52 protein-coding genes and 1 tRNA gene (1 of these 53 only partly in view) are annotated in these 56,028 nt (G+C 60.0%); 22 read left to right on the forward strand and 31 right to left on the reverse strand.

Annotated elements, in window-relative coordinates; genetic code table 11:
- The first annotated feature begins 35 nt into the window (after positions 1-35).
- Positions 36-111, forward strand: a tRNA-Val gene (locus ACB040_RS09585).
- Positions 112-448: 337 nt separating this feature from the next.
- Here the strand turns inward: ACB040_RS09585 and ACB040_RS09590 are convergent.
- Positions 449-1,762 carry a sodium-dependent transporter gene (locus ACB040_RS09590; RefSeq protein WP_371154530.1) on the reverse strand — a complete coding sequence of 438 codons (1,314 nt, stop codon included), beginning with the start codon at positions 1,760-1,762 and terminating at the stop codon, positions 449-451.
- A gap of 430 nt (positions 1,763-2,192) precedes the next feature.
- Here ACB040_RS09590 and ACB040_RS09595 point away from each other — a divergent pair, with 430 nt between their 5' ends.
- Complete coding sequence (locus tag ACB040_RS09595; protein WP_371154532.1) at positions 2,193-2,912, forward strand: substrate-binding periplasmic protein; 720 nt, start codon at positions 2,193-2,195, stop codon at positions 2,910-2,912.
- Positions 2,913-2,915: 3 nt separating this feature from the next.
- Here the strand turns inward: ACB040_RS09595 and ACB040_RS09600 are convergent, their stop codons facing one another.
- Positions 2,916-4,229, reverse strand: a complete 1,314-nt coding sequence (locus tag ACB040_RS09600; RefSeq protein ID WP_069554891.1) for a sodium-dependent transporter — start codon at positions 4,227-4,229, stop codon at positions 2,916-2,918.
- A gap of 212 nt (positions 4,230-4,441) precedes the next feature.
- Complete coding sequence (locus tag ACB040_RS09605) at positions 4,442-5,281, reverse strand: isopenicillin N synthase family oxygenase (protein WP_103250910.1); 840 nt, start codon at positions 5,279-5,281, stop codon at positions 4,442-4,444.
- Between the two features lie 207 nt (positions 5,282-5,488).
- Between ACB040_RS09605 and ACB040_RS09610 the strand changes: the two genes are divergently transcribed.
- Positions 5,489-6,052, forward strand: a complete 564-nt coding sequence (locus ACB040_RS09610) for a DUF2799 domain-containing protein (protein ID WP_371154535.1) — start codon at positions 5,489-5,491, stop codon at positions 6,050-6,052.
- 51 nt (positions 6,053-6,103) lie between these two features.
- Here ACB040_RS09610 and ACB040_RS09615 read toward each other — a convergent pair whose 3' ends face one another.
- Both ACB040_RS09615 and ACB040_RS09620 read right to left on the reverse strand, forming a co-directional pair.
- Complete coding sequence (locus ACB040_RS09615) at positions 6,104-6,922, reverse strand: Cof-type HAD-IIB family hydrolase (protein WP_160882250.1); 819 nt, start codon at positions 6,920-6,922, stop codon at positions 6,104-6,106.
- A gap of 110 nt (positions 6,923-7,032) precedes the next feature.
- Entirely contained in the window at positions 7,033-8,262 is a 1,230-nt protein-coding gene (locus ACB040_RS09620; RefSeq protein ID WP_371154537.1) for an MFS transporter, read from the reverse strand.
- Between the two features lie 106 nt (positions 8,263-8,368).
- Here ACB040_RS09620 and ACB040_RS09625 point away from each other — a divergent pair, with 106 nt between their 5' ends.
- Both ACB040_RS09625 and ACB040_RS09630 read left to right on the forward strand, forming a co-directional pair.
- Positions 8,369-8,992, forward strand: a complete 624-nt coding sequence (locus tag ACB040_RS09625; protein WP_371154539.1) for a helix-turn-helix transcriptional regulator — start codon at positions 8,369-8,371, stop codon at positions 8,990-8,992.
- A 311-nt stretch (positions 8,993-9,303) separates the two neighbouring features.
- On the forward strand, positions 9,304-9,780 hold the full coding sequence (locus ACB040_RS09630) for an Lrp/AsnC family transcriptional regulator (RefSeq protein ID WP_005304871.1): 477 nt from the start codon (positions 9,304-9,306) through the stop codon (positions 9,778-9,780).
- A 132-nt stretch (positions 9,781-9,912) separates the two neighbouring features.
- Here the strand turns inward: ACB040_RS09630 and ACB040_RS09635 are convergent, their stop codons facing one another.
- Together ACB040_RS09635 and ACB040_RS09640 are read right to left on the reverse strand one after the other, a co-directional pair.
- Positions 9,913-10,230, reverse strand: a complete 318-nt coding sequence (locus tag ACB040_RS09635) for a hypothetical protein (RefSeq protein ID WP_005343224.1) — start codon at positions 10,228-10,230, stop codon at positions 9,913-9,915.
- Positions 10,231-10,375: 145 nt separating this feature from the next.
- Positions 10,376-10,603: a hypothetical protein gene (locus ACB040_RS09640; RefSeq protein ID WP_005354741.1), complete on the reverse strand. Its 228-nt coding sequence runs from the start codon at positions 10,601-10,603 to the stop codon at positions 10,376-10,378.
- A 206-nt stretch (positions 10,604-10,809) separates the two neighbouring features.
- Here ACB040_RS09640 and ACB040_RS09645 point away from each other — a divergent pair, with 206 nt between their 5' ends.
- Positions 10,810-11,265, forward strand: a complete 456-nt coding sequence (locus ACB040_RS09645; RefSeq protein WP_371154542.1) for an NUDIX hydrolase — start codon at positions 10,810-10,812, stop codon at positions 11,263-11,265.
- A 73-nt stretch (positions 11,266-11,338) separates the two neighbouring features.
- A complete protein-coding gene (chrA, locus tag ACB040_RS09650) occupies positions 11,339-12,490 on the forward strand; it encodes a chromate efflux transporter (protein WP_371154544.1) in 1,152 nt (383 codons plus the stop codon).
- Between the two features lie 73 nt (positions 12,491-12,563).
- On the opposite strand, the gene msrB is transcribed toward chrA, so the two are convergent.
- The 4 genes from msrB to malQ form a co-directional block, all read right to left on the reverse strand.
- Complete coding sequence (msrB, locus tag ACB040_RS09655; protein WP_371154546.1) at positions 12,564-12,950, reverse strand: peptide-methionine (R)-S-oxide reductase MsrB; 387 nt, start codon at positions 12,948-12,950, stop codon at positions 12,564-12,566.
- 68 nt (positions 12,951-13,018) lie between these two features.
- Positions 13,019-15,175, reverse strand: a complete 2,157-nt coding sequence (gene glgX, locus ACB040_RS09660; RefSeq protein ID WP_371154548.1) for a glycogen debranching protein GlgX — start codon at positions 15,173-15,175, stop codon at positions 13,019-13,021.
- Positions 15,175-17,352 (reverse strand): 1,4-alpha-glucan branching protein GlgB, encoded by a 2,178-nt coding sequence (glgB, locus tag ACB040_RS09665; RefSeq protein WP_371154550.1) that lies wholly within the window; start codon positions 17,350-17,352, stop codon positions 15,175-15,177. Before glgB ends, glgX begins: the two co-directional genes overlap by 1 nt.
- A gap of 82 nt (positions 17,353-17,434) precedes the next feature.
- Positions 17,435-19,624 (reverse strand): 4-alpha-glucanotransferase, encoded by a 2,190-nt coding sequence (gene malQ, locus ACB040_RS09670; RefSeq protein ID WP_371154552.1) that lies wholly within the window; start codon positions 19,622-19,624, stop codon positions 17,435-17,437.
- A gap of 347 nt (positions 19,625-19,971) precedes the next feature.
- On the opposite strand from malQ, the gene gap reads away from it, so the two are divergent.
- Positions 19,972-20,967, forward strand: a complete 996-nt coding sequence (gene gap / locus ACB040_RS09675) for a type I glyceraldehyde-3-phosphate dehydrogenase (protein WP_005335708.1) — start codon at positions 19,972-19,974, stop codon at positions 20,965-20,967.
- 86 nt (positions 20,968-21,053) lie between these two features.
- The gene (locus ACB040_RS09680) at positions 21,054-21,920 is read left to right on the forward strand and encodes a D-hexose-6-phosphate mutarotase (protein ID WP_371154554.1); all 867 of its coding nucleotides are present in this window, start codon (positions 21,054-21,056) and stop codon (positions 21,918-21,920) included.
- 70 nt (positions 21,921-21,990) lie between these two features.
- Here ACB040_RS09680 and nadA read toward each other — a convergent pair whose 3' ends face one another.
- Positions 21,991-23,064 (reverse strand): quinolinate synthase NadA, encoded by a 1,074-nt coding sequence (gene nadA, locus ACB040_RS09685; RefSeq protein ID WP_005335706.1) that lies wholly within the window; start codon positions 23,062-23,064, stop codon positions 21,991-21,993.
- 140 nt (positions 23,065-23,204) lie between these two features.
- Here nadA and ACB040_RS09690 point away from each other — a divergent pair, with 140 nt between their 5' ends.
- Positions 23,205-25,310, forward strand: a complete 2,106-nt coding sequence (locus tag ACB040_RS09690; protein ID WP_371154557.1) for a methyl-accepting chemotaxis protein — start codon at positions 23,205-23,207, stop codon at positions 25,308-25,310.
- Between the two features lie 69 nt (positions 25,311-25,379).
- Here ACB040_RS09690 and ACB040_RS09695 read toward each other — a convergent pair whose 3' ends face one another.
- Positions 25,380-25,835 (reverse strand): NfeD family protein, encoded by a 456-nt coding sequence (locus tag ACB040_RS09695; RefSeq protein ID WP_005354718.1) that lies wholly within the window; start codon positions 25,833-25,835, stop codon positions 25,380-25,382.
- On the reverse strand, positions 25,832-26,755 hold the full coding sequence (locus ACB040_RS09700; RefSeq protein ID WP_005335703.1) for an SPFH domain-containing protein: 924 nt from the start codon (positions 26,753-26,755) through the stop codon (positions 25,832-25,834). The genes ACB040_RS09695 and ACB040_RS09700 overlap by 4 nt, the downstream gene beginning before the upstream one ends.
- A gap of 197 nt (positions 26,756-26,952) precedes the next feature.
- Between ACB040_RS09700 and cysG the strand changes: the two genes are divergently transcribed.
- The 5 genes from cysG (at position 26,953) to cysC (ending at position 33,401) form a co-directional block, all read left to right on the forward strand.
- Positions 26,953-28,389 (forward strand): siroheme synthase CysG, encoded by a 1,437-nt coding sequence (gene cysG, locus ACB040_RS09705; RefSeq protein WP_371154559.1) that lies wholly within the window; start codon positions 26,953-26,955, stop codon positions 28,387-28,389.
- Positions 28,390-28,461: 72 nt separating this feature from the next.
- A complete protein-coding gene (gene cysD, locus ACB040_RS09710) occupies positions 28,462-29,394 on the forward strand; it encodes a sulfate adenylyltransferase subunit CysD (RefSeq protein ID WP_368215197.1) in 933 nt (310 codons plus the stop codon).
- Positions 29,395-29,406: 12 nt separating this feature from the next.
- Complete coding sequence (cysN, locus tag ACB040_RS09715; RefSeq protein WP_371154560.1) at positions 29,407-30,834, forward strand: sulfate adenylyltransferase subunit CysN; 1,428 nt, start codon at positions 29,407-29,409, stop codon at positions 30,832-30,834.
- Positions 30,835-30,838: 4 nt separating this feature from the next.
- Entirely contained in the window at positions 30,839-32,563 is a 1,725-nt protein-coding gene (locus ACB040_RS09720; protein ID WP_371154562.1) for an SLC13 family permease, read from the forward strand.
- 247 nt (positions 32,564-32,810) lie between these two features.
- On the forward strand, positions 32,811-33,401 hold the full coding sequence (cysC, locus tag ACB040_RS09725) for an adenylyl-sulfate kinase (protein ID WP_021229572.1): 591 nt from the start codon (positions 32,811-32,813) through the stop codon (positions 33,399-33,401).
- A 455-nt stretch (positions 33,402-33,856) separates the two neighbouring features.
- On the opposite strand, the gene ACB040_RS09730 is transcribed toward cysC, so the two are convergent.
- The 11 genes from ACB040_RS09730 to ACB040_RS09780 all read right to left on the reverse strand — a co-directional run bounded on the left by ACB040_RS09730 (position 33,857) and on the right by ACB040_RS09780 (position 43,772).
- The gene (locus tag ACB040_RS09730) at positions 33,857-34,429 is read right to left on the reverse strand and encodes a YkgJ family cysteine cluster protein (RefSeq protein WP_371154565.1); all 573 of its coding nucleotides are present in this window, start codon (positions 34,427-34,429) and stop codon (positions 33,857-33,859) included.
- 63 nt (positions 34,430-34,492) lie between these two features.
- A complete protein-coding gene (locus tag ACB040_RS09735; RefSeq protein WP_371154567.1) occupies positions 34,493-35,182 on the reverse strand; it encodes a hypothetical protein in 690 nt (229 codons plus the stop codon).
- Between the two features lie 657 nt (positions 35,183-35,839).
- A complete protein-coding gene (locus tag ACB040_RS09740) occupies positions 35,840-37,477 on the reverse strand; it encodes a PAS domain-containing methyl-accepting chemotaxis protein (protein ID WP_371154569.1) in 1,638 nt (545 codons plus the stop codon).
- A gap of 276 nt (positions 37,478-37,753) precedes the next feature.
- Positions 37,754-38,614 carry a TIGR03899 family protein gene (locus tag ACB040_RS09745; RefSeq protein WP_371154571.1) on the reverse strand — a complete coding sequence of 287 codons (861 nt, stop codon included), beginning with the start codon at positions 38,612-38,614 and terminating at the stop codon, positions 37,754-37,756.
- A gap of 104 nt (positions 38,615-38,718) precedes the next feature.
- Positions 38,719-39,192 (reverse strand): DUF3299 domain-containing protein, encoded by a 474-nt coding sequence (locus ACB040_RS09750; RefSeq protein WP_026034852.1) that lies wholly within the window; start codon positions 39,190-39,192, stop codon positions 38,719-38,721.
- A 31-nt stretch (positions 39,193-39,223) separates the two neighbouring features.
- Positions 39,224-40,471, reverse strand: a complete 1,248-nt coding sequence (locus ACB040_RS09755; protein ID WP_323925042.1) for an ABC transporter permease — start codon at positions 40,469-40,471, stop codon at positions 39,224-39,226.
- Complete coding sequence (locus ACB040_RS09760; RefSeq protein WP_201986254.1) at positions 40,465-41,154, reverse strand: ABC transporter ATP-binding protein; 690 nt, start codon at positions 41,152-41,154, stop codon at positions 40,465-40,467. The genes ACB040_RS09755 and ACB040_RS09760 overlap by 7 nt, the downstream gene beginning before the upstream one ends.
- A 4-nt stretch (positions 41,155-41,158) precedes the next feature.
- Entirely contained in the window at positions 41,159-41,743 is a 585-nt protein-coding gene (locus ACB040_RS09765) for a DUF2796 domain-containing protein (RefSeq protein WP_371154574.1), read from the reverse strand.
- Positions 41,744-41,774: 31 nt separating this feature from the next.
- A complete protein-coding gene (locus tag ACB040_RS09770; protein WP_100645133.1) occupies positions 41,775-42,074 on the reverse strand; it encodes a DUF2607 family protein in 300 nt (99 codons plus the stop codon).
- Positions 42,075-42,118: 44 nt separating this feature from the next.
- Complete coding sequence (locus tag ACB040_RS09775) at positions 42,119-42,661, reverse strand: YtfJ family protein (protein WP_005343253.1); 543 nt, start codon at positions 42,659-42,661, stop codon at positions 42,119-42,121.
- Between the two features lie 220 nt (positions 42,662-42,881).
- Entirely contained in the window at positions 42,882-43,772 is an 891-nt protein-coding gene (locus tag ACB040_RS09780) for a hypothetical protein (RefSeq protein ID WP_338772505.1), read from the reverse strand.
- Positions 43,773-43,911: 139 nt separating this feature from the next.
- Here ACB040_RS09780 and ACB040_RS09785 point away from each other — a divergent pair, with 139 nt between their 5' ends.
- Positions 43,912-44,259 carry a hypothetical protein gene (locus tag ACB040_RS09785; protein WP_338772504.1) on the forward strand — a complete coding sequence of 116 codons (348 nt, stop codon included), beginning with the start codon at positions 43,912-43,914 and terminating at the stop codon, positions 44,257-44,259.
- 29 nt (positions 44,260-44,288) lie between these two features.
- On the opposite strand, the gene ppa is transcribed toward ACB040_RS09785, so the two are convergent.
- The 3 genes from ppa to ACB040_RS09800 form a co-directional block, all read right to left on the reverse strand.
- Complete coding sequence (gene ppa, locus ACB040_RS09790) at positions 44,289-44,819, reverse strand: inorganic diphosphatase (protein ID WP_005335667.1); 531 nt, start codon at positions 44,817-44,819, stop codon at positions 44,289-44,291.
- Between the two features lie 216 nt (positions 44,820-45,035).
- Positions 45,036-46,616, reverse strand: a complete 1,581-nt coding sequence (locus tag ACB040_RS09795) for a DUF3369 domain-containing protein (protein ID WP_338772502.1) — start codon at positions 46,614-46,616, stop codon at positions 45,036-45,038.
- Between the two features lie 109 nt (positions 46,617-46,725).
- The gene (locus ACB040_RS09800) at positions 46,726-47,607 is read right to left on the reverse strand and encodes a LysR family transcriptional regulator (protein ID WP_107682739.1); all 882 of its coding nucleotides are present in this window, start codon (positions 47,605-47,607) and stop codon (positions 46,726-46,728) included.
- A gap of 158 nt (positions 47,608-47,765) precedes the next feature.
- Here ACB040_RS09800 and ACB040_RS09805 point away from each other — a divergent pair, with 158 nt between their 5' ends.
- A complete protein-coding gene (locus ACB040_RS09805) occupies positions 47,766-48,152 on the forward strand; it encodes a multidrug efflux SMR transporter (RefSeq protein WP_005335660.1) in 387 nt (128 codons plus the stop codon).
- Entirely contained in the window at positions 48,149-48,469 is a 321-nt protein-coding gene (locus tag ACB040_RS09810) for an SMR family transporter (protein WP_005335659.1), read from the forward strand. Before ACB040_RS09805 ends, ACB040_RS09810 begins: the two co-directional genes overlap by 4 nt.
- Positions 48,470-48,547: 78 nt before the next feature.
- Here the strand turns inward: ACB040_RS09810 and ACB040_RS09815 are convergent, their stop codons facing one another.
- The 3 genes from ACB040_RS09815 to hrpB form a co-directional block, all read right to left on the reverse strand.
- On the reverse strand, positions 48,548-48,949 hold the full coding sequence (locus ACB040_RS09815; protein ID WP_371154580.1) for a VOC family protein: 402 nt from the start codon (positions 48,947-48,949) through the stop codon (positions 48,548-48,550).
- A gap of 58 nt (positions 48,950-49,007) precedes the next feature.
- Positions 49,008-51,326: a penicillin-binding protein 1B gene (gene mrcB / locus ACB040_RS09820; RefSeq protein WP_042052390.1), complete on the reverse strand. Its 2,319-nt coding sequence runs from the start codon at positions 51,324-51,326 to the stop codon at positions 49,008-49,010.
- Positions 51,327-51,399: 73 nt separating this feature from the next.
- A complete protein-coding gene (hrpB, locus tag ACB040_RS09825; RefSeq protein ID WP_338772494.1) occupies positions 51,400-53,847 on the reverse strand; it encodes an ATP-dependent helicase HrpB in 2,448 nt (815 codons plus the stop codon).
- 178 nt (positions 53,848-54,025) lie between these two features.
- Between hrpB and thpR the strand changes: the two genes are divergently transcribed.
- The 4 genes from thpR to gluQRS all read left to right on the forward strand — a co-directional run.
- The gene (gene thpR, locus ACB040_RS09830; protein WP_108612596.1) at positions 54,026-54,568 is read left to right on the forward strand and encodes an RNA 2',3'-cyclic phosphodiesterase; all 543 of its coding nucleotides are present in this window, start codon (positions 54,026-54,028) and stop codon (positions 54,566-54,568) included.
- Positions 54,565-55,308, forward strand: a complete 744-nt coding sequence (gene sfsA, locus ACB040_RS09835) for a DNA/RNA nuclease SfsA (protein ID WP_338772492.1) — start codon at positions 54,565-54,567, stop codon at positions 55,306-55,308. Before thpR ends, sfsA begins: the two co-directional genes overlap by 4 nt.
- A gap of 119 nt (positions 55,309-55,427) precedes the next feature.
- The gene (gene dksA, locus ACB040_RS09840) at positions 55,428-55,877 is read left to right on the forward strand and encodes an RNA polymerase-binding protein DksA (RefSeq protein ID WP_005335644.1); all 450 of its coding nucleotides are present in this window, start codon (positions 55,428-55,430) and stop codon (positions 55,875-55,877) included.
- 110 nt (positions 55,878-55,987) lie between these two features.
- Positions 55,988-56,028, forward strand: partial view of a tRNA glutamyl-Q(34) synthetase GluQRS gene (gluQRS, locus tag ACB040_RS09845; protein ID WP_338772491.1) — the start only. It continues 868 nt past the right edge of the window; the window shows 41 of its 909 coding nt (coding positions 1-41); the start codon lies at positions 55,988-55,990; the stop codon falls past the right edge of the window.

Below are 56,028 nucleotides of genomic sequence, written 5' to 3' on the forward strand. Positions count from 1 at the left end.
ATCCAGCACGACCCACCATCATTTCAAGAATCCCAGGTCGTTTAGCTCAGCTGGGAGAGCACCTCCCTTACAAGGAGGGGGTCACTGGTTCGATCCCAGTAACGACCACCATATTCGCAAGTGAAGCTGAGATATCAGCTGCGGTTGCAGAGAAAGTCCCCACTCAGATGGGGCTTTTTTTTGCCTGAAATTCAGTACTCCAGCTTCTTCTGTTGCCGTTGTGGCGAGCCAAGCACCACCTCTTATTGTGCCATTCTGCCACTCTGCCACTCTGCCACTCTGCCACTCTGCCACTCTGTCATTTCGCACATCCTCTACTCTGCTTTGCCGAGATTGCCCGACTGCACTCTTGTCCATCGTGATGCTGCTCATATGAACGCCTGTAATAAAGTAAACGCCAGCAATAAAAAGGGCAGGCCAAGGCCTGCCCGCAAAGATGTGCAAGGTGTTACATGATCCCGCGGATCAGGATCCCGCTGATCAGTAGCGGCGCCACCACGCGCCAGCACCAGAGCAGCGCCAGACGCAGGGCGGGTGACAGGCCCGAAGGGAGAATGGCATCACCCAGGCGCCAGCCCAGCAGCAGGGTCAGTACCAGACCAAACAGCGGCATCATCAGGTTGGAGGTCAGATAGTCGAGCAACTCGAAGATGGTCTTGCCAAACAGGGTCAGAGCACTCCAGGGGCCGAACGACAGGCTCACCGGAATGCCGGAGGCCATGATGAGCAGGGTCAACACCCGGCAGGCGCCACGGCGCGACCAGCCCCACTCCTCGGTGGTGAAGCGCACCAGATGCTCCAGCATGGAGATGGAGGAGGAGAGCGCCGCCACCAGCAGCAACAGGAAGAAGACAACCCCGAGTCCCTGACCGAACGGCAGATGGCTGAACACGGCTGGCATGGTCATAAAGGTGAGCCCTGGCCCTGCGGTGGGATCGATGCCGGTGGAGGCCAGCGCCGGGAAGATCATCAAGCCCGCCAGCACCGAGATAAGGCTTGCCAGAGTGACCACCCAGACCCCGGAACGCAGCACCCCTTCGCTATTAGGCAGGTAGGCGCCATAGGTCGTGTGTACCCCGAGCCCGATTGAGAGGGAGAAGAAGGCCAGTCCCAACGCGTCCAGCACGCTCTGGCCGGTCAGCATGGAGAAGTCCGGCAGCAGCAGCTGGCGTACACCCGCCATGGAGCCCGGCATGGAGAGTCCGACCCCCACCAGCAGCAGCATCATGATGAAGAGCGCGGGCATCATCCAGCGCAGCGCCCGCTCAACCCCTTTCTGAATACCCCCCTGCACGAACCACCAGGTCAGGCCCGCGAAGATCAGATGGGTCAGCACCGGCCACCAGGGGTTGCTGACATAGCCGTTGAACAGGGCGGTGAGGGCGCTCCCCTCGCTCAGGTTGAGCTTGCCAGCCATCGCCAGCGCGGCGTAACCCACGGTCCAGCCACCGACCACGCTGTAGAAGCTGTAGATAAAGAAGCCGCAGGCGATCCCCATATACCCCATCCAGCGCCAGTTCGGCCCCACCAGTTTGCGAAAAGCGCCGAGCACCCCGCGCTGACTATGGCTGCCGAGCAGGGTTTCGCCGACCTGTACCGCTACCCCCAGGGTAAAGCTGAACAGCAGAAACACCAGCAGAAAGGCGCCACCGCCATTGGTGGCGGTCACATAGGGAAACTTCCAGATGGCACCAAGGCCAATCGCTGTGCCTGCTGCGGCCAGCACATGACCGAGACGGGAAGACCACTGAACCTGGCTCATACAACCTCCGGGTAACACGACATCGAAGCAATACTCCTGAGTAGCAATAAACGACAGACCATAAAAAAGGCCGCCTGAGGCGACCTTTGCAATGAACATTCAGAAAAACTGTGCGTGCAAGGTCACCTCTCTTGCGAGCTAAAAAATCGACCAAACAGCACGAGGATGGCAGACATGAGGTGACAACCTGACTAATGAATGAGGAAACAGCCTAAACCATGGAAAGAATAATTGACACATAAAATCAAAATTTTTTTGTGTGCCGCTGTCACCACTCTGACTATACGTACAACTCAATGGGGGAAAACCTCGCCGAGCCGTATCTTTTCTACCTTGTGGCTATTTACTGGGCGATAATCGACGTAGCTTCTTCTGGAACTAGTGACCGCGACATGGCGCTGACGGGAACAACGATGAGACAGGATGTCGTATGAGATGGATGGTGCTGCCCTGGTTATTGATCAGCCTGAGTGTGTCGGCGCAGCCCGGATTAACCCTGCTGAGTCACGACTTACCCCCCTTTACCGAATACCGCGACGGCAAGCTCGACGGATTCGCTATTCGTTTGATTGATGAGGTGCAGGAGGAGCTTGGCACCCGCTATCCGGTGCGGATTTACCCGCTCAAACGGGCGCTGGCGCTGGCACGGGTCGAGCCCGGCTATGGACTGTTCGTGGTACAGCGGCTCCCGGAGCGGGAGTCCCATTTCAAATGGGTTGGCCCGCTCTTTATCAATCGGGTCTTTATCTATCAGGCGCCGGATAGTCGCCACCCGCTGACCTCGCTGGCGCAGCTGCGGGAGCTGCCCAGAGTGGGGGTCGTGCTGGGTAACGCCGATGATGTGCGGCTGACCCATGAGGGCTACACCAATCTGGTGCGCTACAAGACGGTCGGGGAGGCGATAGAGCGGCTGATGCTGGGCAAGATCGATGCTTTGCCGATGGCGGAGCTGGTAATGGAGGCCACCCTCGACAAGATGGGGTTATCCCGGCGCAGCATCGTCAGCAGTGGTGTACTGCTCCATCAGGCCGGTCTCTATATCGTCTTCTCCAAGGGAACGGATGATGCCGAGATCACCCGCTGGCAGAATGCCCTGGATGCCGTCAGAGCCGCACAGGGGCGGGCCGATGAGTCCGCCCGCGAAGAGTAACCGTCACACCAGACCGCGAATCAAGATCCCGCCGATCAGCAAGGGGGCAATCCAGCGCCAGCAGTTCATCAGCAAGTGATGCCAGTGGCTGGCAATCCCTTGCGGCAACGCCTTGCGTCCCAGCTTCCAGCCCAGCAGCAGCGTCAGCATCAGGCCGAACAGCGGCATCATCAGGTTGGAGGTGACAAAGTCCAGCAACTCGAAAATGGTTTTGCCAAACAGGGTGGCGTGTTGCAGCGGGCCAAACGACAGGCTGACCGGAACACCGCTAACCATGACGAATCCAGTGATGGCGCTGCAGGCCGTGCGGCGTGACCAACCCCAGGTCTCGCACAGGAAGCACTGCAAATGCTCCAGCAGGGAGATGGCCGAGGAGAGCGCGGCAAAGACCAGCAGGGCGAAGAAGATCACCTCAAGCACCTGACCGAAGGGCAGCAGCTGAAATACCGCCGGCATGGTCATAAAGGTGAGACCGGGGCCGGAGGCCGGGTCGATACCGGTCGAGGCCAGCACCGGGAAAATCATCAGCCCCGCCAGTACCGCCACCATGCTGGCCAGCAGCACCACCCAGAGGCTGGAGCGACCAACCCCTTCGCTGGTCGGCAGATAGGCGCCGTAGGTGGTGTGAATGCCCAGACCGATGGAGAGGGAGAAGAAGGCCAGCCCCATGGCATCGAGCACGCCGGACATCCCCAGCTTGCTGAAGTCGGGCATCAGGAAGTGACGTACTCCCGCCATCGCATTGGGCAGGGTGAGGCCAAAGGCGACCAGCATCAGGATCATCAGGAACAGGGCCGGCATCATCCATCGCAAGGTGCGCTCCACCCCTTTCTGAATGCCTCCTTGCACCACCATCCAGGTGAGGGCGGCAAACAGCAGATGGGTGAGAATGGGCCAGACGTCGCCACTGACATAGTCATTGAAGCGGGCGGTGAGGGCTGCTGCATCACCATGGTTGAGATCGCCGGAGATGGCCATGCCGGTATAACCCAGGGTCCAGCCGCCCACTACGCTGTAGAAGCAGTAGATGAGCAGGGTAGAGATCACCCCCATTACCCCAACCCATCGCCACTGTTTGCCGAGCAGATCGGAGAAGGCTCCGACTACCCCGCGGCGACTCATGCTGCCGAGCAGGGTTTCCCCCATCAGTACCGCAACCCCCAGGGTGAAGCTGAACAGCAGAAAGACCAGCAGGAAGGCGCCGCCGCCGTTGACGGCGGTGACATAGGGGAATTTCCAGATTGCGCCGATACCGACCGCGGAACCCGCTGCGGCGAGGATGTAGCCGAGTCGGGATGACCATTGGGACTGCTTCATAAGAACTCCAATCGAGCGCCCCTTGGCAGGGGCAGAATGGCGCTCATGTTACGGAGGTCACGGCGCAATCACTACGACGGTTATCAGGTATAAATGCGATTTATTGGCACGATTGTCTAATTTAATTCTGTTTTTAGCCCAATCCTGCCACCAAATAAAAAACCGGAGCGAGATTGCTCCGGTTTGGTCTCTGACAATTGCTCGTCGGCGGACTAGATCACTCCCAGCTCCCGCAGCCGCTCCATCAGGTAGCTGTGGGCAGTATGGCGCTCGGAGAGCACCACATCCGGGCGCGGGTGGAGGAACAGCGGCAGGGAGATACGCGACTTGGCGGCACTGCCACCGGTCGGGTTGATGACGCGGTGAGTGGTGGAGGGGTAGTAGCCGCGAGAGGCCTCCTGCAACATGTCGCCGATGTTGATGATGAGGGTGCCAAAATCGCACGGCACGTCCATCCATTCGCCATCGGAGCCCTTCACCTGCAGGCCTGGTTCGTTGGCGGCAGGGAGAATGGTGAGCAGGTTGATATCTTCGTGGGCGGCGGCGCGGATAGCGCCCGGCTCCTCGGTACCATCGAACGGCGGATAGTGCAGCACCCGCAGCAGGGTCTTCTGGCTCTCTTCGATCATCGAGGAGAGGGGGCAGCTGTAGTGAGCGGCGATATCGGCCGGGGTGTACTGCTCCACCCAGCCCAGCAGCTCGGCGGCCAGACCGTTGGCCAGACGATAGTACTCCATCGCCTGCTCTTTCAGCTCTTGTGGCATCTGGCCCCAGGGGTAGATGTGGAAGTACTCCTTGATGTCTTTCTGGCTATGGCCCTTGGCCACCTCGGAGACCGACGGCGGGAAGTAGCCATCCTGGGTTTCGCGGTTGAACAGGAAATCCTGCTTCTGCTCGCTCATGAAGAAGCGATACCAGTTGTCGTAGATGGACTGCACCAGCTCTTTCGGGATGGGGTGGTTGGTCAGCACGCCAAAGCCGGTGGTTCGCAGGGATTCGGTGAAGCGTTGGGCCGCATCGGGTGAGCGGTAATCGACGGTCAGGACTTTCATTGTTTTTGTTGCGCGCCAGTTAAAAGATGGCGCAGTTTACCTTGCACCTGATAACAAGGAAAGCGGGTTGGCTGCCCCGTCTGGCGTGGTCGCGAATAGTGACAAAAATATCAAATAAACCGCACCAGACCGTGCGGGGGCGCATCCCTTGTTATGGCCTTTTATCCTCTCTAGAATGCCGCTCACTATCTTTTCCGGAGTCTGTTCATGTCCCCCAAAATCCTGTTGCTGACCCTGCCGGTATTGCTGGCGGGATGCAGTGCCCTGTCAGAAGATGAGTGCCGCACCATGAGTTGGTACAACCTGGGTTATCAGGATGGATCGGAAGGCAAAACCCGTCAGGCGACCCGCGATTACGTTTCGTCTTGCAGCGAATATGGCCTCAAAGTGGATGAGGCCGAGTGGAAACGGGGCTACGACAAGGGGTTGGAGCTCTACTGCATCCCCGAGCTGGCTTACAGCAAGGGCAAGGAGGGGCAGGCCTATCTGGGGGTATGCCCCAATGACGCCAGCTTCCTCAAGCAGTATCAGCGTGGCTACGAAGAGTACAAACTGGCTTCCCGCCTGCGGGAGATCAGTGACGAGCTGGAGCGCACCGAGCGGGATATCGATACGCTGGAGCGCAGCATTCGCAACGAAACCAACACGGAACAGCGAGACTACTACCGTGCCAAACGCGATCGGGCCATTCGCCACTACGAATCCCTGCGCCGGGAGTACAACCGTCTGCGCTATCCGGATCGGGTGATCCAGTTCTCCTTCGGCGGTTAATCCCTCTCTTCATGGCCAGCCCGCGTGCTGGCCATGTTGCATCTTGTCAGCTCAGGGCAGTACCCAGCGCTGTAGCGCCAGTGCGATGCCATCTTCGTTGTGGTCGGCCGTGACCCGATGGGCATGGCTCTGGATCTGCGGGGCCGCATTGCCCATGGCCACCGCCAGCCCCACCTGCTCGAACATGCTGATGTCGTTGTTGTTGTCCCCAAACGCCACCACCTGCTCCATCGCAATCCCTTCGCTGGCTGCCCACTGGGCCAGCCGGTTGCCCTTGCTGCAACCGGGCTGTACCAGCTCTACCGCATAGGGGGCCGCCCAGTCGCGGGTAAAGGGCATCTGCTCGACCACCTCGCCCATAAAGGTGTGCAGGCGTGCCGGATCCTGATTGAACAGCTCCAGTTTCCAGACCGGGTTGTCGAGCCAGCCTGCCAGCTCCTCGACCGGGTGGAGGGCGATCTTGAGGTGGTCCGGCTGATTGGCCGACCAGTGGCGGATGCGGGTGACATGCTCTTCGCAGCCGATGTAGCCGATCCCCTCGCTCAGGTGGAACAGGGCGCCCATCTGTTGTGCCTCCACCGCGGCCAGCAGCTCGGTAAGCGGGGCGGCCGCCAGCGGGTCGCCGCTGAGGATCCCGTTTTGCACCGGATCATAGAGATAGGCGCCGTTGCTGCAGATGAGGGGGGTATCGAGGGCCAGTTCGTGGTGGAAGGGGCGTGCCGTCATGTAGTGGCGCCCCGTGACCAGAAGCACCTTGATGCCGTGGGCGCGGGCCTGCGCCAGGGCTGCCCGGGTGGCCGACGAGATCTTGTGATCCCGGGTCAGCAGGGTGCCATCCATATCGAGCGCGATGGCCTTGTACTCACTCATAGCTCCTCCAGCATCGAACAAATCCGCAAAGAGCCTTACCGTCCCAGACCCGGCGCCCCGATGCAAGCCTTGCCCGCGGCCGAAGCACCGAACTGTGATCCCTTCGTGGCTCAGGTGCAGCTGGCCAGCTGTTGACGACGGTCGGCACGGCGGCGCAGCAGATAGAAACCGGCGGCACTGGCAAGGGAGCAGAGGGTGGCGAGATAGAAGGGCCACTCGGTACCGGCCAGCAGCACCAGACTGCCAAGCAGCACCGCCAGGATCTCGCTACCCACGGCGAGGGCGCGGTAGAGCCCCATCGCCTGCCCCTGTTGCTCCGGGTGACTGCGGTTGGAGATCGCCACCGAAGTGGCCAGCTCTCCCAGACTCATGCCGATGCCAGCGGGAACGAAGGTAAGCGCCAGTCCCCACCAGTGCACGGGCAGGATAAAGAGCAGCATGCCGCTCGCCATCACCAGATGGCCGGCAATGCCGAGGGAGCTGCCGCGCCAGTGACGGGCGATGCGGGAGCCGAGCCAGGAGCCCGCCATCATGGGCAGGCTCACCAGCACCGCCGCCTGCGCCAGCTGGGCCGGATCCCAGGCCAGCCTCTCCACCAGCCAGATATTGAAGTAGGTGAAATAGAGCTGCACGGCGCCATAGCTGATCAGGGTGAGCGCGAAGTAGGGCAGCAGGGCCGGTTGCAGCAACAGCTGGCGGCTGGAGAGGGTCGCTGCCTCCCGGGCGGCCGCCACCGGCGGACGATGGGGCACCAGCCAGAGCACCAGCAGCAGATTGAGCAGGGTCATCGCGACGGCCAGCCAGGCCGCCAGACTGTAATCCCCCGAGATCACCGCGGCGTAGCCCCCGATCACCGGTCCCACTACCCAGCCCAAATTCATGCCGATGTTGATCCAGGCGAAGCTGCGCGCCTTGTGCTCCTTGCCAGCGAGATCCGCCGCCATCGCCTGCACGATGGCGATGTTGCCGTTGCATAGCCCCTCCACAATCCGGCTAAGCAGCAACAGGGGGAGGGAGCGCCAGGCGATACCGAGTGCCATCAGGGCATAGCCTGCCAGTACCCCCGCCAGCGAGAGCAACAGCAGTGGCTTGCGGCCATAGCGGTCGGAGAGGCGACCGAGCCAGGGGCTGCCCACCAGCTGGAACAGCGGATAGAGCCCCATGATGACCCCCAGCCACACCTTGCGGCTCCAGTCGGAGGCTTCCGGCGTCAGCATGCCGTGGGCCGGATCCAGCAGCAAGGGTGCCAATACCGGGGAGGGGAGACTGAAGCCTGCAACTGCCAGCGTGACCGTCATGACCAGCACCCAGAGGGGATTTTTGTGCCCGTGTTTCTCCATGTTGCACCCATTAAGTAAAGTTATTTGTTTATTTATGCTGATTCATAGACGGGATTAAGTAAAGTGAATCGTTGATTTAATAAAGGGGGCTCCCCATAATGGGGTCATGAACGCAAGCACCGACAAGATCCTGTTTCTGCTCAAGAGCCATGGCCCGCAGAGCGCCGCCGCGCTGGGGGAGCAGTTGCAGATGACCTCCATGGGCGCCCGCCAGCACCTGCTCGCACTGGAGCAGGAGGGGTGGGTCACATTCAACGACGAGGCACGCGGGCGCGGTCGTCCCGTGCGGCTGTGGCAGCTCACCGAGCAGGCTTGGCAACGCTTCCCCGATAGCCATAGCGACCTGACCGTGCAGCTGATCGACAACGTGCGCGAGCTGTTTGGCGAAGAGGGGTTGGAGCGGCTTATCCTGCAGCGGGAGCAGCAGATGCTGGCTCGCTATCAGGAGGTGCTGGGGTCGCATGGCCTCTCTGGCCGGTTGGCGGCTCTCAAGGAGCTGCGCACTCGCGAGGGCTACATGGCGGAGATCCGTCGCGAGGAGGATGGCAGCTGGTTGCTGTGGGAGAGTCACTGCCCCATCTGTGCGGCGGCGCGTACTTGCCGAGGTTTCTGTCGCAGCGAGCTAGCGCTGTTTCGCCAGCTGCTGGCGCCGGCGACGGTGGAGCGGGAGCAATATCTGCTGGAGGGGGCGCATCGCTGCCTCTATCGCATCACGCCGCCCGCGCTCTGATTTCGTCAAACGCCCAAAAACAACAAAGCAGGCGCCGGGATGCCTGCTTTGTTGCCTTCGGGGAGGGGGTTCTCTCGTTCCAGCCCGTCGTTTCCCGATAAGGTAAGACGGCTGATGGGGCTCTTGACCCGGTAAGGTCCTTCACCGCAGAGACCCGGTCAGGTATCTGCTTTGCCACCGGAAGACGTAACCATAGTATCCCTCCCGTGCCGGTGAGTGGTTGCAAAGTAACCACTTATTTCGGTTGTTTTTGCAATAGTTCACCCTTAATCTAGGAAAAGTGGATTAGTCATTGCAACGAGGAAGGGTAAATGCTGAAACTTGATCGCATAGACAGACATATTCTCGAGCTGATGCAGGAGAATGGCCGCATCAGCAATCTGGAACTGGCCGAGCTGGTAGGGCTCTCGCCGTCCCCCTGCTCCCGCCGGGTCAAGGCGCTGGAGGATGCCGGTCTCATCGACACCCACGTTACTCTGCTCAACGCCCGCCAGCTTGGTCTCACTCTCACCGCCTACATTCACATCTCCATGGACAGACATACGCCCGAGCGGTTCGAAAACTTCGATCGCGCCATCAGCGAACTGCCCGAAGTGCTGGAGTGTGACCTTATCACCGGCAATGATGCCGACTACCAGCTCAAGGTGGTGGTGCGCGACATGGAGCATTACCAGCACTTCCTGCTGGACAAGCTGACCCATATCCCGGGGGTGACCGGGGTGCGCTCCAGCTTCGTGCTGCGCCGCATCAAGCACAAGACGGCGCTGCCGCTCAACCATCTGGGGTGAGCCCGCGCAAACCGCTCATATAAACAGAAAGAGGAGGCCAGTGGCCTCCTCTTTTGCTATTCGCTCTTGGTTATTCGGTCGTGGTTATTCGGTTCTGGATTAGCTGTCGCGGTGACGGGGCGACTGCTGTGGTCAGACGCTGACCTGGCTGATGTCTTCCACCTGCAGCAGCCAGCCGCTCTGCTCCTGCTGCGGTTCGCCGCTGACCCGCAGCCGCTCACCGGTCGGCACCCACTGCCCCTCGGGCAGGGAGACCAGCAGGCTCTCGCTGCCGTTGTCGAACAACCAGCGATCTTCGCCAAGCGATTCAATCAGATAACCTTCCATCTCCACTCTGGACTCGGCTTGCCAGGATGGCGCAACGGAATCACGGCTCTCGATGAAATCCCCCTGAACACCAAAACTGGCTAGCCCCCACAGAATGGAGAGCCCGACGATGGATGTTTGCATCTTGTCTCTCCTCTTTTGGAACTGTAGGGCCAGTATGGGAACAGAAAACTGAGCGCACCATGAACAAGGTGGCAAAGTGCTGGCGAGATCGCGAAAAAATCCGGCCAATTGGCCGGCAGTGTCATTTTATGGTGCCTGGATCACACTATTTGGCGGCTTCTTCTGCCATCCGTTCAGCTCTTGGCTTATTCGTCCACATGGCTACCCCGCGATGATCCCCACAGATCCCCTCTGCTACCACGGCGCGAACCCGGGTGCCATCTTTGCAAATGGCCTGCCAGGCGTCAGCATCATCGATGGCGAGCGAGTTGGGGGGCTGCGTGGTTTGGCAAGCCGTGAGCAGCAGGGCGCACAGGGGGAGCAATTTTTTCATGGCGGACTCCTCGGGGTGATGGGGGACTGAGAGGATTGGGATGACCTCTCGATCCGGGCTTCACTCCCCAGCATCAGTGATAACCGGTTCAGGGGCAAGGGGAGGTGCTACCGACAGGTGCAGGTGCCGTGCAGCCGGGGCTTGCTCTGTGCCCTCCTTGGGCCTAAGGTGGGGCCGTTTTACTGCCTTATTGAAGGAGCGTTTTCATGTCCACTCTCTATCCCCGCGTCGGGGTCGGCGTCATCTTGACCAACGCCCAAGGCCAGGTGCTGCTTGGCAAACGCAAAGGGAGCCATGCCCCCTACTGGTCGATCCCGGGTGGTCATCTGGAGTTGGGAGAGAGCTTCGAGTCGGCGGCGATCCGCGAGGTGGCCGAGGAGACCGGACTGGAGATCCAGGGGCCCGAGGTGGTAGCGGTGACCAACAATCTGGAGACATGGCGCGAGAGCGGGCTGCACTATATCTCGGTGACCCTGCACGCCCGGGCCGATGGTGAGCCGCAGCTGCTGGAGCCGGAGAAGTGCGAAGGCTGGGTCTGGTGCGATCCGCGCGCGTTGCCAGAGCCCCATTTCGACGCCAGCCGCCAATCCATCTCCTGCTGGCTGGCGGGACGCTGCTATCTGCCGGGTGATATGCCCATGGTGTCGGCCGAATCAGCCTGATTGTCATAAAACGATCATCGCGCTGTCATAATATCCCCTCTCCATCGGGAGAAGAGGGATGAGGGAGAAGAGCGTGGGACAGGTATTTATTCAGTTTTTATGGCTGGGATGCATCAGTTTTGGCGGCCCGGCCGCTCATATCGGCTATTTCCAGCGCACCTTCGTCCAGCGGCTCGGCTGGCTGACACAGGCCGAATTTGCCCGCTTGCTGGCGCTGTGCCAACTGCTGCCGGGGCCCGCCTCCAGCCAGCTTGGTTTCGCCATCGGTCGTCATCGCGCCGGTCTGGGCGGGGCGCTCTCTGCTTTTGTTGGCTTCACGCTGCCCTCATTTCTGCTGCTACTGGCGGCCGCGATCGGCATCGGCCAGCTGGGCAGCAATCTGTGGCTCGATGCGGCGTTGCACGGCCTCAAGCTGCTGGCGCTTATCGTGGTGGCCGATGCGGTGCTCACCATGAGTCGTCAGTTCTGTGCCACGGGAATGACCCAGGGGATTATGGTGGTGACCGCTGCTGCACTCTGGTGGCAGCCCGGTCTGCTGACTCAACTGTTGATGCTGGCGGGAGCTGCGTTTATCTGCGCCCGCAGCCAGCGTGGGGCGGGTAGTGTGCCAGCCTCCGCCGAGCTGCCTTCTGCCGCCAGCAGTCAGCCTCATTGGCCGACTCTGCTGCTGTTTGGCATCCTTTTTATCGGTCTGCCGCTGCTCGGCAGCCCGATTGGCCAGCTGGTTGCCGACTTCTATCGCGCCGGTAGTCTGGTGTTTGGCGGTGGCCATGTGGTGCTGCCGCTGCTGCAAGAGAGCGTGGGACACACTCTCAACGGGCAGCAGTTTCTGACCGGTTACAGCTTGGCCCAGTTGGTGCCGGGCCCCATGTTTACCCTTGCCACCTATCTTGGCGCCCAGCTGCAGCCCGAGATGCCGATGATCGGGGCCCTGTTGGCGACCCTGGCGCTCTTTGCACCCGGCTTTCTGCTGCTCTGGGCGGTGGGCCCCTGCTGGCAACAGTGGCTGGCCCAGCCCCGTCTGGCGGGGGCCGTCACCGGAATCAACGCCGCCGTGGTGGGCTTGTTGCTGGCGGCCCTCTATCAGCCGGTGTGGCAGAGCGCGGTGCTGGCGCCGACCGATCTGGCGCTGGCGGCCATCGGCTTTTATCTGCTGCGGGTGTTGAAGTTGCCGATACCGGCCATCGCGGCCCTGCTGGTGATTGCTGCTATCCTGCTGCCGTGAATGCGGTGGAATCCCGATAAAAAACGGCGCCTCCGTGATGGAGGCGCCGTTTTTATTGCAATGGGTAAGACGTTCAGGCCTCGGGATCGAAATCCAGACTCAGGCTGTTGACGCAGTAGCGCTGGCCTGTCTCGGTCGGTCCGTCGGGGAAGACGTGACCGAGGTGAGAGCCGCACTGGCGGCAGGTGATCTCCACTCGCTTCATGCCGTGGCTGTTGTCCTCGGTGTACTCCACCGTCCCCTCGATGGCCTTGTCGAACGAGGGCCAGCCGCAGCCGGAATCAAACTTGGCTCCTGAGTGAAACAACACGCTCTTGCAGCAGACACAGAGGTAGTCGCCGCTCTTGCGATTGTGGAGCAGGGCGCCGCTGTAGGGGCGCTCGGTGCCCTTCTCCCAGCAGACGTGAAACTGCTCGGGGGTCAGTTTGCTGCGCCACTGTTCCGGATTGTTACTGCTCATACCGACTCCTTGCCATCCATACCGGAGCCCAGCATAGCGGCTCCGTAAAGCTGACTCCAGCATGCCTCTTATGCTTTGCCTGTATCTGTGATCGAGGTGGCAACCATCTCTTCACCGGATGCAGGGAGAATTTCCTGCTGCGGTGGCTGGGCATCCTCCGCCGTGCTGGCCAGCGCCACCCGCTCCAGCAGTTTGAGGGAGTGGGCCCGGCCGACCGCCACCTGCCGTTTGATGTCATCGGGCAGGAAGGGGAGGCCATCGTTGGTGGCAGTGTCGATGGTCTGGATCCACTCCAGCCCTTCCCCCGGCGGCGGCAGGCGGAACTGGATATCGTAATCGCTGGCGTTGAACAGCACGTACCAGCGCTCGCCGACACAGTTGATCATGCCGATATCCATGGCGAACGCCTGCCCCATGGGAGCGTGCCAATCCTGATCGGTGAGCTGGTGGCCGTCCGGGTGATACCAGTTGACCTGATGGCAGCTGGACGGGGTGCCATTCCAGCTGTCGTCGCTCAGTTGCAGGTTGGAGAAGACGCTGGACTCCGCCCGCAGCGCCATCATCTGCTGGGTGAAGGCGAACAGCCGCTCATCCTCCGGTCGCCACTGCCAGTTGACCCAGCTGATCTGGTTGTCCTGACAGTAAGCGTTGTTGTTGCCAAGCTGGCTGCGGCCCATCTCGTCGCCGGCGAGGAAGTGGGGAGTGCCTTGGGAGAGCAGCAGAGTGGCAATCAGATTGCGCTTCTGCTGCTGGCGCAGGCTGTTGACCCGCGGATCCAGGGTCGGCCCCTCTACCCCGTGGTTATAGGAGAGGTTGTTGCCGTGACCATCGCGATTGTCTTCACCGTTGGCCTGATTGTGGCGCTGGTTGTAGGAGACCAGATCCTCCAGGGTGAAACCGTCGTGATAGCAGAGGTAGTTGACGCTGCTGTGAGGCGAGCGCCAGTTCTTCGGGAAGATATCCCGCGAGCCTACCAAGCGGGTGGCAAAGTCCCCCATCTTGCCCGCATCACCGCGCCAGAAGGCGCGCACCGTGTCGCGGTAGCGGTCATTGATCTCCTGCCACTGGCTCGGGAATTGACCCAGCCGGTAGCCGAAGGGACCGATGTCCCAGGGTTCTGCGATGAGCTTGACCTGTGACAGCACTGGGTCGGCCATCACGGCCTTGAAGAAGGCGCCCATGGGCTCGAACTCCCCCGCTTCCCGCGCCAGCGTCACCGCCAGATCGAAACGGAAGCCATCCACCTGCATCTCGGTGACCCAGTAGCGCAAGGCATCGAGCACCAGCCGCAGGGTGTTGGGATGATCCAGATTGACGCTGTTGCCACAGCCGGTCACGTTGGCGTGACGGGTGTAGTCCGGGCCGTGGGGGCCCGCTTCGAAGGCGTAGTAACCGGCGTTGTCAAAGCCCTTGAACGAGAGGGTGGGGCCGTCGAAGCCAGAGGCGGCAGTGTGGTTGTAGACCACATCCAGGATCACCTCGAGCCCGGCCCGGTGCAGCTCGCGCACCATGGTCTTGAACTCGGTCACCGCCTCGTCGGCCCTGGTGCTGTAGCGTGGCTCCGGGGCGAAGAAGGCGATGGGGTTGTAGCCCCAGTAGTTGGTCAGTCCCAGCTGCTCCAGTCGCGGTTCCGACATGAAGGCGGCCACCGGCATCAGCTGCACCGAGGTGATGCCGAGGCTCTTCATATGCTCGATAACCAGCGGGTGACAGATGCCAAGGTAGGTGCCCTGCAGCGCTTTGGGGATCCCCGGATGCTGCTTGGTAAAGCCCTTGACGTGTGTCTCGTAGATAATGGTGCGGGCCGGGCTGATCCCGGGTTTGCCAACCCCTTGCCAGTCAAAACTGTCATCCACTACCACCGACTTGGCAATCATCCCTGCACTGTCACCCTGATAGAGGGCTTCATCCCAGTAGGTGGGACGACTGAGCGCCTTGGCGTAGGGGTCAATCAGCAGTTTTTGCGGATCGAACAGCATCCCCTCCTGCGGGGTGCCATAGACCCGATAGCCGTAGCGCTGACCGGCCTTTACGCCGCGCACGTAGCCAAAGCGATACTGGCCACGGCGGCCGGGCAGCTCCAGCCGCATCAGCTCCTGCTCCTGCTCGTCGTACAGGCAGATCTGCACCTTGTCCGACTGGGGGGCCCAGACGCAGAAGTGGCAACCGTTCTCGTCAAGGCGGGCCCCCAGCGGGTGGCCTACCCCTTTTTCCATTACAAGCATCAAGACTCCTGTTTGATAAACAAGGTCGCCAGCGGCGGCAGATCCAGCACTATGCTGTGTGCCATCCCCTGCCAGGGGGTCGGCTCGGCAGCGAACACCAGACCTACATCATAGTTACTGCCCCAGTAATACTCGCTGTCGGTGTTGAGCACCACCCGATAGTGGCCCGCCGCAGGGACGCCGATCCGATATTCGATACGGGGCACCGGGGTGAAGTTGCAAGCCACCACAATAGCCTGCTTGCCCTCTTTGTCCGCCCGCAGCCAGGCAAAGATGCTGTTGTCGGCATCGTTGTGATCCAGCCAGCGGAAGCCGGTCTGCTCATAATCGGCCTGATACAAGGCAGGCTCATGACGGTAGAGGTGGTTGAGATCGTGGATCAGGCGCTGCTGACCGGCATGCTTGGGATATTGCAGCAGGTGCCACGGCAGCTGGGCGTCGTGGTTCCACTCGTTGCTCTGAGCGATTTCGGTGCCCATGAAGTTGAGCTTCTTGCCCGGGTGGGCGTACATGAAGCCCATGTAGGCGCGCAGGTTGGCGGCTTGCTGCCACTCGTCACCGGGCATCTTGTAGAGCATGGAGTGCTTGCCGTGCACCACCTCGTCGTGGGAGAGCGACAGGATGAAGTTCTCGTCATAGTGGTAAACCATGGAGAAGGTCATGTCGTTGTGGTGGTAGCGACGGTGGATCGGCTCTTTCTGCATATAGGTGAGGGTGTCGTGCATCCAGCCCATATTCCACTTGAAGCCAAAGCCGAGGCCGCCGAGGAAGGTGGGGCGGGAGACACCGGCAAATGCGGTGGACTCTTCGGCGATGGTCATGGCGTGGGGGTACTTGCCGTAGACCTCCTCGTTGGTCCACTTGAGCAGACTGATCGCCTCGTAGTTGTGGTTGCCGCCATCGACGTTCGGTACCCACTCACCGGCGTTGCGGGAGTAGTCCAGATAGAGCATGGAGGCGACCGCATCCACCCGCAGTCCGTCGATGTGGAACTTGTCGAGCCAGAACAGGGCGCTCGCCACCAGGAACTGGCGCACTGTGTCGCGGCCAAAGTCATAGATGTAGGAGTTCCAGTCCGGGTGCCAGCCACGGCGCGGATCCTCGTACTCGTAGAGCGGGGTGCCATCGAAGCGGGCCAGGCCGTGGGCATCGGACGGGAAGTGGGCGGGTACCCAGTCCAGAATGATGCCGATGCCGGCCTGGTGGCACTGGTCGACGAAGTATTTGAAATCATCAGCGGTGCCGTAGCGGCTGGTGGGGGAGAACATACCCACCGGCTGGTAGCCCCAGGAGCCGCTGAAGGGGTGCTCGGAGACCGGCAGCAGCTCGATGTGGGTGTACTCCATCTCCTTGATGTAGGCGACCAGCTCCACTGCCAGTTCGCGCCAGCTCAGGCTGTCGCCATTGGGGTGGCGCTTCCAGGAGCCGACGTGCAGCTCATAGATGGATAGGGGTTGCTCACGCTTGTCGTTGTGCTGGCTGGCAATCCACTCGGCATCCTGCCACTGGTACTGGGCGTGGTCATAGACCACGGAGGCGAACGACGGATACTGCTCACTGTAGAAACCTACAGGGTCGCTCTTGTGGGGCAGCCGGTTGCCCATGGGGTCCTTGAGCTCGAACTTGTAGCGATCCCCGGCCTTGAGGCCCGGCACAAACAGCACCCAGTGACCGCAGAGGCTGCGCTGCATCGGATGGCGGCGGCCATCCCAGAAGTTGAAATCGCCGATGAGGCTCACGGCGGTGGCGCTCGGTGCATAGACCGCAAAACGCACCCCTTCCACCTGCTGGCCAAGATGCTCCACGGTGCGCAGCTGGGCGCCAAGGGTGTGGTAGAGGTTTTCCGGCTGGGCAGTCAGTTCGGCCAGGCCTGCCCAGGCGGCATCCTGAAACTGATAGGGGTCGATAACCTCGGTAGTGGCATCTTGGTAGCTGGCGATCAGCTGATAGGGGAAGGAGTTTTTGCGGCGGGTGAAAACAGTTTCAAAAAGACCCGATTCATCGGTGGGCGCCAGGGTGGCAACGACTTTGCCCGACTTGAGATCCTTGACGCGGACTTCGAGGGCATCAGGCAACCAGGCGGTCAGTTTGAGGCCGGGCCCATCCGGATTGGCCTGCAGGCCTAAGTGAGAGAAGGGATCGGAACAGCGGGCAGCAACCAAACGTTCAACGAGCATCGAGATTTCCTTTCATGACAGAGCATCCACTCCGGCCGAAGCCGGAGTGGATTTAGGTGAGAGCGCTGTGGGAGACAGCGTCTCAACGACTGGCCTCATCACGGGCTTGGCTCATCTTGCCAGCCAGTGCCTTGAGTGCCTCATTGGCAAAAATATCTTCCAGATCAGCGGAGAGCTTGCGGCGCCAGTTGGGGTATTCGTAACTGGTGCCCGGTACGTTGACCGGCTTGTCCATCTCCAGCCAATCTTCCAGCTGGGTACTGAACAGGGCGCAGCTGCCGCGGGACATGTGGATCTGCAGACCGTGGTTGAGTTCGGTGTTCATGCCGACCCAGTTCACGTCATGACTGATGTTGTCAGAGATGACCTTGTGGGCATGCAAGCTGTCGAGGATCCGCTGTTTGGCCTGGTGACGATCAGCATACAGAGTCTTCAAAACATCTTCATCCGGATACAGACCCAGTTGACGGCCGAGCGCCAGATCATCGCAGTGCCAGAAGCCCTTGAGGGTCGGCATGTCGTGAGTGGTCAGGGCCGACATCGCCTGCTCGGTGTAGTGCGCCGGGGAGATAAAGCCGCCATCTTCCTTGGAGCGCTCGAAGAAGAACACCTTGTAGGAGTGAACGCCGTTCTCTTTCAGGGTCACGTCGATCCCCTCCGGCACGGTGCCCAGATCCTCGCCGATCAGCAGGCACTGATTGCGGTGGGATTCGAGGGCCAGAATGCCCAGCAGATCGTTGACCGGATAGTAGATGTAGGCGCCCTTGGCGGCGGACGCTCCGGGCGGTACCCACCACAGGCGCAGCAAGGCCATCACGTGGTCGATACGCAGTGCGCCACAGGAGCGCATGTTGGCACGGAACAAGTCCACCATCGGCTGATAGGCCGCTTCAAACAGCTTGTTCGGGTTCATCGGGGGCAGGCCCCAGTTCTGACCGAGCGGGCCGAGAATATCGGGCGGCGCACCGACCGAGGCTTTCGGACAGTAGAGATCCTGGTTGGCCCAGATCTCGGTGGAGCCTTCGGAGACGCCCACTGCCAGATCCCGGTAGATCCCCATCACCATGCCGGCAGCCTTGGCGCGTGCATCGGCTTGCGCCAGCTGCTCGTCGGCCAGGAACTGCAGATAGAGGTAGAAGTTGACATCTTGCGGGTGCGCGGCCATCCAGGCGGCAACGGCAGGATTGTGGTAATCGCGCAGCTCCTGCGGCCATACCGGCCAGCCCCAGGCATTTTCGCCTTTGGCATAGAAGTGGGCCTGCAGGGCATCAAATGCTGCCTGCTGTTGCAGGCTGTCGCCACCGGCGGCCACGAAGGCATCAAAGGCGGCCTGACGCTCGGCGCTCAGGGTGGCTTCGTCGAACACCTGACGCAGCATGCCGAGTTTGGTCTGGATCACGCCGGTGTAATCGACGTTCTCTTTGGCGCGCAGATCAGCCAGATGTTGCTGGAAGGCAGGACTTGCCACTTCCGCTTTCAGGCGATCGCTCTGCTGGAATTCGGGCACCGCTTCCACATTGATATAGGCCACGTTGAGCCAGCGACGGGAAGAGGGGCTGTAGGGACTGGCGCTCTCCGGATTGGCCGGATAGAGGGCGTGGATGGGGTTGAGGCCGACGAAGTGGGCACCCCAGGCGGCGGCTTTCTCGACCAGCTGGCCCAGATCGCTGAAATCACCGATACCCCAGTTGTGGCGGCTGCGCAGGCAGTAGAGCTGCACGCTCGGACCCCATACCTTGCGGCCATCGGCAATCGGCGCCTGCTTGTAGCAGGCCTTGGGGGCGACAATGAGGCGCATGGTGGCCAGCGGCTCGTCATTGCCCTCTTCCAGCAGCACCAACTGGTGGTAACCCAGCTCCGGGGCCATCTCCAGGGTGACGCGATAGGCCTGGCACTCCATCTCTTCAAATTCGGCCACGCCGACCAGCTCACCCTCGATGGGGGTGAATTGACCGGACAGCACTGCACCCTGCTCCTGCTGGAGCTGCCAGGTGAGGGCGTCGTTGACGAATTCGATGGGGAGGCGAACCTCAAGGGTAACGGTGTCGCCGGTGCGAACCACCATCACAGGAACCAGCGCCCGCAGCCAGTGCTGACGATGTTCCTCTTCCAGCTGCTGCACCAGTGCGGCCTCGTCATCGACGCGGTAGCCCATGGCGCCCAGCATGGCTGCCTTGCTCTCTTCTGATACCTGGGCCGGGTGGCCCCAGGCATCGACATACTCGCTGGCGATACCTTTTGCGGCAGCCAGCTGTTCAATCAGGGTGGTCATAGTTTGAGAATTCCCGCTGTGGATTCTATCTATACTATTTTGTTTGATTTTTATGGGGTGGTACTTGAACAGTGGCTCTTTGGCCATGCTAAACCGCGCACATTTTTACATATCTCTGTGAATGGTTGTGTGACCGAGTAGGCACTATTGTGGATATCTGCGCGATGCCACGATCTGGCACTTTTTTCGTCAAAACGTGGTAATCAGTTACATAAACAGAAAATTAATTTCACAGTTTTTCATGATATAGCGCAATTTCAGACAGAATGTTGGTTGACTCACCGGAGAGTTCTAGTAAATTTACAAGCGGAATTTTCTTTGACTACTGAACAGTTAGGTAACTAAATATGACTATCAAAGTAGGTATTAACGGTTTTGGCCGTATCGGTCGTTTCGTATTCCGTCTGGCTTGCGAGCGTGCAGACATCGAAGTTGTTGGTATCAACGACCTGATCGATGTTGACTACATGGCTTACATGCTGAAGTACGATTCAACTCACGGTCGTTTCAACGGTACCGTTGAAGTTAAAGACGGCAACTTGGTTGTAAACGGCAAAACCGTACGTGTTACCGCTGAGCGTGACCCGGCCAACCTGAAGTGGGGCGAAATCGGTGTTGACGTTGTTGCTGAAGCTACCGGTCTGTTCCTGACCGACGAGACTGCTCGTAAGCACATCGCTGCTGGTGCCAAGAAAGTTGTTCTGACTGGCCCGTCCAAAGACGCTACCCCGATGTTCGTAATGGGTGTTAACGACTCTACCTACGCTGGCCAGGACATCGTTTCCAACGCTTCCTGCACCACCAACTGCCTGGCACCGATCGCCAAGGTTCTGAACGATACCTTCGGTATCGAGTCTGGCCTGATGACCACCGTTCACGCTACCACTGCTACCCAGAAGACCGTTGATGGTCCGTCTGCCAAAGACTGGCGCGGTGGCCGCGGTGCGGCTCAGAACATCATCCCGTCCTCTACCGGTGCTGCCAAGGCTGTTGGCGTAGTTATTCCGGAACTGAAAGGCCTGCTGACCGGTATGGCTTTCCGTGTTCCGACTCCGGACGTGTCTGTTGTTGACCTGACCGTTAACCTGAAGAAAGCTGCCACCTACGCAGAAATCTGCGAAGCGATGAAAGCTGCTTCCGAAGGCGCGATGAAAGGCGTTCTGGGCTACACCGAAGACGAAGTTGTATCTACCGACTTCCTGGGTGAGCGTCAGACCTCCGTATTCGACGCCAAGGCTGGTATCCAGCTGAACGACAAATTCGTTAAAGTTGTATCCTGGTACGACAACGAAATGGGCTACTCCAGCAAAGTTCTGGACCTGATCGCTCACATCTCCAAGTAATTTGGGATGCGCAATCGCGTAGCTTGAAAAAGGCGGCCATTGGCCGCCTTTTTGTTTTTCGGTTTCCCCTGATGACAGGAGTCCACATGCAATCCATTCGCCCCCTGACAGCCAATTGCAAGCTTGCCAACAATGCCGCCGGTCTGCCGGTTCTCACCATCAACAACGACTATGCCAAGGCAGAAATCAGCCTGTTTGGCGCCCATGTGCTGAGCTATCAGCGTCATGGCGAGCCAGCCTCCATCTGGCTGAGCGACAAGGCGGTGCTGGATGGCAGCAAGCCTGTTCGCGGTGGTATCCCGATCTGCTGGCCCTGGTTTGGTCCGGCGCCCGCCCGCGTCGGTAGCGGCAAGCCCTCCCACGGTTTTGCCCGTACCACCCTCTGGATGCTGGACGGGGTCTCCGATCACGCTGACGGCACGCTTGTTCATCTCTCCCTGCGCGACAGCGATGCGACCCGCGCCCTGTGGGATCACCCCTTCGAGCTGGAACTGGACGTGCTGGTGGGCAAAGAGCTTTCGCTGGTGCTGACCACTCGCAACACCGGTAGCCAGCCGCTGACTTATAGCGGTGCGCTGCACACCTATTTGCAGATCAGCGCACCGGAGGCGGTAAGCATCACCGGCCTGGGTGAGCCCTATGCCGACAAGCTGACCGGACAGGATGCCAAGCAGCAGGGGGCATTGACCCTGAGCGGGCCGCTGGATCGGGTCTACTGGCAGCCAGAGGCGCTGGTGAGCGTGCAGGATGGTGAGCGCGAGACCCGGGTTGTCAGTGGCAACCACGACAGTGTGGTGGTCTGGACCCCCTGGCTGGAAGGGGCCACCGCCATGGCCGACATGAGCGACGATGGCTATCGCACCATGCTCTGCGTCGAAGCAGCCATCGCTGGCGAGGCGGGGGTGACCGTTGCGCCGGATGAAGAGCACAGTCTCTCCACCGTAATCATCTGAGCAGGATGAGGCTCAGATAAATAAAGAGGGCTCCCGCGGGAGCCCTCTTTGCATCTCGTGACGGCGACAATCAGGCGTTGCCCTGAGTCTTGAGCTTGAGTTCGGCGGCGAAATTGAGCATCCGATCGAGGGGGATCAAGGCTTTGACCCGCAGATCTTCGTCGACATGGATCTCGTGGCGCTCGGCACCGTCGGTGAGCGCTTCCTTGATCGCCACCAGACCGTTCATCGCCATCCAGGGGCAGTGGGCGCAGCTACGGCAGGTGGCGCCATCGCCACCGGTCGGAGCTTCCACCATCTCTTTCTCCGGACAAGCCTGCTGCATCTTGTAGAAGATGCCCCGATCGGTTGCCACGATCAGCTTCTGCTGGGGCAGCTCTTTGGCCGCCTTGATCAGCTGGCTGGTGGAGCCCACCGCATCGGCTAGCTCGATCACCGAGGCGGGGGATTCCGGATGAACCAGCACGGCGGCGTCCGGATTCTGCTCTTTCAGTTCGCGCAGGGCGCGGGCCTTGAACTCGTCGTGGACGATGCAGTGGCCCTGCCAGCGCAGCATCTGCGCCCCGGTCTTCTTCTCGATGTAGGCACCCAGATGGCGATCCGGGCCCCAGATGATCTTGTGACCCAGACTGTCGAGGTGTTCGACGATTTCCAGTGCGATGCTGGAGGTCACCACCCAGTCAGCCCGTGCTTTAACGGCGGCCGAGGTATTGGCATAGACCACTACGGTATGGTCGGGATTGGCATCGCAGAAGGCGGAGAACTGCTCGATAGGACAGCCCAGATCGAGGGAGCATTCGGCCTCCAGAGTCGGCATCAGCACCCGCTTGTGGGGGCTCAGGATCTTGGAGGTTTCCCCCATGAAACGTACCCCGGCGACGATCAGGGTCTGCGCCTCATGATCGCGGCCAAAGCGGGCCATCTCCAGCGAGTCACCGACGAAACCGCCGGTGGCTTCGGCCAGCGCCTGGATCTCGGGATCCGTGTAGTAGTGGGCAACCAGTACCGCCTTGCGCTCCTTGAGCAGCGCCTTGATTTCTGTGGTCAAGGTCGTTCTCTGCTCGGCACTCAGGGGAAGAGGTTTGGCCGGAAAGGGGTAGTCCATTGCGACTACCGGCGGGACACTGCTCAGTGCATTGCTCATTGCGACTGTTCCATCAACGCTCGGGAAGGCAAAAATTATAACCAGAAGCCTGCCACAAACCCATCAACAAATCGGGTGAAGCGCAAGTGGGCGAATATACTCAAGTAATTCGTTGTTATTCTGCCATAAGGAGTTGTCGCATGAAGCAACGTTCCCTCAAGTTCAAGTTGTTGTGCCTTACCATGGGGCTGTTTCTGCTGACCGGGCTGGCCATGACCCTGTTACAATCGGCCTCTTTCAGCTCCCTTCGCAACATGGTGATGACCCAGACCAGCGATGCATTGGAAGAGGAGGTCTCCCGCAGCCTGCAGTATCAGGCAGAGCGCTATGCCATCCAGATTGCCTCGCTGATGCAGAACTCCTATCAGATCCCCCTGACCGTGACCGCCCAGATTGAAGCCGGGATGGCCAAACCGGAACTGCGCTTGTCGCGGCCCCAAGTGGAGTCTCTGCTCGGCAGCAGCCTGCAGCAGGCGAGCGGGATCAGCTCCATTTATGCCCAGTTTGAACCGGATGGCTATGATGGCGAGGATGGCAACTGGCTGGGCGGAGCCAGCCACTCGGTGGCAGGCAAGGGGAGTCTGGAGGTCTATTTCACCAAGGATCAGGGAGGAGCCGTCGCCCAGCAAGCGGTGGACGCTGCTGCCAGCGAGGCCAAGTTTGATACCTCCCTCAACGAGTTCGGCATTCGCAACAGCGAGTGGTATCTCTGTGGTCGCGATACCCGCCAGCCCTGCCTGATGGAGCCCTACCTCTACGAAATCAGCCCGGGCAACAAGATGCTGATGACCAGTTTGACGGTACCCGTGCTGCGTGACGGCAAGTTTGTCGGGCTGGCCGGGGTGGATATGAACCTGCCCATCTTCCAGCAACTGGCTGAAAACCTTGGCAAGAGCCTCTATGACAACAAGGCGGATGTGACTCTGGTCAGCAAGATGGGGCTGATTGTGGGCAGCAACCGCTATGCCGACAAGCTGGGCCGTCCACTCAAGGAGGTGGGCCTGACCCTGCCTGACGGTCGGCCGGTCAGCAGCGACAGTGACTTCATTCTTCATCAGCCCATCCGGGTCGAGGCAGCCAATATCCAGTGGTGGTTGATGATCAAGGTGCCCAAGGCGCTGGCGCTGAGCAAGGCGCACGCCATCAGCAATGAACTGGGCACCCTGCTGGTGGATGCCCAGCGGCAGCAGATCATCGCCATGGGCGGGATTACCCTGTTGGTGCTGGGCTTGCTGGTCTGGTTTATCCAGACCATTACTGCGCCACTTTCTCTTATCAGCCGCCATGTGGGCCATCTCTCCAGCAACGAGGGGGATCTGACCCAGCAGATGGAGATCGACACCCATCGGGAGCTGATCGATCTGGGGGCCCAGCTCAATGCCTTCCTCGGCAAGCTGCGGGGCATGGTGCAAATGAGCAAGGGGATTGGTCAGCAGGTCTACCAGCAGGCGCGGGAGATGAAACATACCGCCGACACCATGCGCAACAGTCTGGACGAGCAGAATCTGGAGCTGGAGAGCGTGGTGAGCGCCATGCACCAGATGAGCACCACGGCAGTCAGCGTGGCGGGTTATGCCGAGCAGGCGGCGCAGGAGTCGGAAGCGGCGACCCACCACATCAATACCGCCCAGCAGACCCTCAGCAATGCCCGCAACGAGATCCATACTCTGGTCGGCGATATGCATGAGGCGGACAAGGCGGTGGCGCTGGTGGCCCAGCGCAGCACCAATATCAGCCGGATCCTCGATGTGATCCGCGCTATTGCCGAGCAGACCAACTTGCTGGCCCTCAACGCCGCCATCGAAGCGGCGCGGGCGGGTGACATGGGCCGCGGCTTTGCGGTGGTGGCGGACGAGGTGCGGGCGCTGGCCAACAAGACTCGTGAATCGACCGACGAGATCGGCCAGCTGATTGGTAGCCTGCAGACCGAGGTGAGCAGCAGCCAACGTCTGATGAATACCGGCATCGAGCGCTCCACCACCACGGTGCAGGGCACCGAGCAGGCGTTCGAGGCACTCAATCGGGTGGTGGCCCAGATCCAGCAGATCCACGACCACATCAGTCAGGTGGCTACCGCCGCCGAGCAGCAGAGCGCCGTCAGTGACGATATCAACAAGAATTTGATGCGGATTGGTGATACCGCCAACGTGATTGGGCAGGAGGCCACCTCCAGCCATCAACTGAGCGAGGCGCTGGAGCAAGCGGCCACGGCGCTGGCCAGTCAGCTCGATCGGCTGCGTACCTGAGTGGCTGCCAGAGAGACAAAAGCCCGCGAGCGATCGCGGGCTTTTTTATCACTCGATGGCAGAGTTGCGTCAGTTGCGGGGTTCAACCAGCAGGATGTGGGAGTCGGCCCCCACTACCCTGACCTTGCTGCCCGCAGGCAGCGACTCGTCGCAGCGCACCGTCCAGACCGTATCGTCCAGATGTACCCGGCTGGTGCCCTGGGCGACATCATCCAGCAGGGTCAGCTCGCGGCCCATATAGCTCTGCATCCGCTCGTTGATGGTGCTGGCGGCATCCTGCCCCGAGTTGTCACGCTGGTGTTGCCAGCGCCACCAGGCCCAGGTGGTGAGCAGGGATTGCACCGCAAACAGCAGCAACTGCGCCTGCCAGCCAAAGGGCCAGATCAGCAGCAGCAGGCCCACTTCCAGCGCGGCGATGCCGGTCCAGAGCAAAAAGCCCACCGAGCCGAGCACCTCGATGGCCAGCAGAATGAAGCCGAGCCCCAGCCAGTGCCAGTGGGTCAGCCCCTCTAACAGGGCAGTCATGACTTGCTGCCCTTGCCATCTTTGTTGAACAGCTCGGCCATGCCAGCCACCGAGCCAATCAGGCTGCCCGCTTCCAGCGGCATCATGATGATCTTGCTGTTGGGGCCTTCACCGATGCGGGCCAGTGCTTCGGTATATTTCTGGGCCACGAAGTAGTTGATGGCCTGCAGGTCTCCTTCCGCAATTGCCTGGGAAACCATGTGGGTCGCCTTGGCTTCCGCCTCGGCAGCCCGCTCCCGCGCTTCGGCGGCGAGGAAGGCGGCCTGACGCTCACCCTCGGCTTTGAGGATCTGGGACTGCTTTTCGCCTTCCGCTTTCAGGATCTTGGACTGGCGCACCCCTTCGGCCTCCAGTACCTCGGCCCGTTTCTGGCGCTCGGCCTTCATCTGGGCGTTCATCGCCTCGACCAGTGCCAGCGGCGGGCGCACATCTTTAATCTCGATGCGGGTCACCTTGATGCCCCAGGGGGCGGTGGCGGCATCCATGGTGCGCAACAGCTTCTCGTTGATGGTGTCGCGCTGGGAGAGCATCTCGTCCAGCTCCATGGCGCCGAGCACGGTGCGCATATTGGTCATGGTGAGATTGCGGATGGCGCTGGTGAGATCGTTGACCTCATAACCCGCTTTGCGGGCATCCACCACCTGCACAAAGCTGATGGCGTCGATGGTGACGTTGGCGTTATCGCGGGAGATCACCTCTTGTGCCGGGATATCCAGCACCTGCTCCATCATGATGATCTTGTGGCCGACCCGATCCACGTAGGGGATCAACAGGTTGAGGCCCGGGGTCAGGGTGCGGGTGTAGCGGCCGAAGCGCTCCACCGTCCAGTTGTAGCCCTGGGGCACTATCTTGATGCCCGCACTCAGGGTGGCGAGCACCAGGAACACGAAAATCCCTAGCACAATCAATGATTCATTCATCATTTAGCTCCTTATGAAACACAGTCCCTAGCCTATGGTCTGGCGTCAGGTACCACAAGTGACTTCGTACGCCTTTGTCACGAATTGGCTTTGCTAATTACCAAAACGCATTAAAAAGCATTTTTTATTATTTTGAGGGATAAGCTGCCCTGCCTATAGTCGCCCCATATTAGTCGTGTTCCGAGGGATGGGCCGAAATGGATTATTTACCTATGTTTGCCAAGTTGGAAGGCCGCCCGGTACTGCTGGTGGGCGGGGGCGAGGTTGCCCTGCGCAAGGCGCGCCTGCTGCTGGCAGCCGGTGCCCGGCTGACCTTGGTCTCCCCGGAGCTTGAACCGGAATTTGCGGAATTCACCGGTCGTTTCACCCATCTGGCCGAGCGCTTCACTCCGGCCCATCTGGCAGGCCAGATTTTGGTAGTGGCGGCGACCGACAACCTCGAAGTCAACGCCCTCGTTTATCAAAGTGCCAACCAGCAGGGTCTGTTCGTCAACGTGGTGGATGACCCCAAACGCTCCAGCTTTATCTTTCCCTCGATCATCGATCGCTCGCCGCTGATGGTGGCGGTCTCCAGCGGTGGCAAGGCGCCGGTGCTGGTGCGCCTGTTGCGCGAGCGGCTGGAGAGCCTGCTGCCGCGCCATCTTGGCGGGCTGACCGAGCTCTCCGGCCGGGTCCGTGACAAGGCCAAGCGGGTGCTCTCCTCGATTTCCGATCGTCGCCGCTTCTGGGAGCGCGCCTTTGCCTCCAACACTCTCGCCAGCCTGATTGAGAAAGAGGACTGGCAAGGTGCCGAGCAGTGGCTGAGTGATGGCCTCGACCAGGCGAAAAGCGAAGTGGGCGAGGTTGTATTGGTCGGCGCGGGCCCCGGTGACCCGGGCCTCTTGACCCTCAAGGCGCTGCAACAGATTCAACAGGCTGAAGTGGTGCTCTACGACCAGCTGGTCTCGCCTGAGATCCTCGATCTGGTGCGCCGCGATGCCACTCTGGTGTCGGTCGGCAAGAAGGCGGGTGCCCACAGCGTGCCGCAGGAGGAGACCAATCGCCTGCTGGTGGAATACGCCAAGGCGGGCAATCGGGTGGTGCGGCTGAAAGGGGGCGATCCCTTCATGTTTGGCCGGGGTGGCGAGGAGCTGGAAGTGCTGGCCGATGAAGGCATCCCCTTCTCTGTGGTGCCCGGCATCACGGCTGCCGCCGGTGCCACCGCCTATGCCGGCATTCCGCTCACTCACCGTGATTACGCCCAGAGCGCCGTCTTTATTACCGGCCACTCCCAAAAAGAGGGCAAGGAGCCCGACTGGCAGCAGCTCGCCGCCACCAGTCAGACTCTGGTCATCTACATGGGGCTGATGCGTTCCGAGCATATCCAGCAGCAGCTGGTGGATCACGGCCGAAGCCAAGCCACCCCCATCGCCATCATCGAGCGCGGCACCACATCCCGCCAGCGGGTGTTGACCGGCACGCTGGCGGATCTGGCTGAGCTGGCCAAACAGGCGGTGAGCCCGTCGCTTATCGTCATCGGCGAAGTAGTGGCACTGCGCGAGCGGCTCGCCTGGTTTGGAGAAAAAAGCGGCGAGCAGCTGCGCGCTAACCCGGATCTCGATGGCTGCGACCTCAAGCTGGTGCAGCTGGCCTGACCGAGAAAGAGATATTTGATGCGGCTGCCGGTGCGGCCGCGCACTGAACCACCCAGCGCCCCGAGCAGGCGCATAAGCAATGACCCGAGGACCAACATGGACCGTGAAAGATTGACGCACTTGCAGCAGCTGGAAGCCGAGAGCATCCATATCATCCGCGAGGTGGCTGCCGAATTTGAAAACCCGGTGATGATGTACTCCATCGGCAAGGACTCCTCCGTCATGTTGCACCTGGCCCGCAAGGCCTTCTATCCGGGCAAGATCCCGTTCCCCTTGCTCCACGTCGACACCGACTGGAAGTTCAAGGAGATGATCAAGTTCCGCGACGAGACCGCCAAAAAGTACGGGCTGGATCTGATCGTCCACAAGAACCCGGAGGGGCTCGCCATGGGCATCAACCCCTTTGTGCACGGCAGCGGCAAGCACACCGACATCATGAAGACCGAGGGGCTCAAGCAGGCGCTCAACAAATATGGCTTCGACGCCGCCTTCGGTGGCGCGCGCCGCGATGAAGAGAAGTCCCGCGCCAAGGAGCGGGTTTACTCCTTCCGCGACAAGTCCCACCGCTGGGATCCGAAGAACCAGCGCCCCGAGCTGTGGCGGGTCTACAACAGCCAGGTCAACAAGGGGGAGAGCATCCGGGTGTTCCCGCTCTCCAACTGGACCGAGCTGGATATCTGGCAATACATCTATCTGGAAAAGATCGACATAGTGCCGCTCTACTTTGCGGCCCATCGTCCGGTGGTGGAGCGCAACGGCATCAAGATCATGGTGGATGACGATCGTATGCCCATCGGCCCGGAAGACGAAGTGAAGCAGGAGCTGGTGCGCTTCCGTACCCTCGGGTGCTACCCGCTGACCGGGGCCATCGAATCCGATGCCACCACCTTGCCGGAAATTATTGAAGAGATGCTGCTCACTACCTCGAGCGAGCGGCAAGGGCGGCTGATTGACCACGATCAGGCCGGCTCCATGGAGCAGAAGAAGCGTCAGGGATATTTCTAAGGAGTCGTCAGCATGAACAGCCATATTCAGACCGCCATCACCGAACAGGGCATCGAAGCCTATCTGCACGCCCAGCAGCACAAGAGTCTGCTGCGTTTTCTCACCTGCGGCAGCGTGGATGACGGCAAGAGCACCCTTATCGGTCGCCTGCTGCACGACTCCCAGCAGATTTATGAAGATCAGCTCAAAGCGCTGGAGTCCGACAGCCAGAAGCTCGGCAGCACAGGCGAGAAGCTGGACTTGGCGCTGCTGGTTGACGGCCTGCAAGCAGAGCGCGAGCAGGGCATCACCATCGACGTGGCCTACCGCTATTTCTCCACCGCCAAGCGCAAATTTATCATCTCGGATACCCCGGGCCATGAGCAGTACACCCGCAACATGGCGACCGGCGCCTCCACCTGTGATCTGGCCATCATTCTGATCGACGCCCGCAAAGGCGTGCTGGATCAGACCCGTCGTCACAGCTTTATTGCGAGCCTGCTCGGCATCAAGCAGTTCGTGGTGGCGGTCAACAAGATGGATCTGGTGGAGTTCAGTCAGGAGGTGTTCGAGCGCATCAGTGCTGATTATCGCGAGTTCGCCAAAAAGCTCAGTGTCGACACCATCCATATCGTGCCGGTCTCGGCGCTGGACGGTGACAACGTGGTCAACCAGAGCGACAAGCTGGCTTGGTATCAGGGCGAAACCCTGCTGGCCCTGCTGGAATCCGCCGAGGTAGAGCGCGAGCTGGAGCGTCACCCGGTGCGCCTGCCGGTGCAGTACGTCAACCGCCCCAACCTCGATTTTCGCGGTTTCGCGGGCACGCTCGCCTCCGGCATTCTGCGGGTGGGCGACAAGCTGGCGGTGCTGCCGTCCGGCAAGGAGAGCACAGTGACCCGCATCGTCACCTTCGACGGGGATCTGGAGTACGCCCTGCCGGGTCAGGCCATCACGGTCACCTTCGCCGACGAGATCGATATCAGCCGCGGCGACCTGCTGGTGGATGCGGCCAAGCGGCCGCAAGTGACCCAGAATGTGCTGGCCCATATCGTCTGGATGGGGGAGGAGTCCCTGCAACCGGGCCGGGTCTACGACGTCAAACTGGCCACCAAGAAGAGTCGCGGTCAGGTGGAGGCCATCCGCCACCGTATCGAGATCAACAAGCTGGACGAGCTGCCCGCCTCCGAGCTCAAGCTCAACGAGATCGGCCTGTGCGAGCTGAGCCTCACCGACCCGGTGGCGTTCGACCCGTATCAGGAGATCCGCGATACCGGCAGCTTTATCCTGATCGACCGGCTGACCAACGTCACCGTCGGCGCCGGCATGATAGTGGAAGGCTTGGCCGCCAAAGCGGTAAAAGGGCACTACAGCGAGTTTGAGATCGAGCTCAACGCCTTGGTGCGCAAGCACTTCCCGCACTGGCAAGCCCTTGCCATCGGTAACGACACAAGCAAGGAGTAAGCCCATGACCTGGCAACAATTCCTGGTGCTGGGTCTGCTGGCTGCTCTCGTGGCCCTGCTGATCCAGGGCAAACTCCGCCCGGCGCTGCTTTTCTCGGGCGCCGTGCTCATCACCTACCTGAGCGGGCTGGCGGATATCAACGCCGTGGTGGCGGGCTACACCAACAGTGCCCTGCTGACCCTGGTGCTGTTGCTGCTGGTGTCGCTGGCGGTGGAGAAGACCCGCATCATGAGCTGGTTCGCCAATCTGGTGGGCACGGGTTCATTCAACAAGGTGCTGGTGAAGGTGTGGTTCTCCACCGCCTTCCTGTCTGCCTTCGTCAACAACACCGCCGTGGTGGCCTCCATGCTGGGAGCGGTCAAACGCAACCCCAACCACGCACCATCGCGGCTGCTGCTGCCCATGTGCTTCGCAGCCACCTTTGGCGGGGTGCTGACCCTGATCGGCACCTCCACCAACCTGATCGTCAACAGCTTCCTCATCAAGATGGGGGCGCCGCCGCTCGGCATGTTTGACTTCTTTATGGTGGGGGCGGGCACCCTGCTGACCGGTCTGGTGGCCGTGCTGCTGTTTGCCCGTCACCTGCCGGAGCAGGACACCGAGATGAGCCGCGAATCCGGCTATTTTCTCGAAGCCAAGGTGGGCGCCGGTTCGCCGCTGGCGGGGCGCAGCGTCAAGGAGAACGGCCTGCGCAGCCTGAAAAGCCTCTATCTGGCGGAAATCATTCGCGGCGATCAGGTGATCTGCCCGGTGCAGCCGGAACACGAACTGCACGAAGGGGACGTGCTGCTGTTTTGCGGCGATGTGGAGAGCGTTGGCGTATTGCAGGAGATGAAGGGGCTGGATCTCTACGGTCAGCACCGCCTCAACGGCCAGCATCTGGTGGAGGTGATCGTCAGCCACAGCTCGCGGCTGGTGGGTCAGACCATCAAGGATGCCGAATTTCGCACCCACTTCGATGCGGTGGTGCTGGCGGTGCGCCGCGGCGAAACCCAGCTTACCGGCGGCCTCGGCCAGATTGAACTGCACGCCGGTGATACCCTGCTGCTGGCCCCCGGCCCCCAGTTTGCCCGCAACAAGTCGCTGGGGCGGGAGTTTGTGGTGGTGAGCGGGCTGGAAGCCTCCACCCGCCTCGATGGCAAGCGCAGCGCCGTCGTGGTGCTGGGGTTTCTCGGGGTGCTGGCGCTGTCGGTGTTCGAGCTGGTGCCGCTGTTCAAGGGCTTGCTGCTGATGCTGGTGGCGCTGCTGCTCACCCGCATTCTGACTCTGGACGAGATCCGCCGCCGCTTTCCGCTGGATATCTGGCTGGTGGTGGGCGGGGCGCTGGCCATCGCCGATCAGCTGGAAAAGAGCGGACTGGCCAAGCTTATCGCCGACTGGCTGATGGGAGAGTTCAACGGTGCCAGCCCCATCATCGCCTTTATCGGTATCTATGTGTTTACGCTGGTGTTGACCGAGCTGATGAGCAACAACGCCGCCGCCGCGCTGGCCTTCCCCATGGGTTACCAGCTGGCGCTCAGCATGGATGTCTCGACCATGCCGTTTATTCTGGCGGTGCTGTTCGGGGCCAGCTCCAGCTTTATCCTGCCCTACGGCTACCAGACCAACCTGATGGTCTATGCCGCGGGCAACTACAAGATGCCGGACTACCTCAAGCTGGCCCTGCCGGTCTCGCTGGCCTATAGCCTCGGGGTGATTGTGATGGTGCCCCTGCTGTTTCCGTTTTAAGGCGTGAGCGCCAATCAAGGCGTGTTGGGTGAGCAATACCATGGTACCAGCACGTTGTCGGCTGATAGTCCGAGGTGGCTCCCCGTGGTGCCGGACAGTTTAAGTTTTGAGGCGTGAGCGCCAATCAAGGAGTGTTGGATGAGCAATACCATGGCACCAGCACGTTGTCGGCTGATAGTCCGAGGCGGCTCCCGTGGTGCCGGACAGTTTAAGTTTTGAGGCGTACGCGCCAATCAAGGAGTGTGGGATGAGCAATATCGTGTGGCACAAGCATGCCGTGGACAAACAGAGCCGGGCCGAGCTTAAAGGGCAAAAACCGCTGGTGATCTGGTTTACCGGGCTGTCGGGGGCGGGCAAATCGACCCTGGCGGGGGCGCTGGAGCAGGCGCTGGCGGCACAAGGCAAGCACACCTATCTGCTGGATGGGGACAATGTGCGCCACGGCCTCTGCGGCGATCTCGGTTTCGATGATGCTGCGCGGCAGGAGAATATCCGCCGGGTCGGCGAGGTGGCAAAACTGATGGTGGATGCGGGCCTGATCGTGCTCACCGCCTTTATCTCGCCGTTCCGTGCCGAGCGGGCGCTGGTGCGCAATCTGTTGGGCGAGGGGGAGTTTGTCGAAGTCTTTGTCGATGCGCCGCTTGCCATCTGCGAAGAGCGCGACCCCAAGGGGCTCTACAAGAAGGCTAGGGCAGGTGAAATTCGCAACTTTACCGGTATCGACTCTGCCTACGAGGCACCGGAGCAGCCGGAAATACACCTGCTTAACGCCGGTAAACCGGTGGAAGTGCTGGTGGATGAGCTGCTGACCGCCCTGCGGCAGGGGAACTACCTGTAGCTGGATCGGAAGAACGTATAACAAGTGCCCGGCGGCCGGCCAGTTGGCCATCACAGGCGCTGATGGGCTGGCGGCAGCCACTATAAAAAAAAGTTGGGTCATTATCGGAAAGCCCATAAATCCAGCTTATAGTGGCACCGACGAGCCTTGAGCTGTTCCAAGGCTGCCGATAGCAACCCCGCAAGGGAGTCTTCCGATCCTTGCTTATATCGCAGCGGGGTTATTCGCGATTGTCCGAATACGCTGCGCTATTCGAACCTACGGGCTGATTGATAAACCGCTTTCCAAACCAAAATTTCGAGCTCTCCTTCTTTCTGACTCAAAGTCCTCAATGATGAAGCTATCACCTAAGACAGTCGAACCAAGGCTTGTTCTAGTTGGTGAGCATCACAAGCGTTTTCCATACTTTGGGATATATTGCGAATTCACGCGAATGTTTTATTGGGGCGCTATAGTTAAAATATTTCTCTTATATCAAAAAGTCTGCTTTTCCCTGACTCATAAATTAAATATTCAAAACTTTTTTGGGTTTCAGTGAAATTTAATAGTGGCATTGTTTCTTGGTTGCAACGCTCAATTTCGCACCAATAGGATGTTTTTGTTAACACAACATGCCTTCTACAAACAAATGGTCGCACATTGTATATGCTGCAACCGTTGTCCTTTAGGAATGGGCAGGGTTTTTCCTGTGTTTTGTCATATGCAGAGAATTCTTTTCTCTTGATCTTTAAGGATTTCTCTATGTACTCCACTTCTAGCTCTGAAACTGACACTGGAATGTGGCAGCAATGAGAGCAACCTTTTTTGCAAGGTGTAAATTTATCTACGTAAGCATAAATTTCATTCATTTCAGAGAATAGTGAAGATAACTTATTTAGATAGTTAGCCTTGCTTTTTATTATTCTAAGGTATAAGCCTTCTTCTTTTTTAGATAGAGATGGAGGGAGCAATCGAATCATTTTTTCACGATTGGAATTCGAGAACTCAACGGCCATTTTGGGATTTTTCTCATCGAACTCATGGTCCATAAAAAGCCTCTAAGTTGCTATAGATAAAGAACAAGTAATCTAATTCCCAAAGCAGCGGCGCGTTTACGCATCCGACTGCCTTTGCTTGTTAGTTGATGACCGCTCACGATGTGCTCGCTGCAAGTCTAGCTTCTGTTTATTTTGCAATATCGCTAAATCTCGTGCGCGCCGATACACTGAGGCAAGTATTTTTAAAACCGCAAGTTCATTGTTTTCATTGCGAAAATACAGTGTGGATAGAGTTTCTTTTTTTACACCCATCAAATTAGATATTTCCACAACTGAATTATGAATAAATGTTTTTTCTTTTTCTAAAAGACTGAGTTCTTCACTTCGAAGATTAAGTCTCATTAGTTTTCTTTCACTCATTCCTTTGTGAATAACACTGTAGGTTTTGTTTCCTGCAAGGAGAGCGGCCGAGACATACCCAACAATTTGAGCAACATCTTTTGCTACTTCTACTATCTGGGATAACTCTATAAATCCGGGAGATGCATACTGAATTGATTTAATACTAGGCTTGTATTTACGCGGCATTTTGGCGAATAAATTTTGATAGAAGTTAACTGCGCTAAACCCACCACGCCAAGGATATTTCCCATAAATGTACTGAATTTCGTCATCTAGATAGTCATCAGCCACATCAAGGGAATAGAGCAAGCCGTAGAGCTGAATATAGACTCTCGTAAGAACATTCAGGTCAGTGAGTTCCCAACGTCCATCTATGTATAGCTTTATATTATCTACTTCCATGTGATTCCCTATGGTCATCTAACTCCGCTCCATCCTGATACAGATAATAAACATGATATTTAACATCAATTAGTTATGTGCCTGCCTCTGAAGCTTGACGCATTCGCTTGACTTCCCCTTTGAGCGCAATCATTACCATCTCGCATGTTGGGCTAAATATCGTAGGTTGGTGCTAAACGAAGTGAAGCCCAACGTTTACCGCGAAACGTATCTGCACATCTGTTTTACCGAACGCTCCAATCCGTGTTTATTCCGTTCTGGTTGAGATGATAATTCTCGTCTGCTGGGTTTGGCTACGCTCTGCGCCAACTTACAAAAACTACGCTACCGCCCCTGAATTTCAGCTTCCAGTCTGCTGTTTGTTACCTGCGTTTTGGTACTGGCTTGGCTCATGGCTGACTCCTGCGAGAGGTTGCCAAGCGGCTATGTTACCGAACGGGGCTGGGGTGAGAAGTACAAGCGGGCGGTTTTCTGAGCAAGATCAATAAATTAATAAATAACGGACGGCGATATAACCGCTCAACAGTGTCGGCCATCAGTGTTGGGGAAAATAGGACGGTGAAAGTGGGAGTGTCGCTATCTTGTTGGCGGGTATTAAAAAACCCTATGGGCCTGCGGGCCCATAGGGTTTTTCTGCGGTGATTGTTTGTGTAGTGGTTATCTGGCTTGGCGGACCGGAACGGCGCGGGTGGTGGCCACTTCGTAGCGGCTCTGGCTTGCCGGAGCCCCTTTCTGGAACTGGCGTACCAGCCGGTCGAGATCGCTTAACTGATTTACCAGCTGGGTGATGCCGTGCACGGCGTGCTGGCTGCCGACGCTGGAGTCATCGGCCAGGGTCTTGATGCTGAGCACGTTGCGGTTGATCTCGGCGGTGACGTGGAACTGCTCCTGCACCGCCTGGGCAATCTGGCCGCTGCCGGAGGCGACCTGCTGCAGCATATCGTTGATCTGCTGGAGAATGGTGCCGGTTGCCGAGGCTTTTTGCTGGCAGCTTTCGGAGAGTTGGCAGCCCTTCTCCATCGCCTGTTCTGCATCCCCGGCGCTGGTTTGCAGCTCGGTGATCATCTTCTGGATTTCGCTGGTCGAGGATTGGGTCTTGATGGCGAGCGTGCGGATCTCGTCGGCCACTACCGAGAAGCCGCGACCCGCTTCGCCAGCCCGGGCCGCTTCGATGGCGGCATTGAGGGCCAGCAGGTTGGTCTGGTTGGCGATGTTGTTGATCACATCGAGGATGCCGTCGATATCGCGGCAGTGGCCGACCAGCGCACTGATCACGCTCTTGGAGGTGGTCAGCTCGCTGTTCATGCCTGCCACGGCAGCCACGGTTTCGGCCACGCTACTGTTGCCGCTCTTGAACAGCACGGCCGTTTCATCCAGCAGGCTGGAGGAGTCAGTCGAACTTTGTGACACCTCGCGAATGGACTCCGACATCTCGGTCACGGCAGTGGCTACCTGATTGGTCTCGGCCTGCTGCTGTTGCAGGTTGTCGGTGATGGACTCGGCGTTGCGCAGATCCCCTTCGGCGGCCTGCAGGATCTTGCTGCAAGTCTGCTGGGTGCGGGCCAGCACGGCGTTGAACTCGGCCTGATTCATCACCATCGAGAGTTCGATGGCGGCGATATTGTCCACCTTGTTGGTGTAGAGCAGCTGCATCAGCGGGTTGTCAAAGCGGCTGCGGGCCATCTTGTTGAGCTTGCCGAGGCGACGGGAGAGGGCATTCAGGGTGATGGCCGCTATCGCCAGCGGCAGGGCGGCCAGCGCCAGTTGCCAGTTCATATCGTGGCTGTAGCCCAGGGCAAACATGGCGAGCAGGCTCAGCAGCAGACAGAGGTTGATGACCAGGGTATGGGAGAAGGTGGGCAACTTGAGCGCCAGCGGCAGCTTGTTGTTGCGAAGGTCGGCATAGACCTTCTCGGCCCGCTGTTTGATCTCCTCGCTCGGGGCGGTGCGCACCGACTGATACTCCACCACCCGGCCACTGGCATCCTTGATGGGGGTGACAAAGGCGCTGACCCAGTAGTGATCGCCATTCTTGCAGCGATTTTTCACCGGCCCCATCCAGCTCTTGCCATCCCTGATGTGACCCCACAGATCGGCAAAGGCCTGTTTCGGCATGTCAGGATGGCGCACCAGATTGTGGTGTACCCCCTTCAGCTCGTCGAGCGAGAAGCCTGCAATATCGCAGAACTCATCGTTGGCGTAGGTGATGCGGCTCTCCAGATCCGTGGTGGAGATCAGGCTCTGGTGGTCTGGATAGAGACGTTCTCTTTGGGTAACCGGTTGATTGATTCTCATGGCCTTGCTCCCGAGCTGTGATGGTTGAATTTTGATCTGCATCAAGACATGTGCAAAGGGCGGGCCAGCTGGCAAAAGCTAATGATTGATGTGTTATTAGTGTCGTTTTGGCAGGAAAAGATCGTTGCTGTTTGCAATATGCAACGGAGCAGACGGGGTGTGCCTCTGCGGCATCTGCAATTTGCAACCTATTCTGGTCAAGCCCATGAGTTGGGAGCCAGCAGCTTGATGCGAAGGGGCCATGAACCGACGGGGCAGCAGCTGCCCCGCCAGAGATCAGGGGAGAGGGTCGGGAGCGGGTGAGGAGGGGGGGCTTACGAGCTGCATCACTTCAATCTGGATACCCTGTACCAGCACGGTTTTCAGATCTTGCAGGTACTCCTCCAGCGGCGACTCTTGCAGCAGCTGGGCGAGCTCGTTGCCCACCGGGGTGAGGCGGTAGTAGAGCAGGGTGATGTTGTTCTGCTTGCTCTGCAGCCGCCAGCGCTGGTTGCCGAACTCCAGCTCGACCCCATCGGCGGGCAGCGGGCCTGACTCCAGCTCCGCGCGATGCAGCAGCCCGAGCTCAAACAGTTGCAGCAGGGCGTTGTAGGGCAGCCGGTATTTGCCAAGGCCAAGGCGGGTTGCCTTGGCGCGACTCAGCAGGCTGGCCCCCTTGTGCAGCCCCAGCAGCAGCCGTTGCTCGTCGCTGCCGGTGTAGTGGCAGGTCAGTGAACAGATGCGCTGGAACAGCTGGGCCTCGCGCTGGGTCATCTCTTTGAGGGTGGCGAGCGCCCGGATGGAGAAGCGGCCCGGGGTGGCGACTTCCAGCGCGAAGATCCGCCCCCACAGCTGCTGCATCGGCACCATGCTGATATCTTCCGCCAGTTGCAGGAAGCGGGTCAGCCAGTCGCTATCCATCTCGCCGCCGGCCGCCGTCTCTTCGCAGTGGCGGGAGGCCATCACCATGATGGCTTCCAGATTGCGCTGGCGGGCGGCCTGATCCGCCAGATGGCGAAAGGTGGCGCGCTGTTCGAAGGTGCTGTCGGTGTTGCGGGTGAGCATGCCGTCGATACCGCGACTGCGGGCCAGACGCAGGGTCTGCTCCTGGCTGCTCAGGATCGAACTCTCTTTTTTCGGGGGGGGGAGGTCTGCCATGCTGACTCCATTCGCACAGGTTCTGGAGCTGAATGTTACTCCAACCGGGATGCCAAGATAACAAAGCGGCCTCCGTGGAGGCCGCTTTTTTTGCAATGGGAGAATTACTCCTCGTAGACGCTCACCTCGACCGCTTCCATCGAATAGGAGGCGGTGGCCATCTCGTGGCTGGAGCTGACCGTGCGCATCTTGCCTTTCACCCAGATGGCATCCCACAGGTCATCCACCGGCGCACCCTTGGGGTAGCTCACATAGATCACCTGATTGGTGGGGGGCGGCGGCACATGGATGCAGGCGCCGAAGTAGGGCACCAGCAGGAAGGCGGTGATCTTCTTGGCATCCCCCTCCAGTGGCACCACGAAACCCGGAATGCGCACATCCTGGTTATCCAGCTTCTTGTTCACCCCGCCCACCGGTTGCGGCACCGACATGGGATCTTCGTGATTGACCTGGGGCGGTGGCAGCAGTTTTTCCCCTTCCGGGATGAGCACATCCCAGTCGATGGTCTTGTAATCGGCGGCCAGGGCGGGCAGCACCAGCAGGCTGGCGAGCAGCGCCACAATTTTCCACTTCATCATCTGTCCTTCTGTTTCAATTTTGGGCGTCTCGCTAGACGCGAATGCTCATGCCATCGCTCAGGCTGTAGCGGTAAGCGCGGGCGGCAGGGAGCAGGCCGATCACCATGCCTGCCAGCCACACCACCCCCAGCAACTGCCACTCGTAGGTGCTCGGCAGCCCCAGACTCAGTTGCAGGCCATAGTGGCTGAGCAGCCAGGGCGAGGCAAGCCCCTGCCCCAGATAGAGCACGGCGACCCCGAGGGCGATACCGACCGTGGTCAGCGCCATGGCCTCCAGCGCCAGCAGCAGGAACAGGTGGGCGGGGCCGGCACCGAGGGATCGCAAAATGGCGAGCTCCCGGCGCCGCTCGTTAAGCCCCGCCAGCAGGGTAGTCAGCATGCCGATCAGGCCCGCTACCACCACGAAACCGGCGATGACCGAGAGAGCGGTTTCCGCCACGCTCATCAGGCTCCACAGCTCCTGCAGGGCGGCCCCCGGCAGGATCGCCATCAGCGGCTCTTTGGGATAGGTGTTGACGCTGCGTTGCAGCTGGAACGCCAGAATGCGGTTGCTCAGCCCCACCATAAAGGCGGTGATGGTTTTCGGGGTGAGATCCAGCGCCAGCGCCTGCTCAGGTGTTACGTTCTTGCTGTGGCGGCCGGTATCCCAACCAAGATGGATCGCCTCTATCCCCGCCAGCGGCACATGGATGGTGCGATCGATGGGCGTACCGGTCGGCGCCAGAATACCCACCACCTTGAACGGCAGGTTGTCGTGCTGGCTGAACGAGGTGTTGCCAGCGCCGTGGGCGATGACGATGGATTGGTCGAGGTGATAGCCGAGCTTCTCGGCCACCTGAGCGCCGAGCACCGCTTCAAACGGCGTCTCGAATGGCCGCCCTTCGCGCAGTTGCAGCGACTGTTGCTGACCGTACTTCAGGTGAGTGAAGTAGTCGCCATTGGTGCCGAGCACCCGAAATCCCTTGTGGGAGTCACCAAGGGAAAGCGGGATGGTCCAGGCGACGCCCGGTTTCTGTTTGATGGCCTGATAGGAGTCCCACCCCACGTTGTTGGTGGGGTTGCCGATGCGAAACACCGAGTAGAGCAGCAGGTTCACCTGACCGGAGCGGGCGCCGACGATGAGATCGGTACCCGAGACGGTGTTGGAGAAGCTTTCACGGGCCTGGGTGCGCACCCGTTCCACCCCGAGCAACAGGGTGACGCTGATGGCAACGGCCAGCAGGGTGAGCCCGGCGGTGAGGCGGCGGGCCCAGAGACTTTGCAGGGCGAGCTTTAGCATGATGCCCTCCGGTTGAGCTGTTGCAGGTTTTCGACCCGCGGGAACAGGGGTTCGAGATAAGGGTCGTGACTGACGAAGATCAGGGTCGAGCCCTGCTTGTCGCACTCCTCGAACAACAGCTTGATAAAGGCCGCCCGGTTGTCGGTGTCGAGTGCCGAGGTGGGCTCGTCGGCGATCACCAGTGGCGGCGAGCCGATCAGCGCCCGTGCGGCAGCAACCCGCTGCTGCTGGCCAATGCTGAGGGCATGGACGGGGCGATGCAGTGCGTCATCCGGCAGTTGCAGCTCCGCCAGCAGACGGCGCGCCTCCTGCTCCGGGCTCCCTTGCAGGCGGGCCCGTTTGGCGGGCGAAAAGGTGAGGGCCGCGGTCACGTTGTCCTGCACCGAGAGAAAGGGCAGCAGATTGAACTGCTGGAAGATATAACCCAGATTAGCCGCCCGGAAGTGGTCACGGGCACGGCCAGAGAGCCGGGCCAATGGTTGGCCCAGCACCTCCAGGGTGCCGTGGTTGGCGGTCTGGATCCCGGCCAGCAACCCGAGCAGGGTCGATTTGCCGGAGCCCGACGGGCCCTTGATAAAGACCCGCTCACCCTCGCGGATGGTGAGGGCGGGCAGATCGAGTACGGTGTCGCCACCTGGCCAGGCAAAGGCCAGATCGCGGATCTCAACCACGGCTTTTTTCATGGCGTTACCAGCTCAGCTTGTTGGCGGACGGGGTCAGCTCGCCAGCGGTCTGGCCGGTGGGCAGGATCCCCTGCACGCTCAGCTTCTCAAGGCTCGGATAGACGCTGAACAGGGTTGCCTCGAGGCCGGTCAGTTTGGCTGGTGTAGCGCAGGTGTAGGTGTACATGGCGCCCATATCGGCGTGGCCCGCTTCGTCATGATCATGGTGGTCTTCATGTTTGTCGCTGGCAGCCTTGTCATGGTCATGGTCATGGTCATGATCATGCTCTTCTTTGGCGGCTTGCAGCTCCTGCTGGGTCAGTTTGCAGCCAGCGGCCGGGTCGAAGCGAAACAGGGCGTCAGGCTGCTGGAGGCGGGCGACCGCCTTGGCATACTGCGCCTTCTCTTCATCGCTCTTGGCGGCGTGCTCGAAGCCCACCAGATCGGCTGCGGGTGCCTGCAGCTCGATCATCAGCTGGTTGCCATCGACCACCAGATTGAGGTGGCCGTGGCCATGCTCGTGGGCGCCGTGGCTGTGGCTCTCGTGTTCGTCGTGATTGGCGTGTGCGCCAAAGGCCGCAGCGGCCAGCAACAGAGTAACTGCTTTCATCTTTAATCCTTTTTCAAAACAAATAGCGAAATTAAACAAAGGGATAGAGAAAAGCAGAGGCGGGCGGCGCACGGATGGCATAGCTGTGAAGCGTGGCTGTATCCGCCGAGCGTTGCATGGTTGCAACAGCGGGCAAAACAGAGGTCGAACCGGGGAAACAATAGGGGGTGGCGGTGATGACCTGCTTGCCATCCAGATGGAGGGCGCAAACCAGGCAGTGATGGTCGTCGTGGCCGGGCAGGGCAGATTCAAACTGGTGCCGGGCAAGGGCAGGCTGCAGCCATAACCAGCCCAGCAGCAAGATCCAGATTTTCAGCTTGATACGACCCATAGAACCTTATGGAAAGGGCGCCATCAGCGCCCTTTCTCTCTGACTTAGAGATGGGACTTGATGAGCCCCATCACGGTAGCAATGTTGTTGGCATCGAGCTGGCCATCTTTGGCAAACAGCACCTTGCCCTCTTTATCCAGCAGGATGATCGCCGAGCTTTCCGGCGTCAGATCCCAGGCGTTGCGCGCCATGCCCTTGGCATCCAGCACCATGGCGGACCAGGGGAACTCTTTCTTGCTGTCCTCGGCACTGCTCTTAACGAAGCCGGAGGTGCCCCAGATGGCGTCATTGCTGTTGATGACGGTAACGGTCTGGTACTTGTCTTGCGGCAGCTTGGCGGCCTTGATCGCCTCAATCATCGGGGCGTTCAGCTCCTTGGCACTGGAGCGACCGGCAATATGCTGGATCAGGAACACCTTGCCGGTGAGCGAGGTGCTCTGCCACGGCTGGTAACCGATATCCTTGCCGTTCAGTACCAGCTCACCCTTGTCGCTGACATTGACCAGCGGAACCGGGTTGCCATCCTTGAAGTTGTGAGCAAAGACCAGAGATGGCAGCAGCGCCAAAGTAAGTACGAGATGTTTCATCCTGATGACACTCCATTTGTTATGTTATAACGAGTTTCGGATTGAGGGAATGGGCGAGCTTCATCCTAAACTGATCGGATCTGTTTAAAAAGTGTTAAATAAGATCGCAATTCAGAAGCGTCGGCGCCCCGCCAGTCAGGGGGTTGGCTGGCAAGGGCGGCTAGGATGGCATGACATCGATAAAAATCAATGAATTGGCTGCTGGTCTGAGCTGTCTGTGTCAGTAGAGCGACTCGCTGATGAGGGGGATCTTGGCCATGGTCATCTGCTGGGCCAGCAGGGACGAGCCGGTCAGCAGCACATGGCGCTGATTGTTGATCACCACCACATCACCGGGTACGCCACTGTCTGCCGTAATGGCCAGCCAGGCAGGGGAAACGCTGCCGATGCTGATATCCGGATAGATGATGCTGAGCACATATTGCGGCGCCAGCTCCGCCAGCAGACTGGCCATCAGCAGCGCCTTCTCGTCGCTGTCGGCCTTGTTATCCTGCAACGCTTGCAGCGGCGGCGCGAAGTGATCCAGCTGCTCCGGCTGAGTGGGGATGGCGTTCAGCCACTCCTGCAGCAGGCTGACGCTGGTGGCGAGATCCTTGGCGGCAAACTGCTGCGCCAACGGCTTGAGCTGTCCCTTGAAGTGGTAGAAGAGCTGAGAGTAATCGGGTCGTACGCAAGGCAGTTTGCGATTGGCCGGATGGACGCAGGGGATCACCCTCATCTGGTAGAAGGCATCCTCCTGATACTGCTGGTAGGCTTGCCAGAACAGCATCGACTCCATGCTGTCGTCCCGCAGGGTGAAGGCCTGCTCCAGATTGCGAAATTTGGTAGCGGTCTCCGGGCTGCTCTGATTGATCAGGTTGATGCTGTTGTAGAGCCGCGGGCTGATATAGGCGTAGAGCGTCTCCAGCGGATTGGTGAGGGAAGCTTTCAGCAGGCTCATCTCGTGGCGACTGGCGGCCATCACCTGATCGTCGGTGGTCAGCTGGAAGTGCTTGCGCTGGCCATCGGTGGATTGCCACTGCCAGCTCATGTTGATCTCGCTGGCGTTGCTTGTGGCGCCAAGGGTGGTGTAGAGAGTGAGGCTGAGCAACAGCGCGGGGATCAGCTTCATGGTGGTGCTTCCTGCCGTGGACGATAATTAACAACTAGGTGAGCCGGCACCACTTTGGTGATGTTTCGTTTTGTGATCTGGATAACAGATTGATGTGACTTTTAATTTAATTGTGAAATTAAGTCACTCTGGAGGGGTTATGAAGCCTTGGATCATAGTGCTGTCTGGGTTGCTCAGCCTGCCAGCCATGGCGGGTCAGGTGATCGTTAACAAGGGGATGTCCGTTGCGGATACCTTTGCCCTGCGCGATCTGTTGGCGCGCGAACACGAATGGCAGGAGTGGCTGCGCTACCAGCAGGCCATCAAGTGGTTGGAGGTATTGCCGGTCAACTGCGAGCTGATGAGCCAGCCGGGCGGCGGCTATCGCTGTGGCGGTGATTACTATCGTCCCTACCAGAAAGATGGTCGTGAAATATACATTCAGGGCAATCCTGCTGGAGATGCGACCGGTCAGCTGCCGCAAACACCGACAAAAAAGGCGCCATAAGGCGCCTTTTTTTACAAACCGAGTGACGCTTACTTGGCAGCGTAACGCTCGGCAGAGGTCTTGATCTCGGCTTCGGCAGCAGCCTTGTCGCCCCAGCCTTCCACCTTGACCCATTTGCCCGCTTCCAGCTCTTTGTAGCGCTCGAAGAAGTGCTGGATCTGGGCTTTCAGCAGTTCCGGCAGATCGTTCACATCCTGGATGTGGTCGTACTGCTTGGTCAGCTTGGAGTGCGGTACGGCAACGATCTTGGCATCTTCGCCAGATTCGTCGGTCATCTTCAGCACGCCAACCGGGCGGCAGCGAATGACGGAACCGGCCAGCAGCGGGTAGGGGGTCGGAACCAGTACGTCGACGGGGTCACCATCCAGAGAGAGGGTCGCGTTCACGTAGCCGTAGTTGCACGGATAGAACATCGGGGTAGACATGAAGCGATCGACGAAAATAGCACCGCTGTCCTTGTCGACTTCGTATTTGATCGGGTCGGCATTCTGCGGGATTTCGATGATGACATAGATATCGTCGGGCAGGCTCTTGCCGGCCGGTACCAGGTTCAGGCTCATGATAATTCCTTCGTTGTTAGTATCAGGTTTGCAGGCCGATATTATAGCGATGTGATGTTAAATGACCATATTTCAGCTGATATCGCTAACAAAGAAGGGGGATGTTTCCGGTTTGCGGCGCGTTGATGTGTACGGGATGCAACAAAATGGCTGTTTTGATGCCCTGCCGCTGACCTTGGTCACCGGCAGGGCATGTGGAGTTGCGAGTAAAGAGGGTCAGAGCGAGTAGGGGAGTCTCGACTCGTTGACCAGTCGCGACAGGGCTGCCACCACCTGAGGGTCAAACTGGGTGCCGGAGCGGGACTGGATATACTCCATGGTCTGCGTCAGCGTCCAGGGCTCCTTGTAGGGGCGCTTGCTGAGCAGGGCATCGAACACATCGACAACCGCCACAATCCGCGCCGACAGGGGGATCTGCTGACCTGCCAGCTGCTGCGGGTAGCCCTTGCCATCGAAGTGCTCGTGGTGGCCCCGGGCGATTTCGGCGCCGAGAGAGAGGTAGCTGGTTCCCTCCACCATTTCGCCCGCCTTGTGCAGGATATTGGCGCCGATACCTGCGTGCAGCTCCATGATTGCCCGCTCTTCCGGGTCGAAACGGCCGGGCTTGTGCAGGATATGATCCGGGGTGCCCACCTTGCCCACATCGTGCAGGATGGAGGCCATGCCGATCATCTCGACAAACTCCGGGGTTAGCTGCTCGGGATAGGCCGCCATCTGCTTCAGTTCGGCCACGATGGCATCCGAGAGCTTCTGCACCCGCAAGACATGCTCTCCGGTATCGGAGTCGCGAAACTCCGCCAGCGCCGCCAGCGCCACCACGGTGGCCTCTTGGGCGCGCAGCAACTGGTTGTAGAGATAGAGGTTGTCGTAGGCCGCCGAGATGCGCTGACAGAAGACATCCAGCAGATCGCACTCGAGAGGATCGAGGGGCTGGGTCGGGGTAAAACTCAACACGAACTCGCGACCATTCTGGGCGGCGATATAGAGTGAATCCTGCGGGTGTTCAAAGCGGTTGCTGCGCGCCGCCAGTGCCTTCAGGACCGAGTCATTGAGGGTGGGAAAGTCGGTGATCTTGCCATCACCCAGCAGGGTCTCGTAGTCGCCGGTGGCGGCGAGGATCTCCAGCCCCTGTTCGCCGGGACGGCGCTCGGCGCAGATAGCCCCTTCGGTGCCCACATCGAGAATGGCGCTGATCTGTTTCAGCACGCCGGAGGCAAACTCCTTGAGTGAATGAAGATGGTAGAGATCGCCCGCTCCTTCGAGAATTTTGCCGAGCCCCTGCCGGCTCTTGTCGATGGCACTGAGGGTTTCGTATGAACGCAGGGATGCGATGACAGTGGTGTAGAGCTTTTGTACCGTCAGCTCGGTCTTGGTCTTGTAGTCATTGATGTCGTAATCGAGGATCACCCGCTGCTCGGGGGCTTGGCCGGGTTGGCCGGTACGCAGCACGATCCGCACCAGCGAGTTGTGCATTTCGTTGCGGATCCGGTGCACCAGCCGCAGACCTGCATCTTCGGTCTCCATCACCACATCGAGCAGGATCAGCGCAATCCTGGGATTGGCCTCCAGCATGCGGCCAGCTTCGGCGCCGCTGTAGGCATTGAGCAGCTCCAGCGGACGGGATTTGTAGTGAATGTTGGAGAGGGCCAGGCGGGTGGCATGATGGATATCCGGCTCATCATCCACGATCAGCACTTGCCATGGGTTGAGTGCCTTGGGGACCACGACCTCCTCATCATCGAGTTCGATGATGTCGTCGTCCAGCAAGATATCGTCCTTGTCTTGGGCACTGCTCATATCGGTTACGCCTCCGGCGCTCAATGAGTATGTGAACAGTATGCACGATCACATCCTCTCGGATCATCAGGATAAGTAGATATCGTGAGCTGGCTCCGCCTCTTTATCGCTACTCGAAAGGTTCCAGATATCCCTGGATCGACTTCTTCAACCAGGCCAACACCTTGCCGTGATAGGCATTTTCCGCCAGATAGACCCCGTAATCCCGCCACTGCAGGCTGAACTTGTGTTTCAGGGTCAGCAGGGAGCCTTGTCGCAGCTGGCTCTGGATCAGAGGCGAGGGGAGCACTGCCCAACCCAGCCCGTCCAGCACCGCATTGCGCATCAACTCGAAGCTGGAGAGGCCGATATGCTGGCCTCCCACAGGTAGCAGGCTTTTTACAGAAAACTCATCTACATACGAGAGGGTAACCTGGGTGTGATCGGTCAGATCCTGCTGTTTGACCCGCTTCAGTCCGGCCAGCGGATGGCTGGGCGCCACCACCATCAGGGTGCGGATCGGGTTGAGCACGTCGATATTGAGGCCGCTGCGTTCCTGATCCTCGGTGATAAGGCCAAAGGCGGCATCGACGAATCCCTCTTCCACCAGCGCCGGCAGTTCAGGCGGAGATGCAAGCACCAGCGAGATACTGGTACCGGGAAACTGATTGTGCAGGCTGGTCAGCATCTCGCGCCACACCGGCTCGGGAATCGCGTCATCGCGGGCAACCCGCAGCGCCACTTCGGCCCCCGAGGCGTAATGTTTGCACTTCTGCTGCAGGCTGTTGGCTGCCTGTAGCAGGCGAGTGCAATCATCAAGCACCAGCTCGCCGATCTCGGTCAGCCGACTCTGATTGGCACCTCGTTCAAAAAGTTCGACGCCAAGCTCAACTTCCAGCGCCGCGATGGCGGTGCTGACGGCGCTGCGGCTTTTGCCGAGGCGACGGGCGGTGTTGGCAATAGAGCCGCTATTGGCTGACTCTACAAAGAGTTCTATCTGATATAGCTTCATGTTTTACAGGCTGTGGCGGAGTTTTTCACCATCACCTTAGCGTGCCGAACCAAGGCAAGGCAAACCTGTGGCGTCGGAATAATCGACGCTGAGCGATTGTCGCGAGTTGCTTCTCCCCGTTTACCATCTCTCCCGTCGAAGCAACAAAGGCATCTTATATGTTATTAAGTCGTATGTTTCTGGCCCGGCTGTTTTTGACCGGCGCCATCGTGACCGAGGTCGCCGGTACCTCCAGCATGGCCATGATCCCCGAGCAGGGGGCTGGCTGGATGAATTACATCCCGATGTGGCTGTTGATCGGTTTCTCGTACTGGTTGCTGGCGAAAGCCGCCAAAACAATCTCCATTGGTATTGCGTTTGCGCTCTGGGAGGGGCTCGGGATCACCTTGATCACCATAGTGTCGGTCATGTTCCTTGGTTACGATGTGACCGTTCAGGAGCTGATTGGCCTGGCTCTCGCGATAGTGGGGATTGTTATGGTGACCATGGGGGAGACCCATGATGAGCCCGCAGACAAGTCAGTAGAAGCGGAGGCCACAGCATGAGTCCGTTTGTGATTGTACTGGGGGCCGCACTGATCGATATCGGCGCCAACATGGCCATCAACCGCTCCAAGGGTTTTCGTTACAAGGGGTGGGGATTCCTGGGGATCATGCTGGTACTCGGCGCCTTTACCCTGCTCTCGGAAGCGGTAAGTGGCGGCCAGATTGACCTGGCTGTTGCCTACGCCACCTGGGGGGCTATCGGCATCGTCGGTACGGCGCTGGGCGGTTTGCTCTTCTTCGGTGAGCGGCTCAAGCCCATCGGTTGGGCTGGCATGATGGTGATGGCGCTGGCTGTCGTTATGCTGACTACCGCTTGATGACCTGAAGCAATAACAAAAGCCGCCCGGTAGCAACCGGGCGGCTTTTGTTTGGCTGATTGCTTGGTCGATGCAGGCTCAGCGCGGCGCTTCGTAGAGCTCCAGCGGCAGGCCGTCGGGGTCGGCGAAGAAGGTAAAGCGCTTGCCGGTCAGCTCGTCCACCCGCACGGGCTCTACCTCGACCCGATGGGTCAGCAGGTGGGCGATGACCCGGTCAAGATCGCTGACCCTAAAGGCGAGATGGCGCAGGCCACACGCCTCGGGGCGGGAGGGGCGCTCGGGAGGCGAGGGGAAGCTGAACAGCTCCAGCTGGCTGCCGTCCGGCAGGGCCAGATCCAGTTTCCACGACTGGCGCGCCTCGCGCCGGGTCTCGGCGATGATGGGCAGCCTCAGCACCTCGTGGTAGAAGTGGCGCGAGCGTGGGTAATCGCTGGCGATGATGGCCACATGGTGGATGGCGTCAAACAGCGGAAAGGTCATGGTGTTTCCTTGTCAGCAGCATAGTGAACGGGCACCCTGCGCTGCCCGTGTCGTTGATCTAGTTGAAGAAACCGCCGAACCAGTCATCCAGCGCACTGCGTGGCGTCGCACTGCTGGCGCAACCGGCCGGGGAGCCCATGGTGGAGGCTTTGGCCGGCACCTGCAGGCTGCCCGGGCAGTCGCTGGTGACGCGGGTGCCGCTGGCGCGGGAGAAGTTGGCCCAGGTGACCCCTTCCGGCATCTTCAATCCCAGACTGTTGACGCCGCGCTGGCTCATGTAGCCGCTAAAGAGCTGCAGGGCACCGCTGGCACCGGTCAAGCCCGCCGGGGTGTTGTCGTCGCGACCGACCCAGATACTGACCAGCTCGTTGTTGTCCATCCCGGCAAACCAGGAGTCGCGTAGCTCGTTGGTGGTGCCTGTCTTGGCCGCCATGGTGGCGCCGGGGAACTTGGCACTGAGAGCGCGGGCCGTACCCTGACTCACCGTCTTGGTCATGGCGAACAGGGTCAGCCAGCTTGCTTGCTGGTCGGTGACTCGCTTGGCGGTCTGATCATGCTGATAGAGCAGGCTGCCATCCCCGTTCACCACGGCGCGAATGGCCGATAGCGGCTGGGTCAGCCCCTGATTGGCGATGGGCAGATACATCTGGTTCACCTCCAGCGGGGAGAGGGCCACCGCCCCCAGCACCAGCGACGGATAGGGCTGGATCTCCTGCTGAACTCCCAGTTTGTGCAGGGTATCGACCACCTTCTCCAGCCCCACCTGCAGACCCAGATTGACGGTCGGTACGTTGAGTGAGCTGGCCAGCGCATCCATCAGCGGCACGCTCTGGCGGAACTTGCGATCGTAGTTTTGCGGCGTCCAGACCTGACCATCCTGACCGCGAATGCGGATCGGCTGATCTTTGAGCGGGGTCGCCAGGGTCAGGCCGTTGGAGAGACCGGTGAGGTAGACTGCCGGTTTCACCAGCGAGCCGATCTGGCGGCGGGCATCCAGCGCCCGGTTGAACCCGGCGTAGCGGGGATCGCGGCCACCCACCAGCGCCACCACTTCGCCCTTGTGCCAGTCGGAGACCACCATGGCCGCCTCCAGCTTTTTCTTGCCGCGCAGTTTCTCGATATCGGCGAGGCCCGATTCGACCGCCCGCTCGGCCGCATGCTGGGCGATGGGGTCGAGGCTGGTGAAGATCTTGAGGCCGGACTGCTTGAGCAGATCGGCGCCGAAGCGGCTCTGGATCTCTCGCTTGAGCAGTCCCATAAAGGCCGGGGTGCGGCCATAGCTCATCTGGCCGCGGGCGATGATGCCGAGGGGCTGGCGGCTGGCCAGCTCATATTCGGCCTGGGTCAGGCTGCCGTGATCCATCAGCAGCTTCAGCACCAGATCACGGCGGGTCTTGGCCCGCTCCGGGAAGCGCCAGGGATCGTAATAGGAGGGGCCTTTCACCAGACCGACCAGCAGGGCGACCTGATCGATATCCAGCTCGTTGACCGGAATGCCGAAGTAGAAGTAGGAGGCAAGCCCGAAACCATAGACCCCTTGCGAGAAGTTCTGCCCCAGATAGACCTCGTTGAGGTAAGACTCCAGGATCTCGTCCTTGCTGTAGCGATAGTCGATCAGCACCGCCATATAGGCTTCCTGCAGTTTTCGCCACAGGCTGCGTTCACGGGTCAGGAAGAAGTTTTTGGCCAGCTGCTGGGTCAGGGTACTGCCCCCCTGCACGGTACGACCCGCGATCAGGTTGGCGAACATGGCGCGCATGATGGCCACTGGCGAGACGCCGCCATGCTGGTAGAAGTCGCGATCTTCGGTGGTGAGCAGGGTCACCAGCAGGCTGTCGGGCACTTCGGCGATACGCACCAGCAGGCGATCTTCCCGATCTTCGGTATTGAGGCGATCGAGCAGCACAGGGTCCATCTGGGCGTAACCGAGCTGGCGCTGGTTCTCCAGCGACTGGATCCCCTCAAGGCGCGGGCCGTTGAAGGTGAGGCGCAGGCCGCGGGCTCCGTCGGCGCCGTCATAGAACTCGAACGGACGGCGAATCAGCTCGATGCGGTTGCCGTTGATGGTGTATTCACCCGGCGTGTGAGGCTGGCGCACCTGCTTGTAGCTCAGCATGTTGAGCTCGCGCAGCATCTGGTCCCGCGACAGGCGCTGGCTGGGGTAGAGCTCCAGCGGGCGGCTGTAGACCATCACCGGCAGCTGCCACTTCTCGCCATCGAAGCGCTCGCGCACCTTGGTATCGAGGTAGATGCCAAACACCACCATAAAGGCCGCCACCACCAGGGAGAGCTTGAAGCCAAGCCAGAATAGCTTGCGCCAGATGGTGCGTTTGGGCGCTGCCTTCTTGGGGGCACGCTTGCGTCGTTGGGTTGCCATAAATCCTCTTTGCTTTCCTTTCTACTTGTTATGTCGCATTCGCGAACGTTCGAGCGGGATTAACCCGCCGAACCTAGATGCCCATCTTCTTTTTGGTGACTTTGGTCGGCATCGCTTCCAGCGGATTATCCGGCCAGTAGTGGCGGGGATAGCGCCCCTTCATCTCTTTCTTCACCTGTTCGTAGGATCCTGCCCAGAAAGCGGCCAGATCGGCAGTGATCTGCAGCGGTCTCTGGGCGGGGGAGAGCAGCTCCACTACCAGCGGCACCCGGCCATCGGCCACGCAGGGGGTCGAACCTTGACCGAACATCTCCTGAATGCGCACCGGGATTACCGGTGCCTGCCCAGGCTGATAGCGGATCCGCACCCGGCTGCCGGTCGGTGCCGCAAAGTGGCTCGGCAGCGCCTCGTCCAGCCGTTTGGGCAACGGCCAGGGCAGGGATTGGCGCAGGATGTCGCCGAGGTTGAGCTTTTTCAACTGCTCCAGCCGGGTCATGCCGCTCACCGCTGGCAGCAACCACTGTTCGAGGGTGGCCAGCAGGCTCTCGTCATCCATCGCGGGCCACCCCTCATCGGGCAGCCAGTCGCGGGCGCAGCGCATGCGGGCCAGCAGCCCTTCGCTGCTCTCGTCCCACGGCAGCACATGCAGCCCCTTGCGGCGAATGCCTTGCAGCAGGCAGCGCCCTTTCTGCTCGTCAGAGAGTTCGGTCAGCGGTCGCTGGTTCAGCACCAGCTCGCCGATCACCTGCTGGCGTTCGGCGCGCACCCGCTCTTCCCGCTCATCCCAGTCGAACCACTGCCGTTCGCTCACCAGTTCCGGCAGCAGGCGTACCAGCTCGTCCAGCTCGACCGGTTCGGCGATAAAGATGCGGCTGCCGCGATCGTTCTGCCCCATCTCGATAGCGATAAGGGCCCCTTGTCCCTGACAGGGATGACCTTCTACCAGATCGCAGCTCACCCCACCACTGAGTTGATAGCGACTGCCGCTGCGCAGTTTGCCGATGCGATCCGGCCAGGCGAGGGCGCAGAGCAGCCCCAGCCACTGACCCTGCGCACTGTCAGGGCGCACGCCAAGCCGTTCAAACCAGCGGACAGCGTTCTGGCGCAGGGCGCTTTGACGGCGGTGGAACAGCACAGAGAGGCGCTCCGATCCTCGCAGATCTTCTTCCTGCAACGCCACCAGATAAGCGGCATCGGCGACAATCCCTGTCAGACCCTCGGACTCCAGCTCGCGGGCGCGCAGCAGCATGCGGGCGAGCCGGGGGTGGGTACCGAAGGCGGCCATGGCGCGGCCAGCGGGAGTGAGTTGTTGCTCACCCTCCGGCTTCATGGCGCCAAGGGCCACCAGCAACCGCTGGGCGCTGGCCACCGCAGCGGCGGGGGGCATGTCCAGCAGCGGCAGATCTTCCACCTTTGCCCCCCACTGGGCGGCGTCCAGCAGCAGGCCGGTCAGCTCCTGAGTGAGGATATCTGGCGGGCTCTGTTCAGCGAGTCGCTCTTGCACCTCGCTGCTCCAGAGCCGGTAGCAGACGCCGGGGCCGAGACGACCGGCGCGGCCTGCCCGCTGGGTGGCGGAGGATTTGGCTATCTGGCGGGTTTCCAGTCGGGTGACGCCGCTTTTCAGATCAAAGGAAGCCCTTCGTTCCAGCCCGCTGTCGATCACCACCGAAATCCCCTCGATGGTGAGGGAGGTCTCCGCCACATTGGTGGTGAGCACCAGCTTACGGCGGCCCGCAGGCGCCGGTTCGATGGCCGCTTGCTGCGCCGCCATGTCGAGGCGGCCGTAGAGGGGGGCGAGGGTCACGTCGTCCGGCAGTTTGTCTGCCAACCATTGCGCCAGTCGCTCGATCTCACCCTGTCCCGGCAGAAAGACCAGCAGGCTGCCATCTTGATCGGCCAGCGCTTCGAGCACCACGGCGCCGACCTGCGGCTCCAGCCACTGCTGGCGATTGGCGGGGCGGTAGTGGTAATCGATAGGGAAACCGCGCCCTTCCGAGCGAATCACAGGGGCATCCGGCAACAAGGTCTCGAGTGCCATGCCATCCAGGGTTGCGGACATCACCAGTAGCTTGAGGTCATCGCGTAATCCCTGCTGGCTCTCGATAGCGAAGGCCAGCGCGGTATCGGCGTGCAGGCTGCGTTCGTGGAACTCATCGAAGATGACCAGCGAGACGCCAGTAAGCTCGGGATCCTGCTGCAACATCCGGGTCAGCACCCCTTCGGTGACGATCTCGAGCCGGGTCGCTGAGCTGGTGCGGCTCTCGCCACGCACCCGCAGGCCGATGCGCTCGCCCACCTTCTCCCCCAGCTGGCGCGCTAGAAAGCTGGCGATATTGCGCGCCGCGAGGCGCCTTGGCTCCAGCATGATGATGCGGCCGGGCAGCCGGTTCTGACGCACCAGCTCCAGCGGCAGCAGGGTCGATTTGCCCGCGCCTGGAGGTGCCTGCAGGATCACGCTGCTGTGGCTGTCGAGGGCGGCAAAGAGTTCGGGCAATACCGAAACGATGGGGAGCTGGGACAAAGCGATGAGCACCTTCTGTGGCAACCGGTAAAACGGCGCCTATTCTGCCACAGCCACCCGCGCTACCGTGAATGGATGTGCGGATATGGCCACTCTGGCGGGAGGCTGGCGAGACATGGCCGGATGGCTGCCATAGAATGGGCTCATCCAATGAGCGTGAAAAAGGCATTATCACCACATGGCCAAACTCTTCTTTGCCCTGCCCGTCAAGGAGCTCGCCCCCGAGCTCATCGCCTGGCGCGATCAACTGCCCTGGCCCGGTCAGCCGGTGCCGCAAGCCAACCTCCACCTGACCCTCGCCTTTCTGGGGGAGGCTGACGAGTTGACCACCCGCCGCCTGATCGCCGCCGTGGAGCGTCAGCACTGTCCGCCGCTCTCCATCAGGCTGGATGAGACCGGCTGGTTCAGCCGGGCCAAGGCCGCCTGGATTGGCCCGAAAGAGTGGCCCAACGAGCTGACCGTGCTGGCAAAGGCGCTGCGCCGCCACGGCGAGAAGTTGCGCCTTGGCAATGGCGAGCAGGGTTATCGCCCCCACGTCACCCTGTCGCGCAAGGCGGGTGAGGCCCCTGCCATCCTGCCTGCCCCAAATTTTCTGCTGCAGGCCGATGAGTTCTGCCTCTATCAATCCATCTCGACCTCGGACGGGGTGCGCTACGAGCCGCTTGCCTGCTGGCCGCTGCGCGCCCGGGTAAAAGAAGACGCGCGGAGGGCGAACCCGTGATATTCGATCCGCCGCTGCAATCCGGGCAGCTTATTGCCCGCTACAAGCGCTTTCTGACCGATGTCGAACTGGCCAATGGCGAGGTGATCACCATCCACTGCGCCAACACCGGTGCCATGACCGGCTGTGCCGATCCGGGCACCCGGGTCTGGTACTCCACCTCCGATAACCCCAAGCGCAAGCTGCCCAACAGCTGGGAGATCGCCGAGAGCCCGGCGGGCCACTTTATCTGCGTCAACACGGCGCGCGCCAACCAGATTGCCCGGGAGCTGATCGAGCAGGAGGTTATCGCTCCGCTGGCGGGTTACAGCCGATTGCGCACCGAGGTGAAGTATGGCGAAGAGAACAGTCGCATCGATCTGTTGCTGGAAGATGACGAGAAGGGCAATTGTTACATCGAGGTAAAATCGGTCACCCTGCTCGACGAGCGGGAGGAGGCTGGTATGGGCTACTTCCCCGATGCGGTCACCGCCCGTGGTGCCAAGCATTTGCGCGAGTTGATGGCGATGAAAGCGGCGGGCCACAGGGCAGTGCTGCTCTTTATGGTGTTGCACTCCGGAATAAGCCGGATGCGCCCTGCAACCCATATAGATCCGCACTATAGTCTGCTAATTGAGCAGGCAATCGCGGCGGGGGTTGAAATTTTATGCTATCGGCCCCATGTTGGGGTGCAAGGCATGGTGGCTCAAGGGTTTATCCCGTTTGAATCTGGTCACCTGTTACCCGAGGGGAGTGCATAAATATTGGAGTGGGTAACATTATTGGTACGGCTCGTTTGCTTACCCGTTACCCTTCTGCTATAGATGTCGCCCTCAATTTATGGATGGCACGGGTAGCGTGCTGAATTAGGAGACAGGGCATGCCAACAGGCGAAAACAGGAAATCTCTGGGCCCCCTGGCCATTGCGGGTGTCGCGCCTTACCAGGAAAAGCCGGGTGAGGAGTACATGAATGACCAACAAAAGGCGCATTTTCGCAAGATCCTGGGTGCCTGGCGCAACCAACTGATGCAGGAAGTTGATCGTACCGTCGACCATATGAAAGACGAGGCTGCCAACTTCCCGGATCCCGTGGATCGTGCCGCGCAAGAAGAAGAGTTCGCTCTTGAACTGCGTACCCGCGACCGTGAACGCAAGCTGATCAAGAAGATCGAGAAGACCTTGCAGCTGCTTGAAGACGATGATTTTGGTTACTGCGAACACTGCGGTATCGAGATCGGTATCCGTCGTCTGGAAGCCCGTCCGACTGCCGACCTCTGTGTCGATTGCAAGACGCTGGCCGAGATCAAGGAAAAACAGATGGCCGGTTGATCCCGACCCTCTGGTATATGAAAAAGGGAGCTCGCGGGCTCCCTTTTTATTGAGCTTTTGGCGGTCGCGCCCCAGAATGCAGCCTCAATGAATCGCTTACCCGAACAGTCATGCCAGTGAATCCCCCGTCCTCACCCCTTGCGCGTCCCTA

The organism is Aeromonas sp. S11(2024), assembly GCF_041402345.1.
Classification (GTDB): Bacteria; Pseudomonadota; Gammaproteobacteria; order Enterobacterales; family Aeromonadaceae; genus Aeromonas; species Aeromonas veronii.

Excerpts from the sequence above, each read along its gene's own strand:
- ACB040_RS09590 (WP_371154530.1), bottom strand. The coding sequence starts at position 1,762 with ATGAGCCAGGTTCAGTGGTCTTCCCGTCTCGGTCATGTGCTGGCCGCA.
- ACB040_RS09595 (WP_371154532.1), top strand. The coding sequence starts at position 2,193 with ATGAGATGGATGGTGCTGCCCTGGTTATTGATCAGCCTGAGTGTGTCG.
- ACB040_RS09600 (WP_069554891.1), bottom strand. The coding sequence starts at position 4,229 with ATGAAGCAGTCCCAATGGTCATCCCGACTCGGCTACATCCTCGCCGCA.
- ACB040_RS09605 (WP_103250910.1), bottom strand. The coding sequence starts at position 5,281 with ATGAAAGTCCTGACCGTCGATTACCGCTCACCCGATGCGGCCCAACGC.
- ACB040_RS09610 (WP_371154535.1), top strand. The coding sequence starts at position 5,489 with ATGTCCCCCAAAATCCTGTTGCTGACCCTGCCGGTATTGCTGGCGGGA.
- ACB040_RS09615 (WP_160882250.1), bottom strand. The coding sequence starts at position 6,922 with ATGAGTGAGTACAAGGCCATCGCGCTCGATATGGATGGCACCCTGCTG.
- ACB040_RS09620 (WP_371154537.1), bottom strand. The coding sequence starts at position 8,262 with ATGGAGAAACACGGGCACAAAAATCCCCTCTGGGTGCTGGTCATGACG.
- ACB040_RS09625 (WP_371154539.1), top strand. The coding sequence starts at position 8,369 with ATGAACGCAAGCACCGACAAGATCCTGTTTCTGCTCAAGAGCCATGGC.
- ACB040_RS09630 (WP_005304871.1), top strand. The coding sequence starts at position 9,304 with ATGCTGAAACTTGATCGCATAGACAGACATATTCTCGAGCTGATGCAG.
- ACB040_RS09635 (WP_005343224.1), bottom strand. The coding sequence starts at position 10,230 with ATGCAAACATCCATCGTCGGGCTCTCCATTCTGTGGGGGCTAGCCAGT.
- ACB040_RS09640 (WP_005354741.1), bottom strand. The coding sequence starts at position 10,603 with ATGAAAAAATTGCTCCCCCTGTGCGCCCTGCTGCTCACGGCTTGCCAA.
- ACB040_RS09645 (WP_371154542.1), top strand. The coding sequence starts at position 10,810 with ATGTCCACTCTCTATCCCCGCGTCGGGGTCGGCGTCATCTTGACCAAC.
- msrB (WP_371154546.1), bottom strand. The coding sequence starts at position 12,950 with ATGAGCAGTAACAATCCGGAACAGTGGCGCAGCAAACTGACCCCCGAG.
- glgX (WP_371154548.1), bottom strand. The coding sequence starts at position 15,175 with ATGCTTGTAATGGAAAAAGGGGTAGGCCACCCGCTGGGGGCCCGCCTT.
- glgB (WP_371154550.1), bottom strand. The coding sequence starts at position 17,352 with ATGCTCGTTGAACGTTTGGTTGCTGCCCGCTGTTCCGATCCCTTCTCT.
- malQ (WP_371154552.1), bottom strand. The coding sequence starts at position 19,624 with ATGACCACCCTGATTGAACAGCTGGCTGCCGCAAAAGGTATCGCCAGC.
- gap (WP_005335708.1), top strand. The coding sequence starts at position 19,972 with ATGACTATCAAAGTAGGTATTAACGGTTTTGGCCGTATCGGTCGTTTC.
- ACB040_RS09680 (WP_371154554.1), top strand. The coding sequence starts at position 21,054 with ATGCAATCCATTCGCCCCCTGACAGCCAATTGCAAGCTTGCCAACAAT.
- nadA (WP_005335706.1), bottom strand. The coding sequence starts at position 23,064 with ATGAGCAATGCACTGAGCAGTGTCCCGCCGGTAGTCGCAATGGACTAC.
- ACB040_RS09690 (WP_371154557.1), top strand. The coding sequence starts at position 23,205 with ATGAAGCAACGTTCCCTCAAGTTCAAGTTGTTGTGCCTTACCATGGGG.
- ACB040_RS09695 (WP_005354718.1), bottom strand. The coding sequence starts at position 25,835 with ATGACTGCCCTGTTAGAGGGGCTGACCCACTGGCACTGGCTGGGGCTC.
- ACB040_RS09700 (WP_005335703.1), bottom strand. The coding sequence starts at position 26,755 with ATGAATGAATCATTGATTGTGCTAGGGATTTTCGTGTTCCTGGTGCTC.
- cysG (WP_371154559.1), top strand. The coding sequence starts at position 26,953 with ATGGATTATTTACCTATGTTTGCCAAGTTGGAAGGCCGCCCGGTACTG.
- cysN (WP_371154560.1), top strand. The coding sequence starts at position 29,407 with ATGAACAGCCATATTCAGACCGCCATCACCGAACAGGGCATCGAAGCC.
- ACB040_RS09720 (WP_371154562.1), top strand. The coding sequence starts at position 30,839 with ATGACCTGGCAACAATTCCTGGTGCTGGGTCTGCTGGCTGCTCTCGTG.
- cysC (WP_021229572.1), top strand. The coding sequence starts at position 32,811 with ATGAGCAATATCGTGTGGCACAAGCATGCCGTGGACAAACAGAGCCGG.
- ACB040_RS09730 (WP_371154565.1), bottom strand. The coding sequence starts at position 34,429 with ATGGACCATGAGTTCGATGAGAAAAATCCCAAAATGGCCGTTGAGTTC.
- ACB040_RS09735 (WP_371154567.1), bottom strand. The coding sequence starts at position 35,182 with ATGGAAGTAGATAATATAAAGCTATACATAGATGGACGTTGGGAACTC.
- ACB040_RS09740 (WP_371154569.1), bottom strand. The coding sequence starts at position 37,477 with ATGAGAATCAATCAACCGGTTACCCAAAGAGAACGTCTCTATCCAGAC.
- ACB040_RS09745 (WP_371154571.1), bottom strand. The coding sequence starts at position 38,614 with ATGGCAGACCTCCCCCCCCCGAAAAAAGAGAGTTCGATCCTGAGCAGC.
- ACB040_RS09750 (WP_026034852.1), bottom strand. The coding sequence starts at position 39,192 with ATGATGAAGTGGAAAATTGTGGCGCTGCTCGCCAGCCTGCTGGTGCTG.
- ACB040_RS09755 (WP_323925042.1), bottom strand. The coding sequence starts at position 40,471 with ATGCTAAAGCTCGCCCTGCAAAGTCTCTGGGCCCGCCGCCTCACCGCC.
- ACB040_RS09760 (WP_201986254.1), bottom strand. The coding sequence starts at position 41,154 with ATGAAAAAAGCCGTGGTTGAGATCCGCGATCTGGCCTTTGCCTGGCCA.
- ACB040_RS09765 (WP_371154574.1), bottom strand. The coding sequence starts at position 41,743 with ATGAAAGCAGTTACTCTGTTGCTGGCCGCTGCGGCCTTTGGCGCACAC.
- ACB040_RS09770 (WP_100645133.1), bottom strand. The coding sequence starts at position 42,074 with ATGGGTCGTATCAAGCTGAAAATCTGGATCTTGCTGCTGGGCTGGTTA.
- ACB040_RS09775 (WP_005343253.1), bottom strand. The coding sequence starts at position 42,661 with ATGAAACATCTCGTACTTACTTTGGCGCTGCTGCCATCTCTGGTCTTT.
- ACB040_RS09780 (WP_338772505.1), bottom strand. The coding sequence starts at position 43,772 with ATGAAGCTGATCCCCGCGCTGTTGCTCAGCCTCACTCTCTACACCACC.
- ACB040_RS09785 (WP_338772504.1), top strand. The coding sequence starts at position 43,912 with ATGAAGCCTTGGATCATAGTGCTGTCTGGGTTGCTCAGCCTGCCAGCC.
- ppa (WP_005335667.1), bottom strand. The coding sequence starts at position 44,819 with ATGAGCCTGAACCTGGTACCGGCCGGCAAGAGCCTGCCCGACGATATC.
- ACB040_RS09795 (WP_338772502.1), bottom strand. The coding sequence starts at position 46,616 with ATGAGCAGTGCCCAAGACAAGGACGATATCTTGCTGGACGACGACATC.
- ACB040_RS09800 (WP_107682739.1), bottom strand. The coding sequence starts at position 47,607 with ATGAAGCTATATCAGATAGAACTCTTTGTAGAGTCAGCCAATAGCGGC.
- ACB040_RS09805 (WP_005335660.1), top strand. The coding sequence starts at position 47,766 with ATGTTATTAAGTCGTATGTTTCTGGCCCGGCTGTTTTTGACCGGCGCC.
- ACB040_RS09810 (WP_005335659.1), top strand. The coding sequence starts at position 48,149 with ATGAGTCCGTTTGTGATTGTACTGGGGGCCGCACTGATCGATATCGGC.
- ACB040_RS09815 (WP_371154580.1), bottom strand. The coding sequence starts at position 48,949 with ATGACCTTTCCGCTGTTTGACGCCATCCACCATGTGGCCATCATCGCC.
- mrcB (WP_042052390.1), bottom strand. The coding sequence starts at position 51,326 with ATGGCAACCCAACGACGCAAGCGTGCCCCCAAGAAGGCAGCGCCCAAA.
- thpR (WP_108612596.1), top strand. The coding sequence starts at position 54,026 with ATGGCCAAACTCTTCTTTGCCCTGCCCGTCAAGGAGCTCGCCCCCGAG.
- dksA (WP_005335644.1), top strand. The coding sequence starts at position 55,428 with ATGCCAACAGGCGAAAACAGGAAATCTCTGGGCCCCCTGGCCATTGCG.